This window comes from Cohnella cholangitidis (assembly GCF_014107495.1).
In the GTDB taxonomy this organism is placed as follows: domain Bacteria; phylum Bacillota; class Bacilli; order Paenibacillales; family Paenibacillaceae; genus Cohnella; species Cohnella cholangitidis.
The window spans coordinates 2,948,704-2,995,000 of the sequence record NZ_CP041969.1; the positions used below are offsets into that span (position 1 = coordinate 2,948,704).

Consider the following 46,297-nt stretch of genomic DNA (forward strand, 5'->3'; position numbering starts at 1 on the left):
GCGTTCGTAATACGGATACCACTTCTCGGGGCTGGCCGTGCCGCCATGCATGGCAATGTTCGACGTCACGCCGTCGGCAATCTTGTTCCAGACGCCGATCGGATTGGGATCGTAGCTCAGGTTATCGATGAACCCCGGCGCTACGACCAATCCCGTGGCGTCGATTACGCGTTTGCCCTTCAGTTGCTGGTCCGTGACCAGAACGATTTGGCCGCCTTGGACGGCAACGTTGAGCCCCTCTTGGTCCAACTTCGTCTCCGGATTAATAACCCGCCCGTTAGAGATGACCACGTCATACGTCTTCCCGAGTTCGGAAGCGGTAGGCCGATCGATCCCGTTCTCTTCCGCCGGCGTTGCCGGATTCGGGGACTGCGGGTCATTGCCCGGCGACTGCGAACCCTCTACGGTTGCCGTGCTCTCGGCGCTTGGGCTGGAGGAGGACTCCCGATCGGAGCTTCCTTCTCCGAACAACGTCGTTGCGGCCCAAATCCCTCCCGCTATTAGTACTATTGCAATAACGATTACTAAGGGGAAAATCTTGCGATTGCGCGAATTATGCCGGCTGTAGGTCATCGTTCCTCCGTTATTTGTACATTATTTTCCTACGCTTCCCTCTTCAACGTTGGCTCGCCCGACTTGGAAGGGAGAAGCAATTTCTCGCAATAATCGATAATATCGCTCCGCCGCACGATCCCAATAAACCGGTTCATGTCATCTACGACGGGTACGAAGTTCTGCGTCTTCGCCAGCGAGATCAGATCCTCCATGTTGGCGTCGATTCTAACGGCGAGAATGTTCATTCTCAGCGGCACGTCGCATAGAGACGCGCGGTGCAGCTGATCGAAGCTAAGATCCGGGTTTGCTTTCAAATACCATAGCAAATCGCCTTCCGTAACCGTCGACTTGTACTCGCCCGTCTCGCTGATAACGGGTACGGCCGTATAACGATGGCGCTCCATCCGTTCCAGCGTCTGGCGCAAAGTAGCGTCTTCGCTTACGCATACGACCTCTTGCTTAGGCAAGAGGAAAAAAGCAATGTTCATTCCTGAGTTCCTCCTCCGTCGAATTAAAACGGCAGTGAACCTATTATATCATGCCGAGCTAACGATTCACCATTTTTGATGGCACATCTTGTCAATTTACGCGGCGTGGTTGCCGGATTGCGTTGTTTCCTTCGTCTGATCGGGATCGCTTGGAACCGTTAATTGCCCTTCTGGAGTTTCCGGGTTTAACCACGTTGCGATCGTAGCCCGAACTTGATTCAGGTCTTCCTCGTCCGATACGAAATACCACAGGTTCTGCGAACCCATCCGTTTGCCCGTGCCTTTCAACGTGTAGCTTTGAATTTCATGGCCGGTTTGCAGGAACTGCTTGGCCAGCTCGTTCATCGATACCGGCGGCAAATCCGTGGAGAAATTATCGCCGACGATGTCGAGAACCTCGGGGATTTTGTTCCACTGCTGCAAGGAAGAAGCTCTGCTCATCAGTTCCTCCAGAAATACGCGGTTGCGTTCCGTACGGGACATATCTCCGCCGGCGTCCTCGCGATAACGCACGTAATTCAGCGCTTCGACGCCCGTATAGCTGTCTTTGTTCGCTTTTACCGTAAACTTCTCATGGTCGGCGTCTTTGTTCACGATATCTTTGCCGATCGGCAGATGGATGCCTCCGAGCGTGTCCACGACTTTAATGAAGCCTTGGAAGTTAATCGTCGCGTAGTGGTCGATCTCCGCGTCCAGAAGCTTCTCCACGCTGTTAACGGCCATTTCGGCACCGCCGAAAGCGTAAGCGTGCGTGATTTTATCCATTCTGTCCTTGCCTACGATATCCGCATACGTATCGCGCGGAATAGAAACCATCAGCACGTTGCCGTCCTTCGGCCTTACGACGGTATAGATCAGCGTATCCGAACGGCCTCGTTCCTTCGCCCTCGCGTCTACTCCCATGAGCAGCATGCTGAACGGCTCTTCCACTTGGGGCGGCTCTTCGGTTACCGGACGATCCGTTAACGGCTGATACGAATCTTGGAAGCTTGCCTCTACTTTGTCTGACAAAAAGATATCGTATCCCCAAGCCGATATGGCTCCCCGGTTGGCATAAGCCGCGCCTCCCAATACGACCAATACGACGAAAAACGATAAAATGGCAACCTTAAAACGACGATAATTACGCATGATTCCTCTCTCCTTCTCCTATCTCCGTTTATCTATCTCTCTATTTCTCATCTTTGACTCGACGCCTAATATACGATTCACAATATATGATTGTTACATATTAACCTTAAACTTTCATTAATCTTTCATTAAACAAATTGAAAAGCTTCCTAACGATCCAAGTTAAACCAAGCAAAACCCGACTAAAGTATAGGTTCCAAACTCTCCTCTAGACCATGATGAAATACACCTCGCGATCGGTATACTTTAGCAAGCAACATACTCTAGGAGGTTGAATGAACATGCAGGAAGCCGTCTTGCAGCTTCGTAACGTGACGAAGACGATCGGCAGACGAACTATCGTAGACAATTTATCTTTTGACGTTCCGGCGGGAGAAGTATTCGGATTCTTAGGACCGAACGGCGCCGGCAAAACGACAACGATCCGCATGATCGTCGGGTTAATCTCGATGAACAAAGGCGAGGTTCTCATAAAAGGCGTTTCCGTTCGCAAACATTTCGAACTAGCGATGACCCACATCGGAGCGATCGTCGAAAATCCGGAAATGTATAAGTTTCTTACGGGATATCAGAACTTGGTCCATTACGCCCGCCGTCATAGCGGGGTTACGAAGGAACGCATCGAGGAAGTCGTCAAGCTCGTGGGCCTTCAGAATCGGATTCATGAGAAGGTCAAACGTTACTCTCTGGGGATGAGGCAACGACTCGGGGTCGCGCAAGCGATTCTGCACCGCCCTTCCGTCCTCATTCTGGACGAACCGACCAACGGACTCGATCCGGCGGGCATTCGCGAATTGCGAGACTACTTGCGCAAGCTGACGCAGGAAGAGGGAATCGCCGTCATCGTCTCGTCCCACTTGTTGTCCGAGATGGAATTGATGTGCGACCGCGTAGCGATTATCCAAGGCGGCAAGCTCATCGACGTCCGCTCCATTCAAGAAGCCAAGGAAGACTCGTCGCAGTTAAAGCTTCTTATCGAAGTAAACAACCCCGAGCTCGCCTATCGCCTATTATCCGAGTCTTTCTCGGATATGAGCATCACGATGAACGGCAGCCAGCTCGAAGCGATGACGGACAAATCGCGCATTCCCGAAATCACGAGAAGGCTCGTCCAAGCGGATCTAGATGTTTACGGCATCTCCGCTTCCCAGAAATCATTGGAAGATCGATTCTTGGAAATCACCGGAGGTGAGATGGTTGTCTAGCTTAAGAAATCTGATTCGGAACGAAAACATGAAAATCTACCGCCGTCCCCGTACTTGGGTCATGATCTGCTTTCTCTTGCTGTCGATCGCGTTAATGAGCGGCATTATGAAATGGGACGAGAGTCGCAGCGACCATTCTAATTGGCAGCAAAACATAACTCACCAAAATGAGCAATGGCAGAAGCAGCTTCAGGAAAATACGGAGATGGATTCCGATTACAAGGAGTTTATTTCCGAGGAAATCAAGATTAACGAGTATTATTTAGCCGAAGATATTAACCCCAACGAACTATCGCTATGGGATTACGTCAATAACTCGGCAAATCTTATCATGCTGATCACGATTTTGACGGTCATCGTCGCGGCGGATATGATCGCGGCGGAGTTCTCGTGGGGGACGATCAAACTGCTGCTGGTCGGACCTGCCTCGCGTACTAAGATCATGCTCAGCAAATACATCGCCACGATGGGCTTCGCACTGCTGCTTCTGTTGGTAGCCTTTGCAGCCGCATTCGCCGCCGGCGCCGGGCTGCAAGGCATCGACGGGTTAACGCAACCTTTCTTGTCGGTCGGACCGGACGGCCTCGTGCACGAAAGCTCCATGATCGCGAATTCTCTTCAGAAATACGGCTATGCGATCGTCTCGCTGCTCATGTACGTAACGTTGTCCTTCATGATCTCCGCCGCGTTCCGCAGTTCGACGATGGCGATCGCTTTCTCGCTTTTGTTCATGCTTGTCGGCACTTCGATCACGATGCTCCTAAGCAGTTACAGTTGGGTTAAGTACCTGCTCTTCGCAAACATCGACCTGACGCAGTATATAGCAGGATCAAGTCCTATTCGGCCGGAGATGACGCTCTCCTTCTCGATCACGATGCTCGTCGCTTACTATGTTGTGTTTCAGTTCGTTTCGTGGTTGCTGTTCACGCGGCGCGACGTTGCGGCATAGGCCTCAACAAGCACAAAGACCGTCAGACGCTCTGACGGTCTTTGTGCTGCCACCGGCTATTCTAATGCCCCCACAAGTATAAGGGCACGGCATATATGGACGTTAATATTCCCGCTACTCCCATAGAGAAGCCGCTAACGCCGCCGACCAATTCCGATTCGCGCAGCACTCGGGCAGTACCGATTCCATGCGAGGAAGTTCCAATCGCCGCGCCAAGAGACAACGGTTCGCCCAATCCGGCCATTCGCAGCAGCCTCGGCCCGATCATGCTGCCCAGCAAGCCGGTCAGTACCGTCAATACGGCTCCCAGCTCCGGCTGTCCGCCGAGCTGGCGCACGACTTCGATCGAGATCGGGGCGGTCGCCGACTTCGGCATCATCGTGAGCATCAGCTCCTTCGTCCCTCCCAATAGCCAGACGAGCGCAGCGGCGCTGGCCATTGCGCTCATCGTCCCGACCGCGATCCCGCCTAGAATCGCGGGCAATTGCTTACGAATATAAGCCGCGTGTTTGTATAACGGGACGCCTAAAGCTACCGTAGCCGGGCCGAGCCAGAACTCGATCCAGCTTCCGCCGACTGCGTAGGATTCGTAAGGAACATCCAGCAAGGCTAACACAACCATTACGCCAACGCTCGCCGCCAGCAGCGGATGAAGCCATCGCCATCTGGCATGCAACGCCTGAGCGCCTAAATAAATCAACACCGTTACCGCTATTGCGAATAACGGCTCCCCGAACAAAGTCTGTTTCCAATCACTCATGGGCTTCCTTCTTTCCCGTTGTCCACGCCTTGGTCGCCCAACCGGTCACGAATAGCGCCACCATCGTACTCCCAAGCCAGCTAAGCCCGATCGTCAGCCATTGTTCCTTTATTAAGGGAAAGAACAGTTGGCTAGCGACGATAATCGGGATGAAGAACAACATCATATGACGCAGCAAGAAATTCGCCGAGTTCTCTACCCACTCCAGCCGAATCCAACCGGCGAACAAGGAGATGACAAAGAGCAAAAGCCCCAACACGTTGGAGGGCAACGGAAGGGACAATGCTTGCTGCAAAATCATACCGAGGAGGTGGAAGCCAAGCAAAATGCCGATTCCTAGCATGATGATCCCCTTCTCTGTTTTCCTAATACCACTTTAATAGTGTGTGGGATCATCTAAGCATCGTCAATAGCGTTTAACTCTATTTATTTCAAGTAAAAAATCCCATTCGGTAACTCACTCGGCGCGATGTTGCTGCCTAGATAGTACTGTGCATTCGCGGAACGCATAATGACGGCAGCCTAAGCACTTGTCGTAATCCAACCGGGTTAATGCTTCATTGATCGCGTCACCGGTATGCTCGAATTGGTAATTTGCTCCTATGAGATCATACAAACCCGTCCGCTTCAACACTTCCAATGGCTGAGGTTGGAGTCCGGACAGGAGCACAATTCCGCCGAGTTTCCGAAGGTGTTTCACAATGCCGGTTAGAGTAGATTCTCCCGTCGTATCCATGAAAGGCACTTTCCCCATACGCAACAGCCATATTCCGGGTTTATGATGAATCGTATCCATCATGGACTTTTCGAACATATTCGCGGCACCGAAGAACAGAGGACCTTGGATCGTGTAGATGCTAATCTGCGGACAATCATGCCCTTCATACACCATATGCGCTTGTACTTTTTCGTGCTTATCGTTCGGATCGGGCAACACTTTAGCTACCGTCAGCAACTCGCCCATTCTCTTCACGAACAAAATCACGGCCAAAATAAGTCCGATTTCCACCGCAGTGGTTAAATTCGTGAGGACAGTGAGCAAGAAGGTAGTCAGCAGTACAAGCGAATCGCTTGTTTTTGTCTTCAGAACTTGCATGAATTGTTTTCGTTCACTCATGTTCCATGCCACAAGCATCAGAATCGGAGCCATACTGGCTAACGGGATGTGGGAAGCGTAAGGCGCGAATAAGATTAGAACCAATAATACGACAATGCCATGGATAACTCCGGAAAAAGGGGATACAGCCCCATTCTTAATACTTGTTGCCGTCCTTGCAATGGCTCCGGTTGCCGGAATACCCCCGAATAAAGGAGTTACCATATTTGCAACGCCTTGCCCGATCAACTCCCGATTGCTGTTGTGCCGGCTGCCGGTCATTCCATCCGCGACAACAGCCGATAATAGGGATTCTATGCCGCCCAACATAGCGATTATAAAAGCCGGCTGAATAAGGATTTGAATTCTATCCCAGGAGAGGTCCGGAAATCGAAAATGCGGCAAGGCGCTCGGAATAGCCCCGAAAGACGATCCAATCGTTGCAATATGGTCCCGGAAGAACAAAGCAGCGACAACGCTCGATACGACAAGTCCAATTAATGAAGCTGGAACCTTCGGCAGAAACCTCGGCAAGAGAACGATTACGGCCAAACAGATCCCTGCCGTTATGACGCTATAGCTATTAATCGTCGAAATATGCTCCGCTATTTCCTTCATATTAGGCAAGAATCCTTCATGCTTCTCGACGCCGCTTAGACCCAAGAAGTTGACGATTTGTCCGCTGAAAATAATAACGGCAATACCTGCGGTAAATCCGATCGTAACCGGTCGAGGAATATATTTAATAAGAATGCCAAGCCTAAAAATCCCCATAAGAACGAGGATCATCCCTGCCAGGAAACCCGCGATCAACAGATTTTCGTAGCCATATTGCATAACGATTGCGAACAGGATCGGAATAAAAGCGCCTGTCGGTCCGCCGATTTGAAACTTAGAACCCCCAAAGAGAGAAATCAAAATGCCGGCAATTATCGTCGTATATATCCCGTATTCAGGCTTAACTCCGGACGCAATAGCAAACGCCATCCCGAGGGGGATGGCGATAATCCCGACAATTAAGCCCGATATGAGATCCTTGCGAACCGCAGAAGCATTATAGCCTTGAAATCTTCCCTTTCCATTCATCGAATCAAACCTTCTTTTATTTAAATATTTGATTATTTGAATATAGTATTAATGCTAATCCCCTGATTCATCAAAGTCAATCGCGAAAATGCCGCATATTTATTAGAAGAATGTTAGATTATATGAAAAAACAAGGATCATCTTGAGCTCGCTCAAAAATCCCCTTGTTCTTGTGTTCTTAGTTCAACGTTCATTTCGAATCACTTCCAGAAGAGAGATCGCATTGACAAGATGGTTATCGAATATCTGCTTCGTTACGGACAATAAATCTTTAATAAGCGGATCCCGTAACGAATAAATCACGGAAGTTCCGTCCTTTTTGCCGAATACGACATTTTTATTTCGCAATACCGCCAACTGCTGTGACATGGCGGAACCTTCGGAGCCTAGTATGCTTTGCAGCTCATTCACAGTCTTATCCCCTTCGCATAAGACTTCGAGAATTCGAATTCTCATCGGGTGGGCCAAAGCTTTATAGAAATCCGCTTTAAACTGTTGAATATTCTGATTCATGGCGCTTGCCCCTTAGTCTTAAACTTTTGAATATAAGAATACAATAGCATATTTTATAACGGGCATAAAAACATCCCTTCTTCGGCAATGCTTACAGCAATAAAGAGCCCCTCTAGATCTACATGGTTACTGTAGTCCGAAGGGGCTCTAATAAACGTGCTATAAATCCTACTCGGTCGTGTAAGGAAGCAAAGCCATTTGACGCGCGCGTTTGATCGCTACAGTCAACATGCGTTGGTATTTCGCTTTCGTTCCAGTCACGCGACGTGGCAAGATTTTGCCGCGCTCGCTGATGAACTTACGAAGCAAGTCCAACTCTTTGTAATCCACGTGAGTGATTTTATTTACAGTGAAGTAGCAAACTTTCTTACGCTTGTTACGACCGCCGCGGCGGAATTTACGAGGCTCGCGATCTCCGCCCTCGCGTGGTCCGCGTGGTCCGCGCTCTTCACGTGCTGCTGGTGCAGATGTTTGTTGTTCGCTCATTTGTTATCCGTCCTTTCCAGTTAAAATGGCAAATCATCGTCCGATATGTCTATCGGTCGCCCGTCATCGGCAAAGGGATCATTGCTGCTGCCGCTGTTGCGAGAGCCAGAGCTGCGGTTGCCGCCTCCGTACCCGCCTCCGCTTGCGCCCGGGTTGCCGCCGAAACCTTCTTCTCTTCCTTGTCCGCCGCCCTCGCGGTTGGCTGATTCCAGGAATCGAACGTTATCGGCTATCACTTCCGTCACATATACGCGTCGGCCTTCGTTGTTCTCGTAGTTGCGCACCTGAATGCGGCCTTCCACGGCGGCCAAACGGCCTTTACGAAGATAATTGGCACACGTCTCGGCTAACTGTCTCCAAGTTACGATCGGGATAAAATCCGCCTCTCGCTCTTCCTTGTTACCGGAGAACGCACGGTCTACCGCCAAAGTAAATTGAGTAACAGCAACGCCGGCAGGCGTGTAACGCAATTCGGGATCCTTGGTCAGGCGCCCTATGAGAATGACTCGATTCAACATCGCGGCTTCCCTCCACTAGACATGACATTAGGCTTGCGGCGGTTATCCGCCTGGTACTGTGCGGCTATTAAGCGGTTTGTTCTCTGACGACGATATGACGGATAACTTCATCCGTAATCTTCAGAACGCGCTCCAACTCCGTCACTACTGCCGACGTAGCTGTGAAATGAACCAACACATACGTCCCATCGCGGTGTTTGTTGATCTCGTAAGCCAAACGACGTTTACCCATAATGTCGTGTTTTACGATCTCTCCGCCGTTCCCGATGATGCCCTGGAATTTTTCCACGACAGCTTGAACGGTTTCTTGTTCCACGTCCGGACGGATGATGTACATCAACTCATAGTTGCGCATCTTCCGTTCACCTCCTTAAGGTCTTTGGCCCTCCACTTGGTATACCGATGAGCTTGTCTTCGGCTGGAGAGCAAGGAGCATGCATTTAAATCGCATGCCTGAATACTTTATCACAACGACTCGAATATCGCAAGGAATTTCGCGCTACACTATCCACAGAGGAGGGGGTGATGACAATGGGCGAGCAAACGCAATTCGAGCCCGGACAACGCGCTCCGAATGACGGGGAGTACATGGAGGTAGGAGAGGACGCTTTCCATATGGGAATTAACAACCCGCAGCACGTCGTTTTACGCAAAGGCGAGAAGTTCCCTGAAACATCGAACCACAATCGCAAATGGAAAAAAATGAAGCAGTTTCGGTAATTTTTAATCGCCATGTATATAGCGGGATCATTCGGGACATTCTATATTTCGGCGACGGTAAATGAGAGGTGTGGTTCCCTTGAACGACTTGGGCGCAACAACGCAAGAGGATACGTTCCAATCGGAGTAGGCTACGGAAGTGAGGCGTTGTGCTAAAGACGACCGTCTGTAACACACTGAGTTCAGATTCCGGACAACCGAAGCGCTGAGTTAAATCAGCAACGTCATGGTTACGAATTTCCAATGCAACTCACCAAACGTCGCCCGAAGAACCCTGCGAAGGGTTCTTCGTTAGTTTAAACCCTCTGCACTGTTTGCAAAACCTGAATAAATAACGCTCTGCCATCACCTTATCTCACTATGCCCGCTTCTATTTCTCCACTTAGCGCCTTGGCATCACCTTATTCCCAATGCAACTACTCAAATACCGCCATTACAGAAAAAAATAACGTTATACCATCGTCTTATCTCACCACGAACGCTCCATTTATCTTCACATTACGCCTTGGCATCACCTTATTTGCAACTTGTACCATTTAAAACCCCGTCGTCGAACAAATCTGGTTCCCGGAGTACTCCCATCCTTCCTATTCGATGTCGTTCGACCGGATCGCCAGCTGAAGCAGCAGCTTCGTTTCCGGGTCGTCCAGCCTCAGACCGAGCTCGTTCTTGATCCGATCGAGCCTGTAGTTGATCGTATTGTAGTGAAGGAACATCCGCTCCGCGGTTTCCTTGGCGTTGCAATTGCAATCGAAGTACGTCCGCAGCGTATTTAACAGCGATCCCTGCTGCTTGCCGTCGAGTTCGAGCAGAGGATGTAGATAAAGCCGCTTGTACTCTTCCATCTCCTCGGTCCCCTGCAGCCGATACAACAGCAAGTATACGCCCAGCTCGTTATAGCTCAGCGTCTCCTCCTTCAGCTGGCAGACCCGCCTGATTTCCGCCGCCCGCTTCGCTTCGCGGTAACTCCCCGCAACCTCGCCGTGCCCGTTAGCCTCCCTGCCCATACATAGGGATACCGGCTTCTCCTGAAGCATCTGCTTCATGTAGGACACGATTCCCCCGATCAATTGCTGGCGCGCATTCGCCCCCGCTCCGGACTGCTCCCCCCGCAACGTAAACAAACCGACCAATTCTCCTTCGAGAACGGTCCATTTCGCTTCGTTCTTGCGGGAATCGCTCTCCCAGTTAAGCCGCTTCGCCAGCTCTTGTAACGCTCTGACTTCCGGCTTCTTCTCCCGGAAAGACACGACTCCTGCCACGTAAGTCGCATAATCCGCAAGCGGCCATCCGCAGGCTTCCGCTCTCATCCGCAAATCGACGACGGACACCATTCGTCCGGCCAGCCAATCCTGCAAGAACTGATCGAAATACTTCGTTTCGATATTTTTCCTCGCCTGCATGTTGCTGATCTCGAATCCGAGCAACCGTCCCGCCCAGTTGACCGTAAGCATATCTACGGTTCCGTATTCCGATGCGTATTCGAGTATCAACAACAAATAGGAACGCGCCTGCCCGTCGGGAACGGCCGCCACATGAATACGTACGCTTCGGTCGCCGATCTGCATGACGCTCGTCTCCAGCGTCTGATCCGTGCGGAATTTGCCCCACTCCGACTCCTCGACAAGCCGGCATAACGGTTCCGCTTCGGGAGATGCCGTCGTCCGATTATGCGGATCAAGAAGAATGACCGGATTGCGAATCATAGCCTGCAAATGGCTCAAATACGCGGGAAGCCCGTCTCCGTGCAGCAGCACGTGAGACAGGCGTTGAACGCGTCCTTGCAGGATCGTCAGATCCTTGGACTCCGAGACGAGAACCCGTTCCATGACTTCGCGCACGACGTCGGAGAACGTCGTGCCCGGAGGAAGCTCGATAAGAGGAATGCCATGCTTGTCGGCGGCTTCGATGGCTACGTTCGGCACGGCATCGAAAAAGCGCTTCGTCTTGACGCCTAGCGCCGCGACCCCTTTTTGCGCCAATTGTTCGATAAGCGGCACGAGCAATTCCGGGTCGTGCTTGAACGGATAACCCGTCGTCATGAGCAGCTCTCCGGGCCGTACCCAGTCGACGACGTCGGGTACCTCCATTACGTTGATTCGGCTGATCGGCCTCTCCAAGCCCGAACCGCCTCCAAGCAGAACGGCATCCTTGAAATGCGGGACATCGAACAAGGATTTTACCGTAAAGCCTTCTCTGACCGGGTCGTCCATTGCTGCACTTCCTCTCTCTATGGCGCAATACGCATCTTGCTTTTTACCGTCGGATTGCTTCAAGAAGCGGCTCCGTAAAAGACGTCCATCCGAAAATCCCGCCCTGCTGCCGTACCATATGAAGAGCCGCTTGTTGATCGGCCGGATCGAATGCCGCCGTCGCATCCTCCAGCACCAGGCAACGGTAGCCGCGGTCATTCGCCTCGCGCAAAGTCGTATGCACGCATACGTGAGTCGTAACTCCGCAGAGGACTAACGACTCTATCCCGCTGCTTTCCAACAACTGCTCCAGATCCGTCTTGTAGAAAGCGCCTTTGCCCGGCTTATCGATAATAGGCTCTCCGTCGAACGGAGTAAGCTCGGGCACGATCGCATGCCCCAGCTCTCCTCGAATAAGGATTCTTCCCATCGGCCCGACATCGCCGATGCCGGCTCCTTGCTTCCTGCTTCGTTCCAACTTGGCCGGAGGACAGTCGGACAGATCGGGGAGATGACCTTCCCGGGTATGGATGATGAGCATGCCGGCTTCCCGAGCCGTTTCAAGCAACCCCCGGATAACCGGAATGATCGCGCGCGTCGGCGTTACGTCGTTACCGAGCAGCTCTCCGAATCCGCCCGCGGAACAGAAGTCATTCTGCATATCGATCACGACTATCGCCGTACGGGCCGCGTTAAATTCGAACGCGTACGGTAGAGCCTGCCGAACTGTTTTCATCCGCAAACATTCCCCCTCTTCCTCTTATTGGCCTTGCAGCGGCCGCTCCGTAGGAATCGGAACCTTCGTCGTTTCGAAGAAACGGTTCGGGGGCACTTGCTCTTCCACCGGGAGGAAAATGCTGATTTGCTCGGTCGGCGCCGTATCGTCGTTCGCGACGGAATGGACGACTCCCGCTGGAACGTGGAACGTATCTCCTGCGTTGAACGATTTCCATTCCCCGTTGCAGAGCAATCGCACTTTGCCGACCGTAATATGAATGATCTCCGCGACGTTATGGTAGTGGGGAAGAACGGCGCCGCCGACGCCGATCTTCTCCCATAGGACCGAGCTTGTTCTTACCCCCATCGCGTCGGCATCGGCTGCCGAAACAATCTCTCGGTGATAGAGGGCGACGTGATCGGGCATAAGCGACCACTCCATCGCATCGGCCGTAATCACCTTTGTCTGCACGTCTTTCATGATCCGGTTACCCTCCCTGCGTATTTGCGCGTAGGTTTTGGAAATCCCTCCGAGGTTCCGTCCTTCACGGCAATCTCGTTCTCCCACGGCAAGCGGTATTGCTCGTTCACGAGATCCTTCATATACGTATAGGGGCAATCTCCCGCTCCGCCGTCCACCGCTACATAACCTCTATGCGCAAGCTGATAGATGTTGTTTTCCACGCCCCATAGACGACGCGCTTCCCGCACGAGCGACGGACGAACCTCGCCCGCGACGATCTCGTCAGGACGACCACCGCCGGTGACGAGAGGTACGCCGTCGAATCCGACGATCATCGCTTCGCCCATCGAATCGAAGGTTCCGTCGCTTCCGCTCATGCATACCGATGCAGTATACATGAGATTGCAGAATGCGTTCGCTTGGTTCGTAATTTGCCAGGAATGGCGAATCGGAGCCGTGTATCCGGCCGTGCGGATCATGATGTCCGCGCCGATATAGGCGCATTCCCTTGCCATCTCCGGGAACATCCCGTCATGACAGATGATCAAGGCAAGCTTGCTGCCGTTCGGCCCGTCGCAGACGGGAATGCCAAGATCCCCCGGCTCCCAAGGTTCTACCGGTACCCAAGGATGAAGCTTACGGTAATTCAATCGAATTTCGCCTTCGTCGTCGATAATGAGCCCCGTATTGTATGGATTGCCATTCGGATTTGCCTCCATGATGGAGAAACAGCCCCATATGCGGGTTTCCCGGCAGGCTTGTCGGAACGCCTCCACCTCTGGACCGTCGACCCGGCACATCAGTGCCGGATCCGTATTCATCGACAGTCCGTGGAGCGAGTATTCCGGGAATACGACGAGATCCATGTTGCTTAATCCGCGCTTGGCTTTCGCCGTCATCTCGACAATACGCTTGGCCTGCTCCGCAAGATGCTCCGGCGTCTCCACGACGGGAAGCTTCATTTGCGCCAAACCGATCACGACGCCGTCCGGGCTCTTATTCAGTCCTCCCAGTCCGCTCATAGCCTCAGTCTCCTATTCTTGGATGTTTGGTCACTTATCATTTAGGAATGCTGCCGATAACGCCCTCGACCAAATAATCCGAGCCTTCCAACTGTTCAACGGTAGGCGTCTCGCCTTCCTTAATTCGCACCGCTCCCGATTGGTCTTTCACCGGACCGGCGAACGGAAGCAACGATCCGTTAAGCAGATCCGCTTTCTTGCCTTCCACGAATTGAACGACGTCCGCGGGAACGTTCGCTCCGAACGAGCTCATTTGCACGACGTTGTCGGCGAGGGTTCCGCGATATTTGCCGTCGTATTTGCTTCCTTTGAACTTGCCTTCTTGCGCCGTCTTGACCATATCGACGAACAGATCCGGCCAGTTCCATACGGAACCGGTAATCCAGCCTTTAGGCGCCAGAGAAGAAGCATCGGCATGGTAACCTACCGTCATCACGTCGCGGCGTTCCGCCGTTTCGATAACCGTCTTCATGCAGTCTTGGTGCAAGCTAAGCACGTCTACGCCGCTATCGATAAGAGAATTCGTCGCATTCGCTTGTTGTCCGGGGTCGCACCAGCTTCCCGTGAAGACGACGGATGTCGTTGCTTCCGGATTGACCGATCTTGCGCCGAGCGTAAAGGCGTTAACGTTAAGTAGTACTTGCGGAATCGGAACGGATACGATGTAACCGAGCTTGCCGGTTTTGGACATTTTGCCTGCGGCAATGCCCGCTAGGTAGACCGGCTCCCAGATCGTGCCGAAGTACGTGCCTACGTTATTGGCCGTTTTCAGTCCTCCTTGATGGAAAAACACGACTTCCGGATGACGTTTCGCTACGTTAAGCGCGGGCTCCAAATGACCGTACGAAGTCGGGAAAATGATTTTGGCGCCATCTTTGATCATTTGCTCCATGACGCGTTCCGCTTCCGCCGTCTCCGGCACGTTCTCCGCGCGAAGCACCTTCAAATCCGGGTAAGCCTTCTCTACCGCTACGCTTCCGAGATAAGCCGCTTGGTTATACCCGTAGTCGTCTTTCGTTCCGACGAAGATGAAGCCGACCGCGCTTCCCCCCGTCCCCATAGCGCTGTCTTGCTCCGCGCTGGCCGGAGTCGAGCCGTTCGCCGAGCCGCTAGCCGGACTGCTCGAGTTGTTGCCTGGCTGACTGCAACCGGTAATGAGCATAATAAGGGCCAAGATGCCGAGAATGAGGCTGTTTGCTTTTCTTTTCACTCTTTTGTTCATGATGGTTTCCCTCCACATTGTTTTTTCTATATGGTTTGTTGCATTCAAACCGTCGTGTTAATCCTCTGATGATCAATCTTCATTTCGTCGCTTGCCGGGCAGTCATCCGCTTGCTTCCCCCGCGAACACCCTGCCCAGAGCCTCCGGCGTCTGGCTCTTCTTCCTCCGCTCGACGATGAGCAAAGCCAGCAACGTTAGCAGATACGGCACCATGAACAGGAAAAACGGAGAAATCGCGAGTCCTTGCTGCTGGACGGTTAGTTGAAGAGCTTGAGCCGCTCCGAATAAGTAAGCTCCCAGCATCGCCCTTGCCGGTTTCCACGAAGCGAAGATGACGAGAGCTACGGCGACGACGCCGCGGCCGGCTGTCATATTCTCTACCCAGCTGTGCGTATAAGCGACCGACAGCTGCGCGCCGCCGATTCCCGCCAGGAACCCCCCGGCCAACACCGCCAAGTACCGGACAAGCTTCGGGTTGATCCCGCTTGCGAACAGCACCTCCTCCCGCTCCCCCGCCGTCCGCAGCATGATACCGATCCGCGTTCGAAAGATGACATACCATAGAAGAGGGACTAGCAAGATCGACAAGTAGGTTAACGGATCATGATTAAACAAGATCGGACCTAGAAAAGGAATATCGGATAGTACGGGAATCGCGACGGGATTAAACCCGACGATCTGCTGGCTGACGAAATCCCGGCCGAAGAAAGCCGTCACGCCCATTCCGAAGAACATAATCGTTAAGCCGGTTGCCAATTGATTGGCCCCGCGGCTAAGTACGAGAAAGGCGTGGATCGATGCGATCAGCAAGCCGCACAGGCCCCCGGCCAATGCTCCAAGCCAAGGGTTTCCGGTCCATACCGTGACCGCGAAGCCGCCTAGAGCTCCGCCCAGCATCGAGCCCTCCGTCCCAAGATTGATAACCCCCGCCCGCTCCGACACAAGCTCGCCTTGGCTTGCGAGCATAACAGACGTTCCGGAACGGATCGCTCCGGTGAGAATATCCGCTATCATCGTTTAGCCCACCTTCCGCTGCCTAGAATGAAGAACAGGACTAACGCCATCAGAATGTTAACGGACGAAGACGGCAATCCCGAGCTGATCTCGAGAGTGTTACCCGCTACGCTGATCATTCCCAGCAAGAAGGCCGTAAAGATCAACCGCAAAGGACGATTCCATGCCATCATCGCGGCCAGAAACCCGAGGTAACCGAAATTATCGCCCGTCGATGCCCGAAGCCGTCCTTCAATTCCGGCGATTTCGATCATTCCGGCAATGCCTGCCAGCATTCCCGCGGCAATGAGTACCCAAAAGTACATTTTGTTGATATTCAATCCCGCGCGCTCCGCGGCTAACCTGTTGCTTCCGAGCATGCGAATCCGGAAACCTAGACGCGTTTTCGTTAAAACGAACCAGACGACTACCGCGAGTACCAGAGCAACGACGAATCCGATATGCAACCGGGTACCGTTCACGATCGGCAGCCGCAGCGACGAGGAGATTTCCGGCGAGAATGGCCAGTTAAACGATTCCGGGTCCTTCAACAGCCCATGCACGAAAAATCCGACCGTAAACGTTGCGACATAATTAAGCAGCACGCTAGTAATCGTCTCGTTCAGTCGGCCTTTGACTTTCAAGACGGCGACTAACCCTGCCCAAACTGCACCCCCTAGTGCACCCGCGATCATCATGAGGGGAATGCCTAGCCATGCGGGAAACTCGTTCAGGTAAAATACGGCGAACCACGTGGCGAACAATGCGCCTATTGCTAACTGGCCTTCGCCTCCGACGTTGACCAAACCCGCTTTGGCCGGAAGTGCCGCCGCTAGACCGGTTAAGATGAACGGAGTCGCCTTCAGCAGCACTTCTCCGAGACCATACAGATCGCCGAAAGTAGACTTGACCATCGATACGTACAACTCGATCGGATTAACGTCATAACACAGCAAGAACAATCCATACGCGACGAACGGCATAATCATGATGAGAGCTTGAATGGCCCAGGGTTTGATGCGGCCCAGAAAGGAATAGTTTCCGGCGGACAACGCGATCGCGTTCGTGCTCGCTTGTTGTTTCACGCAGATTCTCCTTTCAACATGCGATAACCGATTTGAGTAACGTCGGTTTCCGACGGGAGGTATGGCCCCATGAGCCTCTTCCCGGATAGAACGACCAGCTGGTCGGATAGCTTGAACAGTTCATCGAGATCCTCCGAGAAAAGCAAGATCGCCGTTCCTTGCTCGGCCAGCTCGATCAAGTGCTGTTGAATGGTACGCGTCGTCCCGATATCTAGCCCTCTGCTCGGATAACTGATGATCAGTACCTCCGGCTTACGGATAAGCGCCCTGGATAGGACCATTCTCTGTACGTTCCCCCCGGACAACGTATCCGCTCTTCGGCTCCATTCCGCAAGGGCAAGGGCTTTCGCTTCTTCGCTGCTATCCAGCTGACCGCGAATGTGCTTCCAATCGATATCTAATCCTTTGTACTTAAGCGGAATGCCGTCCAATATCATGTGCTCCAAAATGGTAAAACCGGGGATGACCGATTCTTTAATCGGGTCTTCCGAGACGAAGCTGACGCCCGCTTCCATGAAAGATTTGGCGTCGGCCCTCATCTCCTTGCCATCAATGGATATCGTTCCGGTCGCGAGCTTCCTTAATCCGAACAATACCTCCGCAAGCTCCCGTTGCCCGCTTCCCGATATACCCGCCACGCCTACGATCCGGCCCTTAGGCAACGCCAACTCCAACTCGCTCAGCACCGGCTCGCCGTGATCGCCGTTGATCGTCCCTCTCGTAATCCGAAGAGCGATCTCCTCCTTGCCCCGTGAAGAATTCGGCTTCACGACAGGCTTCAGCGTCTTATTCCCCATCATCGCGGCGATTAACGTATCGCCCGTTAGGCCATCTTCGCGGCTGGCCGTGTACGTGATCTGCCCGCTTCGCAGAACGCTTACTTGGTCGGCGCAAGCAAGCACCTCGTTAATCTTGTGCGTAATGAGCAGAATGCCATATCCGTCTTGGCGAAGCAGATCGAGCATTTGCAGGAACGATTCTACTTCTTGCGGGACGAGCACGCTGGTCGGTTCATCGAAAATAACGATTCGCGTTCCCGGTGCCAGCAGTACCTTTACAATTTCCAGCCTTTGGCGCTGCCCAAGATCCAACTGCCACACATAGGCGTCGGGATCTACCGCCAATCCGTATTTGCCCGACGTTTCCACGATTTGTTGCCGAAGCTTCTTGCGATTGAACTTCCAACCGGTCTCAACCGCCAATGCGATGTTGTCGAGCACGGTCAGCGCAGGAACAACGCGAAAATCCTGGAACACCATTCCGATTCCTCTTGCCCGGGCTTTCGTCGGCGGATGCAGGGCAACCTGCTCGCCGTCCATGTAGATCTCGCCTTCATCCGGCTCGTATACGCCGTACAGCATTTTCATGAGCGTACTTTTCCCGGCCCCGTTTTCTCCTAGAATCGCATGTATTTTACCTGGATTGACTTCCAGATGAATGCTTCTGTTGGCTACCAGTGATCCAAATCTTTTCGTGAGTCCTTCCGCTCTTAAGAGATAGGGAACTTGATCGTTGTCCAATGCCATCATGCTCCACCCCTTTCGAAGTTATATAACATAACATTAAACCGTGTTTTCTTTTCTATTTATTGATTATATCTCACTTTCATGTCATTTTCTTTATACGATACGAACAAAACCTTGGACGAATTTTTGTTTTACGTTCATAAATATAACATGTATGTAACACAAATTACTGAGATTAAGCTTACATTAGACATAAAAAGAGAGGCCATCCTAAAGGACGACCTCATGATTGGGTCATATTACCGCTCGCCAGCCTCCAAACGAAGTAATATCCTCCGCCACTTCCGTCACGTAAGCTTCGCATAGAAACCCAGGCACTTCCGTTCCATCCTGGAGCTCGACTTTGCCGATGCCGAGAGGTGCCGGAATGGTCGCCGCGAAAGCTCCGAACGTCTCAAGGGGCATCTCCCATATTTCCAGATGGATTGAGCTTCCTCCAACCTCTTGTTTCACTAAACCGGGTTTAGGGGGTAGCGTAGGCAGCCTATACAACTCATACTTTGCGGCAGTCTTATCCTCACGCACGAACTTTGCCCTGCATTGCTGCATTTGTTTCTCTAACGGCAACCCCCTCATATGCAACCCGCATACCGCTACTAGAGTATGTCGTGGACTTGGAGCTAACGCCTGCCGGGCTGGTGCTAACGCCCCGCCGAATCTCTCCGCTGCTCCGATCGCATATCCTTCATTTTCCGCAAGAGCGAAAATCGTAATCCCGAATGGAACATTGTCCTCAATTATCCCCGACGGCACCGCCACTCCGCACAGATCAAGCAAGTTGCAATGGTTCGTATACATTCCCATATCGGAATTGGTTGCAACCGGATCGTTCCGCACCTGATCTCGCGTCCACGTCCCTCCAGCCGTTGGCATAACAAGCACCGCGTCTTTCAGCAGTTTGCTCGCCTCGAGCTTATACGCCTGAAGCGCATGAATCGCTTTAAATACCGATGCGCCATCATACCGCTCCGCCGATCCCGTACGCAAGATTTGATCGGTCACCGGCAATACGCTGTCCGGGTGTGCTTCAATGAAGCTCCCGAGACCTGCCCACCTCTCTCCTACGAACGGTCCTCCGTACAGCAAATTTGCCGCTTGATGGAATACCTTCGTCGAGACAGGCTGTATCGGAATGTCCAGCTTCTTCAACTTATCGAGGGTCCGTTGCCACGCTTGTTCATATTGCTGCGCATAGGGGCCAAAGAAACGCAGCGGTTCCTCCGGCAAAAGCATCCTATTAGGATTAGCCGAAACCGGCAAAGGTACATTTCTAGACCACGGATCGCTTTCATCCAGCCCTCGAACGACTTTATCCACGATTAAGGCTTCATCCAACGTTAAGGCGAATACCGATACGCAATCAAGGCTGGCGCAAGCAGGCACGACTCCTTTGGTAGGCCATGCCCCAAGACTCGGTTTATATCCTACGATTCCGTTCAACGCAGCAGGTACGCGTCCAGATCCCGCCGTATCGGTTCCAAGCGAGAATGCCGCATGGCCCCGGGCAACCGCCACGGCCGAGCCCGAACTCGAACCTCCGCTTATCAATTCGCTCTTCAGCGCATTATGCGTTTCTCCGTATGGACTTCTGATTCCTACAAGACCCGTGGCGAACTGATCCAAGTTTGTTTTGCCTAAGGGAATCGCTCCAGCCGCTATCAACCTCGCCACAACGGTTGCATGCTCGTTCGGCACGTACTGGTAATCCGGACAAGCCGCCGTCGTCGGCACTCCCGCCCAATCGATATTATCCTTAATCGCAAACGGGATTCCCCATAGAGGCGCATCGTCCATTTTGAGATCCGCTAACCGATCCAAGTAGGGACGTATCCGTTCCATTCGCGGAGGGGTAATCCATGTGTTCATGGAAGCATCCTCTTCCGCTCGCCTGATAATGTCTTTAACGACTTCTTCCGGAGTCGCATCGCCATTCAGATACGCTTGTCGCAGCTGCTTGATCGACATTCCGGCAGCATATTTGCTCAATGTCATCGTTTATCCTCCGCCTTTCTGTTCCCGCTCGCAATCGATGACGCGTTAGATCGGTATTCGCAGTCAACTTAAATCAGGCTAATTGACTTAACATTCGTATAACTTTATCCGAATCCGATACGCTTCCGAAGACGCCGCCTTGCATCGTCACCATCTTGAGCGCCGCCAAATGATTGTCCGGATCCGTCGCTCCCGTGCAATCTTCCAAGATCAAGCATTCGTAACCGCGATCGTTCGCTTCCCGCATCGTCGTATGCACGCAGACGTCCGTCGTGATTCCCGTTAGGATCAAGTTCCGAATTCCTTTCGTTCGAAGAACGAGATCCAGATCCGTCGCGTAGAAGCTTCCTTTACCCGGTTTATCGATAATGATTTCCCCAGGCAACGGCGCCAGCTCTTCGATAATTTGCCACCCCGGCTCGCCCCTTACGAGAATCTTGCCCGCCGGTCCTTCCGATCCGATCTCCGCGCCGATTTGTTTGCTTCTCCATCTTTTGTTCGCCGGAAGATCGGATAAATCCGGACGATGGCCTTCTCTCGTATGAATAATCGTGAATCCGGGAATAGATCTTGTCGTATCCAGAAGCCGTTTAATAGGTTCGATGGCACGGCGAGTCAGCGATAAATCATAACCCATCCGATCCACGTAACCGCCTTTGCCGCAAAAGTCGATCTGCATATCGATTACGATTAGAGCGGTATTGTCGGCTCTCAGCTCGCCATTGTAAGGGTACGCGTAAGGATTCGCATCAATAAACATCATGTCCACTCCTTTATGTTAACTATGTGTCACATAATACTGTTACTTTGTTATATTATATAACGCAACCAACCAGGAGTCATTGTAATTGAATCATAATCGATTTGAGAAAGTATTGTTTGCGGGTGACAAGGAGGGCTTAATATTGGGGAATTGGGGGAAGTTTCGGAAACACAAAAAAATCCTCTTACTGGTTTCTTGTAAGAGGATTCGTATTCTAATTTATTAGATTATGTGATTAGTGGCGGAGAGAGTGGGATTCGAACCCACGCACGCCTCGCGACGCCTAGTTGATTTCGAGTCAACCCCCTTGGGCCTCTTGGGTACCTCTCCGCAGCAAGAAAAATAATATCACATTTACTGCGGACTTGCAACTGGATTTCATATCCAGTTTTTAATCTTCTTTTTCTTCTTCTGCTCCGGGTTGGCCATCGCTCGCCGATCTCAATACTTTCTTTAAGCTCTTCTCGAATTTAGCCCGCGGCAACAGAATGCTGTGCTTGCATTTGACGCATTTGATACGGATATCCATCCCCATGCGAATGATCTCCATCTCGTTGGCACCGCAAGGATGCTGCTTCTTCATGAGAACAACGTCCCCGAGCTCGAACTGTTTTTTCTCCATTAGGATCCCTCCCCGTTCACCGCTTTTCAATCTGCTCGTTTACTCTAAGTGGTCGCTTCCGTCTTGGCTGCTTCGAAAGCTTTTTTCAGCTCCGTATTGATCAATCGAGTAACTTCTCCCGTTGTATTCGGCTTACAACGCGCCGTAATTCTGATTGTCATCTGATTAAAAGCAAGCGTCTGAATACCGAGTACTTCCGGGGTTGCCGTAATGTTAGGGTTGTTGAGTTGATTGAGCACGTTACGAATCGTTGTCATCATCTCTTCGATCGTATTCTCGTATGCGATCGTGATGTCGACAACCGCCAATAAGGGATTAACGGAGAAGTTCGTCACTTCATTAATGAGTCCGTTCGGGATAATATGGACTTCGCCGGTCCAATTTCGGATCCTGGTCGCACGTAGTCCGATCATCTCGACCGTGCCTTTGAAATCCTTCGTCTGAATGACGTCGCCTACCGCGAATTGATCCTCCAAGATGATGAAAAAGCCGGTAATGACGTCTTTAACCAAGCTCTGGGCTCCGAAACCGATCGCTAACCCTATTACACCCGCTCCAGCTAGCAATGGTGCTAGCTGGATGTGGAACTCTCCTAGTATCAGTAGAATCGCTATAAAGTTAAAAACGTAGGAAGCTGCGTTTTTTAATAGCCTTCCCATCGTTTGAACGCGTCTTGTTCTCAGCTTTAAGCGCTTCGATTTTTTCTCGTTGGTCACATGATCGATAAATCGATTAACGATTACGAGCACTATTCGGCTTATGAGGATAATCAATATTACGCGCAGAAGCACCATAGCCGCGTTCGTCCACATCTCCGTGTCCTGGAGCATCTCCGTTATTCGATCAATGAATTTGTTCCACAAGTTCCCGCTAATGATTACTTGTTCCGTAGCCAATAAAGCTCGCATAAGCCATTTTCTCCTTTTAACTCATTAAATCTGGTTATAGCCGTCGAATGTCTTCTCGAACATCCCTCGAATCTCTACTTTCTCCGAGACGATGATCTGTTTGACTTGAACCAAATCGGAGCTTGGAAATGCTATCGACAACGCACACCCTGCCGTAATTTCCTTAGGGGTCGGACAAATATCAATCTCGATATATGCGTACTCCAACAGCATTTCTGCTCTTAGCGCTTGTTGGGTGGAATCGAATGCGATCAAATGAGTGTCCATTGTACACCCCTCCTGCTTACATTGACACTAACTATACCCCGATACTTGTAATTCTAACCTACAAATCTTCGCCTTTCCGACTGTCCAAGTATAAATGAGTCCTTTCGTCCATATACTAGTAACATACTAGGGTAGGAGGCGATTCGGACGAATGAACGGCGCTTGGGAGAAACGTCCGGGCTCCGCACCGGAATCGGCGGCGCTCTCTTTAAAGATTCCTTTTAACGAACCAACGGTCTTGCAACGATTATCCCAGAAACTCGAGTACTATTTGGAAGGGTTATCGCCAGAGCGTCGGATCGTCATCGTCTGCGTTGGCACGGACCGTTCTACGGGGGATTCGCTCGGTCCTTTGGTCGGAACGGCTTTAGCCCGAGAATACAGTTCTTTATTCGACCTGTATGGAACATTAGAAGAGCCTGTGCATGCCATGAACTTAGGAGATACTTTGCTCAAGGTAATGAGGAGCTCGCGTCAGCCCTTCGTCATCGCCGTTGATGCGTGCCTCGGACAAGTTTCCAGCGTAGGCTGCATTCAACTCGGTTCAGGTCCTGTACGTCCCGGAGCCGGCGTGAACAAGGAACTCCCTCCCGTCGGCGACATCCATATGACAGGCATTGTTAACGTCGGCGGATTCATGGAGTACTTCGTACTGCAGAATACGCGGTTAAATCTCGTCGTTAAAATGTCGGAAATCATTGCGCAGAGTCTCTTAACCGCAGTACATAAGACACGCAGTAATCAGGTTATCCCTTTTGCTTTGCCTGATTAATCGCGATTTTTTCTTCCGGCGTTAGCATGTACGCGGATTGGCCTTTATCGATCGGTTTAGCGTACAAGAACGTTTGTTCCCTGCCATGAATTCCCGTGATGACCACTCCATCTTGCTCCTCGTTCACGAACGCGACCGAGAAGCTAAGATCGCTTCCGGAATCCGAGAATGCATTAAACCGATGAACGCTGATTCTTCCTTTCAGGGACGATAAGCGTTTTTCTTGTTCGTCTAGCTTCTCGCTTTGGTTAGCCTGTCTATTATCTAAGGAAGAGAGTCTTTCATGAACGACATTCATAACCTCTTCCATGTTGTGTACTCCCGTTTCCCCAATCATCTTACGGTGCGATTCTTTAACTTTACGCAGCTTGCTTGTAACCACTATGAGCCATATGAACAAGATTAAGAGAAGCAAGCCTTCTCCCGCAGCAACCGCCATTGCGAGTTGATCATTCCAACCATCCATTGTTTCTACATCCCCCAATATTACTTCCTCTGTAGTTACTTAGAATTTTTCAGAGTACGGTTAATTTCTTTAACCGCTTCGATCATTGATACGATTTCCGATTTTTCCGTAAAATATCCGGGACTCGCCCGAACCGCACCCGTCTCGAACGAACCCGCGGTCTCATGTCCTAACGGGGTACAATGGAATCCGGCCCTCACCGCGATCCCGAATTGCTGATCGAGCAGGAAAGCCATTTCCGAAGGATCGACTCCCTCTAACAAGAAAGAAACAATAGCCGTTCTCTCTACTCCGACTTCAGGTCCGAGGATGGAAATCCCCTCAATCCCTTGAAGGCCTTCCATCAACTCGAAAGTCAATTGTTGTTCCTTGACATGGATGACGTCCGTCGTTTCTTTCATAACGAAGCTAACGCCTTCCGACAACCCTGCAAGCCCAACGGTATTCTGCGTGCCTGCTTCGTATCGATCCGGTCGCACTTGCGGCTGCTCCGGAGCTTCCGATTTACTGCCGGTTCCCCCATGCATCAGAGGCTCTAATTCTAAATTCGGATGTATGTATAATCCACCCGTCCCTTGAGGTCCCATCAAACCTTTATGCCCCGGAAAGGCAAGCAAATCGATTCCCATGCCCTCTACATCTATCGGCAACACCCCGGCGCTTTGAGCAGCATCGACGAGCAACTTCACCTTTTTCCGGCGAGCAATCTCTCCTATATCCGATACGGGAGTAATCGTACCGAGTAGATTGGAGCTATGCGTAACGGCAATCATCTTCGTATTCGGCTTGATTGCGGCTTCGACTTCTTTCCTGTCCAATGTCCCCTTGGCATCGGTCGGAATATAAGTAACCTCGATCCCTAACTTCCTCTTCAGCGCTTCTAAAGGCCTTCTCACCGAATTATGTTCGAGGGATGTCGCGATCACATGATCCCCTTGCCGCAACAACCCTTGAATCGCAAGGTTTAATGCGTGGGTCGTATTCAACGCAAAAGCAATGTCGTTTGGATTGCTTATACGAAACAACCTGGCCAACTTCTTGCGGGCTTCAAACAACACTCTACTAGCCTTTACAGCCATCTCATGACCGCCTCGGCCTGGGTTAGCCGCGCTCTCATTCATATGTCGTTGCATCGCCTCTAACACGGCTGGGGGCTTAGGCCAACTCGTCGCGGCATTGTCCAAATAGACGATCGGTTTCGTGTCCGACACTTCTCTTCACCATCCTAACGCAACAATAGCATACCTTAGTTTAATGCTTCCTTAGGAAGATTACAACTTAGGTATGCTATCGAAATATCTTTATTATGCCATCGCTTTAAGAAGCTCCAACAACCGTTCTAAATCGTTTTTGCCGAAGTACGACAATTCGATTCGACCTTTGTCTTTGTTGGATTTAATCCGCACTGTCGTTTGGAATTTCTCGCGAAGGGTTTCTTCGATTTCCTCAATGAACGGGTCGCGCTTTTTAGCTTTTGGTTTCGTTTTAACGGCGACCTTCGTTTCGGTCTGTTGAACTGCTTCCTCTAGTTCACGGACGCTCCACTCGCCTGCAACCGACTGCTTCGCCAGTTGACGTTTTAACGATTCATCTTTTATTCCCGCCAACGCACGCGCATGTCCCATGGACAATGTTCCACGTGAAACATAATCTTTTATCTCATCCGGCAGCGAAAGCAACCGCAGGAAGTTCGCAATATGCGAACGAGATTTTCCGACTTTTAGACTTAACTCTTCTTGAGTTAGTTTGAACTGATTCATAATCGCTTGGTAAGCTATCGCGACTTCAAGCGAGTTGAGATCTTCCCGTTGCACGTTCTCGATCAATGCGATTTCCATCACTTGTTGATCGTTATAAGTCCTTACTACTGCCGGGATCGTAGCGTTTCCTAGAAGTTGAGACGCTCTGAACCTTCTTTCTCCAGCGATAATCTCGAATCCTTTTAACGCCTGACGAACGACGATCGGCTGAATAACCCCATGTTCGCGAATCGACTCCGCCAACTCTTTAATTGCTTCTTCTTCGAACGTTTTTCGAGGTTGATAAGGATTCGGCCTTAGTTGCGACAACGGAATTTCTACGACTTTATCATCCTCTTTAATCGATAGAGAGGTAATTAAAGCATCTAATCCTTTACCTAGCCGCTTGCTCATACGAGATCACTTCCTTCGCCAACTCGAGATACACTTCTGCACCTTTGGACTTCGGATCATAAGTAATAATCGATTGTCCATGAGACGGAGCTTCGCTTAACCGCACATTACGCGGAATAACGGTTTGGTACACCTTCTGTTGGAAATACTTCTTAACCTCTTCAATGACTTGGATACCCAGATTGGTTCGAGCATCGAACATCGTTAGCAGCACGCCTTCGATCTGAAGCGATGTGTTCAAATGTTTCTGAACCAGTCTAATAGAGTTAAGCAACTGACTCAAACCCTCCAACGCGTAGTACTCGCATTGAATCGGAATCAGAACCGAGTCCGCTGCCGTTAAGGAGTTGATCGTCAGTATCCCTAATGAAGGAGGACAATCGATCAGTATATAATCATAATCGCTCTTAACTAGAGCCAACGCCTTCTTAAGACGAATCTCGCGAGACATCGTTGGGACCAATTCAATTTCGGCGCCTGCCAATTGAATCGTTGCCGGAATGATCTTAAGATTAGGGATATCCGTATCGGCAACAGCCTGCTTGGGATGTACTTCGTTAATAAGCACATCATAGATGCAATAATTAACGTCTGCCTTATTAATTCCGATTCCGCTTGTCGTATTGCCTTGGGGATCGATATCGACGATTAACACTCTCTTGCCTAGGGAAGCCAGACAAGCGCCAAGATTAACCGAAGTCGTGGTTTTACCTACTCCACCCTTTTGATTGGCAATCGCAATAATTTTAGACAACCTTATTCACCTCAATATGAATTACACATGTAAACCGGCACTACCAACCATAAGTACGCTTAACTGCTCGCGGTAACGTTTGCTTTTTTACTCGAGAAACAAAAAGCGGCCCCATGTCCAACGCCTACCATACATCCGCTCAATGGCAGCGTCTCTCTATCGATCATGGGTACCCGCACTATACTAGCGTTTAGGAATTCGAATTATTATTTCGTAATGATCATCGCAATCTTTTTCGCTTGCCTTGATAGGTATTCCGGAGCCGTTAACCATATCAACCGATTGACGAATCGTATTGAGCGCTAAACGAACATCTTTAGTAAAGGAAATACGCTTTTTCTTAGGTTTTGCAACTTCTAAGTAGAACGCGATCCGGATCTCAGTTTGTTTAACATTCAGATCCTTTTCGATAATCTCCGCAAGCACTTTATTTTGAGCCTCTTCATCCGGCAATGACAACAACGCCCTGCCATGCCGTTCGGTAATTTTTCTCTCAAGCAGAGCAAGCTTTACCGTTTCTCCCAGCTGCAGCAAACGAATCTTGTTAGCAATCGTGGATTGGCTTTTCCCCAACCTCTGAGCAAGACTCTCCTGAGTTAATTGATGTAAATCAATCAACTTTTGATAAGCCATCGCTTCCTCTAATGCCGTCAAGCCTTCACGTTGCAGATTCTCAATCAAGGCAACGGAAGCAGCCTGAGAGTCATTGATTTCTCTAACAATGGCAGGAATGTGGTCCATTCCCAGTTTTGAAACCGCGCGCCAACGGCGTTCTCCGGCAATAATTTCGAACTTGCCGTTGCGGATTCTTACCACGATAGGCTGAATAATCCCGTGCGTTTTGATCGTTTGGCATAGTTCGTCAATGCGATCGTCGTCAAAAATCGATCTTGGCTGATAAGGGCTCGGAACGATTTCGTGGACGGATATTTGTTTGACTTCTTCCTGATTGCTACGGTCCGATAAACCGAGCAGTCTTGAGAATTGCTCTTTCATTTCTCTCGGATCACCACATTAAGTAAGATAGGGCGGAAATTTGTGTCCATAGCGACGAAAAAGCGCCGCCAATGAGCGCCGTGAGGCACATAAGCGACACGCTAATCTGTTAATCTATATATTCGCTATCCATACCCCATTCTCCTGCTTTTCATAAAACTTTCACATGGAGAAAACGCAATACTATCAACGGCAGAGAAACTCCGAGCGTCAAACTATCTTGTATAAGAATATCATGTTTGAAGAGCTCTCGTAAACGTAAAAATGTTCCACGTGAAACATTTCTCATTTTTGAGGTGAGATGTTTCACGTGGAACATTTAAGTGAACGAATTGTATTTATTTCGATCCTAATGATAATGATGGTTTGACTAGCGGAGTTTTGAGCGGAATACCTGCTTTGCGAGGATAAGCCGCCGGTGTTGGTTCTTTCTTCGCGCAAATGACAAGATGTCTATCTGCGCCCTCTGTAGGTAGCTTCAATCGTTTTACGTCTTGAATTTTGCCGTTTAACTTAGCGAGGCTATACCGCCCCTCATCTAATTCGGTTGAAACGTCCGTCCCCTTCATGGCGACGAACAATCCGCCCGGACGGGTAAACGGTAAACAAAATTCGTTAAGCACCGCTAATCGAGCTACGGCTCTTGCCGTTACTACATCGTAATGATCTCTGTGTTCCCTCTTCCTTGCTGCGTCTTCCGCACGGCTGTGCAAGCATAACACTTTAGATAACCCTAGTTGAGAGGTGACTTCCTCCAAAAACTTGATTCTCTTCGCCAGTGCATCGATGATCGTAACTTGCAAATGAGGGAAGGCAATCGCAAGGGGAACGGAAGGAAATCCTGCGCCCGAACCGATATCCGCCAATGAAGTGGTTTTGTCGAACTGCACCACTCCGGCAACCGTCAACGAATCATAGAAATGCTTCTCGTAAACCGCATCCCTCTCCGTTATCCCTGTCAGATTCATCTTCTCATTCCACTCTACCAGCAAGGAATAATAAGTTTCGAACTGAGACATTTGATGATCCGTCAACGTAATGCCTAAATTTTGTGCTTGCTCTTTAAAATGTTGCTGAATAACATCCGTCATGATCCGTGCGCCGCCGCGGTTACCCGATTATAATGCTCCAGGTGGACGAGCAGGATCGACAAGTCCGCTGGAGTCACCCCGGCTATTCTAGAAGCCTGACCGATGGACAAAGGTCGAATTTTACCGAGCTTCTGCTTTGCTTCCATCGCCAAACCATGAATGATGTCGTAATCGATATTATCGGGAATGCGCTTTTTCTCCATTTTCTCCATTCGATCGACTTGGAGTTGTTGCTTCTCGATATACCCTGTGTACTTCACCTGAATTTCGACCTGTTCCTTCACGTCTTCGGATAGTTCGACCGCCGAAGGGTGCAAACTTTCAAGATGCGCGTAAGTGATCTCGGGACGGCGAAGCAAAGTTAAACCATCCACCGTGTTGTTAAGCGGAGCCGATCCTGCCTCTGCAAGCATCGCTTGAACGGCTTCATCCGGACGGAACTTGGTTTCTTTAAGTCGGGCAATTTCCGCTTCTACGTGATCTTTCTTTTCAATAAATTTCGCGTAACGCTCTTTCGTAATCAAACCGATCTCATAACCGGTTGGCGTTAATCGCAAGTCCGCATTATCGTGGCGGAGCAACAAACGATATTCCGCACGGGAAGTGAGCAAACGGTAAGGCTCGTTAGTCCCTTTCGTCACAAGATCATCGATCATAACTCCGATGTAGCCTTTAGAGCGATCGATAATGACCGGTTCGGCACCCTGTACTTTACGCGCAGCGTTAATGCCGGCTATAATGCCCTGTCCTGCCGCTTCCTCGTAACCCGACGTTCCGTTGATCTGGCCCGCAGTGAATAAATTATTAACTAATTTGGTTTCGAGGGAAGGCCATAGTTGGGTAGGAACAACCGCATCATATTCGATGGCATAACCCGGACGCATCATCTCGACTTTCTCCAAGCCGGGAATCGATCTTAGAATATCGACCTGGACCTCTTCCGGCATACTCGTGGAAAGCCCCTGCACATAATATTCCTTCGTGTTTCTGCCTTCCGGTTCCAAAAATATTTGATGCTTCGGTTTGTCCGCGAATCGCACGATTTTGTCTTCGATCGAAGGACAATATCTTGGACCCGTTCCTTCAATCAAGCCGGAGAACATCGGAGCGCGATACAAGTTATCGTTAATGATCTGATGCGTTTCCTCGGAAGTATACGTCAACCAACAAGGGATCTGGTCATCCGCGTGCGCCATATATTCCGTTTCGTAAGAAAAATACTTCGGTTTACTGTCGCCCGGCTGAATTTCCGTTTTGCTAAAATCAATGGAATCCTCGTGCACCCGCGGTGGAGTTCCCGTCTTAAATCGCGCCAATTGAAAACCGCAACGTTTTAACGATTCCGACAGCTTAACCGCCGGCTGTTGATTGTTCGGTCCGCTCTCATACATCAATTCGCCAAGAATGACTTTTCCGCGCAAATAGGTACCCGTCGTTATAACAACCGACTTCGCGCCGTATTCCGCTCCCGTTTTGGTCACGACGCCCACGCATGCTCCGTCTTCTATGATTAGATCCTCAACCAAACCTTGACGTAACGTCAATCTTTCCTGCAATTCGATCGTTTGCTTCATCGTATGCTGATAGAGAAATTTATCCGCTTGAGCTCTCAAGGCATGAACGGCCGGGCCTTTACCCGTATTAAGCATGCGCATTTGAATAAACGTTTTATCGATATTGCGTCCCATTTCCCCGCCTAGAGCGTCGATCTCGCGAACGACGTGTCCTTTGGCCGGACCTCCTACGGACGGATTACAGGGCATAAAAGCAACCATATCCAGATTGATCGTCAACAACAGCGTTTCACAGCCCATGCGGGCCGCGGCTAATGCCGCTTCGCAGCCCGCGTGTCCGGCACCGATGACGATGACGTCGAAATCACCTGCACGATAGGTCATAACGCTTTCCCTCCTTATATTAATTATCAATTATTTACCTAGACAGAACTGTGAGAAAATCTGATCAAGCAACGAATCGCCCGCGGCATCGCCAAGAATTTGACCTAAAGCTTCCCAAGAGGCGGCAAGATCGATCTGAATAAGATCAATCGGCACTCCCTCGTGCGTTGCTTGAATAGCGTCCTCTAGGGATTGCTTCGTCTGATGCAACAACGCGATGTGTCGGGCATTACTCACGTATGTGATATCTCCGGATTCAACGGCTCCGCTAAAGAACAAACCGGAGACGGCTTTTTCCAAATCCTCGATTCCTTGGCCTTCCTTGGCTGACAAATACACAATCCGTTCCTTAGAATAGTCGCGTTCAACCTCTTCGATATTCAGTTGCCCCGGCAAATCGATCTTATTGACCACCACGATCGTCGAACGATCCTTCAACTGCTCAAGCAGCTTTCTTTCGTCCTCATGCAGCTCTTCATGATGATTCAATACAAGCAAGGTTAGATCCGCATCGCTTAGCGCGCCGCGGGAACGTTCAACCCCGATCTGTTCGACTTTGTCGCTCGTTTCGCGAATGCCTGCCGTATCTAGAAGCCTTAACGGAATTCCGGATAAAGATACCGACTCCTCTACAATATCACGAGTCGTGCCCGGGATGTCAGTAACAATCGCTTTGTTATCGCGTGCTAACGCATTTAACAATGAAGATTTCCCTGCGTTAGGTCGCCCAACGATTACAGTAACGATTCCTTCTCTTAATATTTTGCCTTCGTTCGACTGAATTAACAACTGGTTAACTTGCGTGAGTACGGAGCTGCAATTTTCACGGATAAAATCGGCCGTCACGCTCTCCACATCATGCTCTGGATAGTCGATATTGACTTCGACGTGCGCAAGCAATTCAATTAGCTGTTGGCGCATCGGGACGATCTTCTTGGACAAAGCTCCTTCAGCTTGTTTTCTGGCTACTTGGAAGGCTCGATCGGATTTCGACCGAATCAAATCGATAACGGCCTCCGCTTGAGCAAGATCGATTCTCCCGTTCAGGAACGCGCGTTTCGTAAATTCCCCCGGTTCAGCCAATCTGGCTCCATTACGCAGCACCAACTCCAAAACCGATTTAACGGCGACGATTCCCCCGTGCGTGCTGATCTCTACAACGTCTTCAGCCGTAAAAGAACGCGGACCTTTCATAACCGTTACTAACACTTCATCTAATACGGCATCCTGCTTAGGATCCACTATCCAACCATATTGAACGGTATGGGTTGGAACCTCGCGCAAATCAAGCTTGGATTTGAATATTTTAGCCACCGTATCGACCGCATTCTGTCCGCTTACCCGGACGACGGCAATGCTGCCCTCCCCTAACGCGGTCGCAATCGCGGCAATCGTATCTTCGTTCATCTATTCACCTCTAACGGACATTATACAAAAACGCAATGACCCCCAACGTTGCGGAAGCCATTGCGCGGTCACCCTATTTTACTTCAAAGCGATTACGATTCTCCGATTCGGTTCGTCCCCTTGGCTGAAAGTTCTCACGCTCGGATTCGATTGCAGTCTGGCGTGAATGATCTTTCTTTCCGAAGAGGTCATCGGTTCAAGCACGATTTCCTTGCGCGTTCGAATAACCCTCATGGCCATTCGTTCCGATAAAGCTTCTAAAGTCTGGCGACGGCGTTCGCGAAATTGCTCGGCATCGAGAACGATACGAAGATGTCGGTCGGAGTGGCGATTCGCCACGATGTTCACCAAATATTGAAGAGAATCCAAAGTCTGTCCACGTCGACCGATTAGAATGCCCAAGTCGGAACCCGTAATGTTAATCCGCACTGCATCATTCTCATCCACCCGCTCAACAGAAACGGTAAGTTCCATTGCTCCCGATACTTCCCGAAGAAACTTCATCGCCTCTTCTACGCCATCGGGCAACAATTCCAACTCCACTTTCGCCTCTCTGGCTCCAATGAGCCCGAACAACCCTTTATTGGCTTGTTCCAATACTTTAATGTTCACCCGGTCTTCTTGCACGCCCAATTGGGCAAGACCGTTACGAACCGCATCTTCTACCGTTTTCCCCGATGCCAGGAGCTTTTTCATTTTGACCGTGCCTCCTTACCTTTACCCTTTTTTGGTTTTGGTTGAGGAGCTTCTTCAACTGGTTGTTTAGGCGATTTGCGATACATGAAATAGTTTTGGACAATCGTATAGATGTTGCTGAAAATCCAGTACAAAGGCAAAGCTGACGGGAAATTAATCGCCATCACGAAGATCATGACCGGGAAAATATACATGAGCCCTTTCATCGGTCCGACCATCTGTTGCTGGGAAGACATCATCTTCGATTGAACGAAGGTGGTTATTGCAGCGATGATTGGCAGTATATAAGTAGGATCCTTCTCCCCCAGATGAAGCCAGAGGAAGCTGCTCTCTTCGATTCCCAAAGACTCATTCCCGCGAATGTGGGCATTGGTGTAAATCGAGTTGTACAATGCGATGAAGATCGGCATCTGAACGATAAGCGGCAAGCAACCCGCCAGAGGATTAACTTGATTCGTTTGGTACAGCTTCATCATTTCTTCTTGTTGCTTCTTCGGGTCGTCCTTGAACTTCTCCCGAATTTTCTTCATTTCCGGTTGCAAGGCTTGCATCGCTTTAGTGTTCTTATATTGCTTAATCATTAGCGGAAGGATAATTGTCCTTACAATAATGGTCAGGATCAATATCGCTAAACCATACTGTCCCCCGAACCAGTCCGCAAACGTATCCAACATTTTAGAGAACCAATAAACGACGTTCCGAGTCCACCATGAACCGCTATTTGCCATGTCTTCCGTCAGTATTGCAGTAGCTGCTGGCGTACAGCCTGCGAGCAATGTCATCAGCGACAAAGCGCCGATAACGGTCCACCATTTGCGATTTCGCAACAAAACTAAAAACTCCCCTCTTCAACGCCCGGCATGCCGCAATGTTAACTTAATTTTTCAAGCCAAGTGCAATCAGTCCACAGCAATAACTATTCATGTCCACTATACCATATTAAAGAAGGCAAAGAAAAGCTACGGCTTGTCCACATGCCGATAGCTTATTTGCCTTGTTTTCCATTTTGGTTATTTGGACGATTCCCCCGCGGATGCGATAAAGATTTACCTTTTAAGTTAGGGTTCGACCCCTTCAATAACCCCGCCTTCCGCAGCACGTGCAGAATGCTCCCCTCCATCTCCTTATATGGAAGAGATAGCGCGGGCTTACGAACGATCAATATCAAATCCGTGTCCTCGATCAGTTTAGGCGCATTTAATCTTACGATTTCCTTCACCATTCGCCTTAATCGATTCCGTACGACGGCACCGCCTAATTTACTGCTGGCGGATACCCCCATGCGGAAGGTTCCCTGTTGCGGCCTTCTGCGCCAATAAACGACGAATTGCGAATTCGCGAACGAACGCCCGTAACGGTAAACCACGTTGAAGTCTTCTCTTTTCCGAAGGCGCAGCTTTCTATGCATTATCACCGCTCCATCCAATCCGGAACTAATCAGCTTTTGATCACGAAGTTAAAGCCAGGAAGTCATTTTCGACATTTCCTATCTTTAATGAAAAAAAGACCACGCGATGTGGTCTTTCATTAAACTATGCAGTCAATACTTTGCGACCCTTTTGACGACGAGCAGCGAGAACTTTACGACCGTTCTTCGAGCTCATGCGGCTACGGAAACCGTGAACCTTCTTACGCTTACTTACATTCGGCTTAAATGTAGGACCCATGATTCCAACCCCCTTACTTAAAAACTCACGTCCATTTATTAAACCATGATCGGGCCCAAAAGTCAATGAAAAGCCGTTTTCACACATATAACTTATTCACATGTGCATAAGATTTAACCTTGTTAACGAAACCGGTTGAACATTGTCGAAGCCTCGCACATCTTATCAACAATATGTAGTACTGTGCACAGTTTTCATCCACAAGTTATTGAAATTGTGGATAACACGGTGAAATTCGTTGAATTTATAGGGTTTGTCTGCTATGATTAGGCAAGACTTTCTCGGTGGATACCTACTTTTTACCCTCGTTTTATCAACACCCTGTGAATAACTTTGTGAACAAACCCCCATACACGTGGATATCCCTGAAAATAATAAAGGGGAAACTGTGGATAACTGGTCGTGACAACACTTCGGCCTTTCGTTCTCCGCTTATTTTTTGTCCTTATGATGGGTTAAAGGAGAGAAATTGTCGTGGACAACCGCAACAATGAGGTCTGGCAACAAGTGTTGTCGGTCATCCAAACGAAGCTCAGCAAACCAAGCTTCGATACCTGGTTCAAAGCAACGAAGGCTTCCTTCTTAAACGATAACGTTGTCGTGGTCACGGCCCCTACGACCTTTGCCGTGGAATGGCTCGAAACTCGCTACACCAAGTTGGTATCCTCAACGCTATCCGACTATATTGGCAGAACCGTCGACGTCAAATTTTCAATAGAAGAAGTGCGTCCGCCAGAAACCGCCGAACCTGCGCCGCAAATCGAGATTGCGCGCCAGCCTGTCAACGAAGAGCCTATGATGCACATGTTGAATCCGAAATATACGTTCGACACGTTCGTCATCGGTTCAGCCAATCGATTTGCTCATGCCGCGTCCCTTGCCGTAGCGGAATTGCCGGCCAAATCGTATAACCCGTTTTTCATGTATGGCGGCGTAGGATTGGGCAAAACCCATCTCATGCATGCCATCGGGCATTATATTCTCGAACATAATCCTCATATGAAGGTTCTGTATCTTTCCTCCGAGAAATTCACCAATGAATTCATTAACGCGATCCGCGATAACCGAGGAGAGAGCTTCCGCAACAAATATCGCAATATCGACGTTCTGCTCATCGACGATATTCAGTTTTTGGCCGGTAAAGAGGGAACCCAAGAGGAATTTTTCCATACCTTCAACGCTCTGCACGAAGAACACAAACAGATCGTTATATCCAGTGACCGCCCGCCAAAGGAGATCCCGACGCTCGAAGAGCGGCTGCGTTCCCGGTTCGAATGGGGTCTAATCACCGACATCCAACCGCCGGATTTAGAGACGAGGATCGCCATTCTTCGCAAGAAAGCGAAAGCGGAAAACTTGGACATCCCGAACGAAGCGATGATGTATATCGCCAACATGATCGATTCCAACATTCGCGAGCTGGAAGGCGCGCTTATTCGCATCGTTGCCTATTCCTCGTTGACGAATCAGGATATTTCCGCTCATCTGGCGGCTGAGGCGTTGAAGGATATATTACCGACAGGAAGAACCCGACTCGTCACGATGCAAGATATTCAACAGCGGGTCGGCGATTACTACGGTTTGAAGCTGGAGGATTTCAAAGCTCGCAAGCGGACGAAAGCCGTTGCATTTCCTAGGCAAATCGCAATGTATTTGTCTCGCGAGCTAACGGATTATTCCCTTCCTAAGATCGGTGACGCTTTCGGCGGGCGCGATCATACGACAGTCATCCATGCTCACGAGAAAATATCGCAGCTGCTAAAAGTCGATCAAGATTTGTACAAAATTATCAACAGCCTGACCGAAAAAATCAAAAATTTAACGTAATGCGACACCAAACGCCTATGCACAAAGCGTCCACATGTGGATAGGCGTTATTTTCGAGTTTTTTCGCTGTTATCCACATATTCACGGTGCCTACTACGACTTAAAGATTTAAACATGCTACAATACATGCATAAACGGCTATCGCCGACTTAAATGGCGCATAGGTTTATGTCGGAGACGATTCGGAGAAAAATAGAACCTTTATTCCATTCGAGTCGTTACAAAATTAACGAGGTGAACCCATGAAGTTGACGATTTTACGGGGCGAGTTAAACGACGCCATTCAACATGTATCCAAAGCCGTTGCGTCAAGAACGACCATTCCTATTCTTAGCGGAATTAAATTAGATGCCGGTTTTACGGGAATTACGCTAACTGCGAGCGATACCGACATTTCCATACAAAGCTTCATTCCGCTCGAAACGCCTAACAAGACGATTGCAACGGTCACTCGTCCGGGCAGCGTCGTATTGACGGCCAAATTTTTCGTGGAAATCATTAAGAAGCTTCCTCACGAGGAAGTTCATATCGAGGTTGGAGAACGATTCCAAACGCTGATTACGTCCGGAGCTACGGAGATCCAATTGGTAGGGCTCGATCCGGAGGAATTCCCGGTACTGCCTACCGTCCAAGAAGATCAAGTCGTCTCTATTCCGGGAGATCTGCTAAGAGACATGATCAGACAAACGGTATTCGCCGTAACGACGAATGAATCGACACCGATTCTGACCGGCGTATTATGGAATTTGAACGACGGAGTGTACAAATTCGTAGCCACCGACAGACACCGCCTAGCCAGCCGCTCTGCTCCGGTAGAGATGTACGACGTACGCTTCTCTAATATTGTCATTTCCGGTAAAACGTTGAACGAGTTGGCGAAAATCGTGCCCGACCAAAATGTTATGGTCGATATTGTCGTTGCCGAGAACCAAGTGTTGTTTAAACTGGGGAATGTTCTCTTCTATTCGAGAATGTTGGACGGGACCTATCCCGATACTTCCAAGATTATTCCGCAAAGCTTCAAAACAGAACTTGTCCTTAATACGAAATTGCTAAGCGATTCGATCGATCGTGCCTACTTGCTCTCAAGGGAAGAAAAAACGAACATCGTGCGCCTGGTGACGACGGATAGCGGAGGAATCGAAATTTCATCGAGTTCTTCCGAGTTAGGGAAAGTAACGGAGCAATTGAACGTGACGGAAATGCGCGGCGAACCGTTGAAAATCGCTTTTAACTCCAAATACATGCTCGACGTTCTGAAAGTCATCGACAGCGAAGAGTTATTTATCGGCTTTAACGGAGCAATGAGCCCCATCATCATTAAACCGAACGATCACGAGAACAGCTTGCATTTGATACTTCCGTATAGAACGACGAATTGAGGCGCTATAGATGAAAAACATCGGAATATCTACGGAGTACATTACTTTGGGTCAATTTCTTAAGCTTGCCGATTGCATAGGAACGGGCGGAGAAGTAAAGCACTTCCTTCAGGAAAAAAGCGTTCGTGTGAACGGGGAACCTGACAATCGCAGAGGACGCAAGCTTAGAGTCGGAGATCTCGTTGAAGTCGAGGGGTGCGGATCTTATACGGTCACTGCCCGATAATCCAAGCCCGGCGGCTCCGAAGCCGGGTGGAGAGGGAATAGCCCATGCAGTTAAACACGTTGGAGCTTCAAGGGTATCGCAACTACGAGTCGTTAAAGCTTTCGACTGAGGGCGGAGTCAATATCTTCATCGGGCCTAACGCTCAAGGGAAAACCAATCTGCTGGAAGCGATTCATGTGCTGAGCATAACGAAGTCCCATCGAACTTCGAAGGATAAAGAATTGATTGGATGGAATCAAACCGCGGCGATAATCAGAGCCCAGATGACTCGGAAATTGGGCGATGTCAGCCTGGAACTGCAGCTATCGGCGCAAGGCAAAAAAGCCAAAGTAAACGGCTTGGAGCAACGAAAACTTAGCGGTTTCGTGGGGACGCTAAACGTGGTGCTGTTCGCTCCGGAAGATCTGGATATCGTCAAAGGAGCACCGGGCGTGCGCCGCCGATTCATGGATATGGAAATCGGCCAGGTGCATCCCGGTTATTTGTACGATATGCAGCAGTATCAGAAAATTTTGCAGCAACGGAACAATTACTTGAAGTCGACGGACATCCATCGCGCTTCTCCGGAAATGTTGGACGTATGGAATGAGCAATTGGCGACGACGGGTGTTAAAATGATGCAAAAAAGGAAAAACTTTATTATACAATTGCAAAAGTGGGCGGAGAAAATACATGCCGGAATTACCGGCGGTACCGAACATTTTACAGTCGAGTATAAGCCCTCGTTCGGAACCTCTATTGGAATGGATAACCAAGATCAATCTTCTTTATTCGGACAATTTATGTTAAAGTTAACTCAAGGCAAGGAACAGGAATTCAGACGGGGCATGACGATGACCGGACCGCATCGCGACGATTTGAGCTTCGCCATTAACGGCAAAGACGTGCAATCGTTCGGATCTCAAGGCCAGCAACGCACGGCAGCGCTGTCGTTAAAGCTGGCGGAATTGGAATTGATGCATGAAGAAATCGGGGAATACCCGTTGCTGCTCCTTGACGATGTACTCTCCGAACTGGATCAAACCCGTCAGACTCAGCTCATCGAAACTTTTCAGAGCAGGGTTCAGACTTTTATAACGACAACAGGTTTGGAAAGCGTCAACATGAGTCGCTTGAGGGATGCTTCTATTTTTCACGTACGAGACGGCCAATTGCTGCGCTAACGTAGGGAGGAACTCCGTGTATATTCATCTAGGCGGGGAAAAAATAATTCGAACTTCGCAGCTTGTAGCAATCTTTGATATTTCCATCGAGCAATCTTCCAAGCTATCGAGACAATTCGTCGTACATGCTCAGAAGAACAAAGAAGTGGAAATGATCGGGGAAGAGGATCCTAAATCGATAGTCGTAACGGAGCATAAAGTTTATTACTCCCCGATATCGACGTCCACTCTTAAGAAGCGGGCGCACTATTTGGAAGGGTAAGTATAGACGGCAATCGCCTTCCGCAGGAAGGCTATACGTTTATATAAGGACTTATAGGTGAGAATCATTCATGTATACTTCCTGAAACGATAATCAGTAACGGCTACGTAAAGAAGGCGGTGGAAGGTTTGTCCGTTAATCAGCAAAACACTTACGACGAGAGTCAGATTCAAGTCCTGGAAGGTTTGGAAGCGGTTCGCAAACGTCCTGGTATGTACATCGGTTCTACCAGCGGGAAAGGATTGCACCATCTTGTCTGGGAAGTCGTCGACAATAGCATTGACGAAGCGTTGGCCGGCTTTTGCAATCGGATCGACGTTATCATACAAGAAGACAACAGCATTACCGTAATCGATAATGGCCGGGGAATACCGGTCGGGATGAATACGAAGCTGCAGAAATCGACGCTTGAAGTCGTATTGACCGTGCTTCACGCAGGCGGAAAGTTCGGCGGAGAAGGCTATAAAGTATCCGGCGGTTTGCACGGCGTCGGCGTCTCCGTCGTTAATGCTCTGTCCGAGCAGGTGGTCGTTACCGTCAAGCGCGATGGCCACATTCATCAACAGGAATATCGGCGGGGCGTTCCGCAGTACGACATTAAGATCATCGGCGACACGGAAGAGACCGGCACGGTGGTTAGATTTAAGCCCGATCCGGAAATTTTCACGGAGACGACCGTTTACGATTACGACGTGTTGGTCGGCCGGATCCGCGAGCTCGCATTCCTGAACAAAGGAATCGAGATCAACCTCACGGACGAGCGCACGGGCATGAGCGATTCGTTCCATTACGACGGGGGAATCGTGGAGTTCGTCAAATATTTGAACCGCACGAGAGAGCCGTTGCACGAGCAACCGATCTATGTTGAAGGATCCAAGGATTATATCCAATGCGAGATCGCGATGCAGTATAACGACGGTTATTCCGAGAATTTATACTCTTTCGCGAACAATATTAATACACACGAGGGCGGAACCCACGAATCCGGATTCAAGAGCGCTCTTACGCGTATCATCAACGATTACGCTCGCAAGTCGGGCTTCTTGAAGGAAAGCGAGTCCAACCTGTCCGGCGATGACGTGAGGGAAGGCTTAACGGCGATTATATCCGTCAAAATTCCCGAGCCTCAGTTCGAAGGCCAAACGAAGACGAAGCTAGGAAACAGCGAAGTGCGCGGAATCGTGGAATCGTTGTTCAGCGAGAAGCTGCTGCAATTCTTGGACGAGAACCCGGCTGTCGCGCGGAAGGTGATGGAGAAAGGCCTCCAGGCCGCAAGAGCCAGGGAAGCCGCTCGCAAGGCGCGCGAGCTCACGCGCCGCAAGAGCGCGCTCGAGGTTAGCTCGCTTCCGGGCAAGTTGGCGGATTGCTCGTCCAAAGACGCTTCGATCTCCGAGCTTTATATCGTGGAAGGGGATTCCGCGGGCGGATCGGCTAAGCTGGGGCGCGATCGCCACTTCCAGGCCATCTTGCCTCTGAGAGGCAAGATCCTCAACGTCGAGAAAGCCCGTTTGGACAAGATTCTGTCCAACCTTGAAATTCGCGCCATGATAACGGCTCTTGGAACCGGGATCAGCGAGGATTTCGACATTTCCAAAGCGAGATATCACAAAATCATTATAATGACCGATGCCGACGTCGACGGCGCCCATATCCGGACTCTGATTCTAACGTTCTTCTATCGTTACATGCGCAAGCTGATCGAAGAAGGATACGTCTATATCGCACAGCCTCCGCTCTTCAAGATCGAACGCAACAAGACGGTACGCTACGCGATGACCGAGAGGCAGCGGGACGAAATTATCGCCGAATTCGGAGAAGGCGCGAAGCTGAACATCCAACGCTACAAGGGCTTGGGAGAAATGAACGGAACCCAGCTGTGGGAAACGACGATGGATCCGGACAGCCGAACGATGCTGCAAGTCAGAATCGAAGACGCGATGAAGGCCGACCTCATGTTCGATACCCTGATGGGAGACAACGTAGAGCCGCGTCGGGAATTCATCCAACAATACGCTAAGTTCGTTAAGAACCTCGACGTATAGGTCGCAGATAGGTTAATGCAGGGGGTATCTCTAGGCGGAGATACCCCCTGCGAACTACACTTTGCGTTTGCGGACTCCGAATCGGCCATATGCGACCGCATAGGAATAGATCGTCCGAAAGACGGCCCGGTTCGGTAGTTTCTTGAAAAGATAAGGATCCGGCAGCGTATTGACCTCCAATATCCAAGGCTTCATGTCTTGGTCAATCGCGATATCTATTCCGATTTCCTTAAGGCGAGGGAAACGTTTCTCCAATGCGCGGGCGATGTTTACTCCCTGTTTGCGCAGACGGGTTTCGTAACGTTTCCATTCCTCCGCGGACAAGTAGTTTTTCAGCAGAAGATCGACCGGCATAGGCGTGCCGCCGGCATGATAGTTGGTCACGATTTTGCGGGGATGGGCCACGCGTCCGATCATTCCGGTCGTTTCCCACTGCAAGCGGGGATTTTTCTGAACCATAATCCGTAGATCGAATCTTCGACCGGAGTGCTTCAGCAAATGAATGCCTTGCTGCGCTAGGTAAGGTTTGTTTTTTTTCGCGAGTTGAAGCTCGTTGTACATCTCGTCGAAGGAAACGAAAGAATGCTTGGTTTCGCCGGATTGGAAGAAGAAGGGTTGAGCGGCTTCGGTCTGCTTCTCGACGCGGATGACTCCGTTGCCGAATGTGCCGTTCACCGGCTTCACGTAAATCATCCCGTACTGTTCCAGCATCTGAGCGACGGTCGCCCGCTCGAAGATTCTGGTGTCCGGAACGTCGTTCCTAAGATCGGGATCGGCGAGAAGAGCGTCTGTCTTGGCTTTCTTGCTGCGGACGCGTTGAATGGACATGCGGGTTTCATCCAACCTTTCCCTTCGGCAATATGGTATAATGGAATTATTGTATATTTTCTAATCTATGACGGAAATTGCCTTGCGGTGTAGCATTTGCAAGCGCAAGATTATCCGTTTGTATATTGGTTAAGGAGGATCTTCATGTCGGAAGAACAACGCTCCCAAGTCCGAGACCGCGATATCGGGGTCGAGATGCGGGAATCGTTCATGGATTACGCAATGAGCATTATCGTCAGCCGGGCTTTGCCGGATGTTCGAGACGGCTTGAAGCCGGTTCATAGACGTATTCTGTATGCGATGTCGGAACTAGGAATGTCTCCGGACAAGCCTTACAAGAAGTCGGCGAGAATCGTCGGCGAAGTTATCGGTAAGTATCACCCGCATGGTGATTCCCCTATTTACGAGGCTATGGTTCGGATGGCGCAAGACTTCTCGCTTCGGTACATGCTCGTCGACGGCCACGGAAACTTCGGTTCCGTCGATGGCGATTTCGCGGCGGCGATGCGTTATACGGAAGCACGTTTGTCCAAGATCGCCATGGAGATGCTCCGCGACATCAACAAGGAAACGATCGATTACAGGCCTAACTACGACGGTGAGGAAGTAGAACCGGTCGTATTGCCCGCAAGATATCCCAATTTGCTCGTTAACGGCAATACGGGGATCGCGGTCGGTATGGCGACGAATATTCCTCCGCACAATTTGCGGGAGGTCATCGAAGGAACGCAGGCGTTGCTTCGCGATCCTGAATTAACGCCTTACGATCTGATGGAATACGTCAAGGGACCCGACTTCCCGACGGCTGGCCTCATTCTTGGTCGCGTTGGCATACGTCAAGCTTATGCAACGGGCCGCGGTTCGGTTACAATGCGCGCGCGGGCTACGATCGAGGAGAACAACGGCAAAGCGCGTATTCTCGTTCATGAAATTCCGTACCAGGTCAATAAAGCGAGACTCGTCGAGAAAATCGCAGAGCTCGTGCGCGAGAAGAAGATTGACGGAATTACGGATCTTCGCGATGAATCCGACCGTAACGGAATGCGTATCGTCATCGAATTGAGAAGAGACGTGACGCCGACGGTCGTGCTGAATAATCTGTATAAGCAAACCCAGATGCAGACAAGCTTCGGGGTAAATATGCTTGCGTTAGTGAATAACGAGCCTAAGGTTCTTAACCTTAAGGATGTCCTTCACCACTATATCAAGCATCAGGTCGAAGTCATCAGACGCCGCACGGAGTACGATCTGAAGAAAGCCGAAGCTCGCGCTCATATCCTGGAAGGTTTGCGAATCGCGCTGGATCACCTGGATGAAGTTATCGCGCTCATTCGCGCTTCCCGGACGACGGAAGAAGCCCGCGAAGGCTTGATAGCGCGTTTCGGACTCTCGGGCGACCAAGCTCAGGCGATTCTCGACATGCGTCTGCAACGCCTCACAGGGTTGGAACGCGAGAAGATCGAGCAGGAATATAACGAATTGCAAGTCAAAATCGCCGAGTATAAAGCCATTCTAGCGGACGAACAACTAGTGAACGAGATCATTCACGAGGAGCTCGAGGAGATTAAGCTGAAATATGGCGACGATCGTCGTACGGAAATCACGGTCAGCGACGACGAGATCTTGGATGAAGATCTTATACCGCGCGATGACGTAGTCGTTACGATGACGCATACCGGATACATTAAGCGTCTTCCCGTATCCACTTACCGCAGCCAGAAGCGGGGGGGAAGAGGCATTATGGGAATGGGGACGAAAGACGACGATTTCATCGAAAATCTGTTCATCTCCAACACCCACCACTACCTCTTGTTCTTTACGAACAAAGGCCGCGTATTCCGGATGAAAGCCTACGAAATTCCGGATCTAAGCCGGACCGCTCGAGGCACGCCGATCATTAATTTGATCCAGATCGAACAAGGAGAGACGATTAACGCCGTCATCCCGGTTGAATCGTTCGAGCCTAACCAGTACCTCTTCTTCGCGACGCGCAACGGTATCGTGAAGAAGACGCCTCTCGACGATTACGCGAACATTCGTAAGGTCGGTTTGATCGCCATCTCGTTGCGCGAAGACGATGACTTGATCGGCGTAAAGCTGACGGACGGAGAGCGCGAAATCGTCATGGGTACGAGCCAAGGGATGTCTATCCGCTTCTCGGAGCAGGACGTTAGAGCAATGGGGCGTTCCGCAACGGGCGTTAAAGGAATCCAATTGGACGACAACGACAAAGTCATCGATATGGACGTCGTAGCTCCTGAACAAGAAGTACTGATCGTAACGGCCAAAGGTTACGGTAAACGGACGCCAATGACCGAGTACCGGATCCAGACCCGCGGCGGTAAAGGAATCAAAACCTTGAACGTTACGGAGAAGAACGGAGCGATCGTCGGCTTGAAGGTTGTTCATGACGATGAAGACTTAATGATCATGACGTCTTCCGGAACGTTGATCCGTACCAGCATGTCGGGCATCAATACTATGGGACGGATTACTCAAGGCGTTAAACTGATAAATATTCGCGATGACGATTCCGTGGCTACGGTTGCGCGGGCTCCTCGAAGCGAAGATTCCGATTCCGAGGAAACGGAAGGCGAAGGGGAAGCGGAAGACAACTAATCGTTGTCTTCCCGTAATGCCTAAGGGGGGATGCAGCATGCCGATTATTCCGATTACACAAGTGCAGGTTGGCGATCGACTGGGCAGCGATGTTCAGACCGCTCTCGGAAGCGTGCTGCTTCAGCAAGGTCGGACGCTGTCGGAAAGAGATACGGAAATCTTGCAGGCGTTTCTGATCGCAAGCATTGATGTTGTCCGTAACGGATTAGAGGATCAGAAGCAGGACAACGCCGCTGATGAGATGGCTGCTGCCGTTGAAGCCGTTAGACTGACCTCCTTGCAACAAGAGTTTCTTAATATGGAGAAGCTGCTCAAACGTATTATGTCCATGATTACGTCCGGGCAGAAGCTTCCGGTGCTCGACTTGCGCAACGGTTTGGTCGCTCTCATTGAGCATATGGACGAATACAACGTATTGACATTCCAATTGCCGGCATCGATAGGAACAGTCGATGTCATGGTTCGGAATAGCGTTCTTTGCGCGATGACCTCCTATCAATTGGGCAAATGGAACAAGTTTCCGGAGAAAGATTGGCTTCCGATCGCAATGGCGGGGTTGCTGCACGATATCGGTAACGTGAAGGTTGATCCAGCGATATTTAACAAGCCTACGCGCTTGACGGCAGAAGAAGTGCAAGAGATGAGGCAGCATACGATGTATGGCTTCCGATTACTCGAGGGAAGTACTTCGATGAACCAGGGCGTGTGGCTGACGGCGCTTCAACATCATGAGCGGATTGACGGCAGCGGATATCCGATGAAGGTCAAA

At 50.2% G+C, this 46,297-nt stretch carries 48 protein-coding genes and 1 tRNA gene (2 of these 49 running past the window's edge); 12 read left to right on the plus strand and 37 right to left on the minus strand.

All coding sequences use genetic code 11. The annotated features are described in order from the left end of the window. The 3 genes from FPL14_RS13910 to FPL14_RS13920 form a co-directional block, all read right to left on the minus strand. Positions 1 to 573, minus strand: partial view of an amidohydrolase family protein gene (locus FPL14_RS13910; protein WP_182303557.1) — the beginning only. It extends 1,413 nt beyond the left edge of the window; 573 of the gene's 1,986 nt are visible here — the first part of the coding sequence; the start codon lies at positions 571 to 573; the stop codon falls past the left edge of the window. Positions 574 to 602: 29 nt separating this feature from the next. After that, positions 603 to 1,043 (minus strand): CBS domain-containing protein, encoded by a 441-nt coding sequence (locus FPL14_RS13915; protein ID WP_182303558.1) that lies wholly within the window; start codon positions 1,041 to 1,043, stop codon positions 603 to 605. Between the two features lie 96 nt (positions 1,044 to 1,139). Beyond that, the gene (locus tag FPL14_RS13920; protein ID WP_182303559.1) at positions 1,140 to 2,174 is read right to left on the minus strand and encodes an LCP family protein; all 1,035 of its coding nucleotides are present in this window, start codon (positions 2,172 to 2,174) and stop codon (positions 1,140 to 1,142) included. A 275-nt stretch (positions 2,175 to 2,449) separates the two neighbouring features. Here FPL14_RS13920 and FPL14_RS13925 point away from each other — a divergent pair, with 275 nt between their 5' ends. Further along, the gene (locus FPL14_RS13925) at positions 2,450 to 3,379 is read left to right on the plus strand and encodes an ABC transporter ATP-binding protein (RefSeq protein ID WP_182303560.1); all 930 of its coding nucleotides are present in this window, start codon (positions 2,450 to 2,452) and stop codon (positions 3,377 to 3,379) included. Further along, positions 3,372 to 4,328, plus strand: coding sequence for an ABC transporter permease (locus FPL14_RS13930; protein ID WP_182303561.1), 957 nt, complete (start codon positions 3,372 to 3,374; stop codon positions 4,326 to 4,328). Before FPL14_RS13925 ends, FPL14_RS13930 begins: the two co-directional genes overlap by 8 nt. 61 nt (positions 4,329 to 4,389) lie before the next feature. Here FPL14_RS13930 and FPL14_RS13935 read toward each other — a convergent pair whose 3' ends face one another. From FPL14_RS13935 to rpsF, 7 genes are all read right to left on the minus strand, one after another. Then, positions 4,390 to 5,088, minus strand: coding sequence for an LrgB family protein (locus tag FPL14_RS13935; RefSeq protein ID WP_182303562.1), 699 nt, complete (start codon positions 5,086 to 5,088; stop codon positions 4,390 to 4,392). Then, entirely contained in the window at positions 5,081 to 5,431 is a 351-nt protein-coding gene (locus FPL14_RS13940; RefSeq protein WP_182303563.1) for a CidA/LrgA family protein, read from the minus strand. Before FPL14_RS13940 ends, FPL14_RS13935 begins: the two co-directional genes overlap by 8 nt. Positions 5,432 to 5,545: 114 nt before the next feature. Beyond that, a complete protein-coding gene (locus FPL14_RS13945; protein WP_182303564.1) occupies positions 5,546 to 7,270 on the minus strand; it encodes a SulP family inorganic anion transporter in 1,725 nt (574 codons plus the stop codon). Positions 7,271 to 7,453: 183 nt separating this feature from the next. Next, positions 7,454 to 7,783: an ArsR/SmtB family transcription factor gene (locus tag FPL14_RS13950; protein ID WP_182303565.1), complete on the minus strand. Its 330-nt coding sequence runs from the start codon at positions 7,781 to 7,783 to the stop codon at positions 7,454 to 7,456. Between the two features lie 168 nt (positions 7,784 to 7,951). Continuing rightward, the gene (gene rpsR / locus FPL14_RS13955) at positions 7,952 to 8,269 is read right to left on the minus strand and encodes a 30S ribosomal protein S18 (RefSeq protein ID WP_182303566.1); all 318 of its coding nucleotides are present in this window, start codon (positions 8,267 to 8,269) and stop codon (positions 7,952 to 7,954) included. 20 nt (positions 8,270 to 8,289) lie between these two features. Then, positions 8,290 to 8,787, minus strand: coding sequence for a single-stranded DNA-binding protein (gene ssb / locus FPL14_RS13960; RefSeq protein ID WP_182303567.1), 498 nt, complete (start codon positions 8,785 to 8,787; stop codon positions 8,290 to 8,292). Positions 8,788 to 8,854: 67 nt separating this feature from the next. Next, a complete protein-coding gene (gene rpsF / locus FPL14_RS13965; RefSeq protein ID WP_182303568.1) occupies positions 8,855 to 9,142 on the minus strand; it encodes a 30S ribosomal protein S6 in 288 nt (95 codons plus the stop codon). Positions 9,143 to 9,318: 176 nt separating this feature from the next. On the opposite strand from rpsF, the gene FPL14_RS13970 reads away from it, so the two are divergent. Next, positions 9,319 to 9,507, plus strand: a complete 189-nt coding sequence (locus FPL14_RS13970; protein ID WP_182303569.1) for a YjzC family protein — start codon at positions 9,319 to 9,321, stop codon at positions 9,505 to 9,507. A gap of 587 nt (positions 9,508 to 10,094) precedes the next feature. Here FPL14_RS13970 and FPL14_RS13975 read toward each other — a convergent pair. The 14 genes from FPL14_RS13975 to FPL14_RS14040 all read right to left on the minus strand — a co-directional run bounded on the left by FPL14_RS13975 (position 10,095) and on the right by FPL14_RS14040 (position 23,279). Beyond that, a complete protein-coding gene (locus FPL14_RS13975; RefSeq protein ID WP_182303570.1) occupies positions 10,095 to 11,720 on the minus strand; it encodes a PucR family transcriptional regulator in 1,626 nt (541 codons plus the stop codon). A gap of 43 nt (positions 11,721 to 11,763) precedes the next feature. Then, the gene (locus FPL14_RS13980; protein WP_182303571.1) at positions 11,764 to 12,435 is read right to left on the minus strand and encodes a cysteine hydrolase family protein; all 672 of its coding nucleotides are present in this window, start codon (positions 12,433 to 12,435) and stop codon (positions 11,764 to 11,766) included. Positions 12,436 to 12,459: 24 nt separating this feature from the next. Continuing rightward, positions 12,460 to 12,897, minus strand: a complete 438-nt coding sequence (locus FPL14_RS13985) for a cupin domain-containing protein (protein ID WP_182303572.1) — start codon at positions 12,895 to 12,897, stop codon at positions 12,460 to 12,462. Next, entirely contained in the window at positions 12,894 to 13,901 is a 1,008-nt protein-coding gene (locus tag FPL14_RS13990; protein ID WP_182303573.1) for a formamidase, read from the minus strand. Before FPL14_RS13990 ends, FPL14_RS13985 begins: the two co-directional genes overlap by 4 nt. A 37-nt stretch (positions 13,902 to 13,938) precedes the next feature. Further along, positions 13,939 to 15,123: a BMP family ABC transporter substrate-binding protein gene (locus tag FPL14_RS13995; protein ID WP_229263911.1), complete on the minus strand. Its 1,185-nt coding sequence runs from the start codon at positions 15,121 to 15,123 to the stop codon at positions 13,939 to 13,941. Positions 15,124 to 15,225: 102 nt separating this feature from the next. After that, positions 15,226 to 16,137: an ABC transporter permease gene (locus tag FPL14_RS14000; protein WP_182303574.1), complete on the minus strand. Its 912-nt coding sequence runs from the start codon at positions 16,135 to 16,137 to the stop codon at positions 15,226 to 15,228. Further along, a complete protein-coding gene (locus FPL14_RS14005) occupies positions 16,134 to 17,201 on the minus strand; it encodes an ABC transporter permease (RefSeq protein WP_229263912.1) in 1,068 nt (355 codons plus the stop codon). Before FPL14_RS14005 ends, FPL14_RS14000 begins: the two co-directional genes overlap by 4 nt. Next, the gene (locus tag FPL14_RS14010; protein ID WP_182303575.1) at positions 17,198 to 18,730 is read right to left on the minus strand and encodes an ABC transporter ATP-binding protein; all 1,533 of its coding nucleotides are present in this window, start codon (positions 18,728 to 18,730) and stop codon (positions 17,198 to 17,200) included. The genes FPL14_RS14005 and FPL14_RS14010 overlap by 4 nt, the downstream gene beginning before the upstream one ends. A 231-nt stretch (positions 18,731 to 18,961) precedes the next feature. Further along, on the minus strand, positions 18,962 to 20,719 hold the full coding sequence (gene atzF, locus FPL14_RS14015; RefSeq protein ID WP_182303576.1) for an allophanate hydrolase: 1,758 nt from the start codon (positions 20,717 to 20,719) through the stop codon (positions 18,962 to 18,964). Between the two features lie 73 nt (positions 20,720 to 20,792). Continuing rightward, on the minus strand, positions 20,793 to 21,482 hold the full coding sequence (gene biuH, locus FPL14_RS14020) for a biuret amidohydrolase (protein WP_182303577.1): 690 nt from the start codon (positions 21,480 to 21,482) through the stop codon (positions 20,793 to 20,795). Positions 21,483 to 21,721: 239 nt separating this feature from the next. Next, a tRNA-Ser gene (locus tag FPL14_RS14025) sits at positions 21,722 to 21,812 on the minus strand. Positions 21,813 to 21,873: 61 nt separating this feature from the next. Beyond that, positions 21,874 to 22,104, minus strand: a complete 231-nt coding sequence (locus FPL14_RS14030; protein ID WP_182303578.1) for a DUF951 domain-containing protein — start codon at positions 22,102 to 22,104, stop codon at positions 21,874 to 21,876. 44 nt (positions 22,105 to 22,148) lie between these two features. Then, positions 22,149 to 23,012 (minus strand): mechanosensitive ion channel family protein, encoded by an 864-nt coding sequence (locus FPL14_RS14035; RefSeq protein WP_182303579.1) that lies wholly within the window; start codon positions 23,010 to 23,012, stop codon positions 22,149 to 22,151. Positions 23,013 to 23,036: 24 nt separating this feature from the next. Then, complete coding sequence (locus tag FPL14_RS14040; RefSeq protein WP_182303580.1) at positions 23,037 to 23,279, minus strand: putative Se/S carrier protein; 243 nt, start codon at positions 23,277 to 23,279, stop codon at positions 23,037 to 23,039. A gap of 151 nt (positions 23,280 to 23,430) precedes the next feature. Between FPL14_RS14040 and yyaC the strand changes: the two genes are divergently transcribed. Continuing rightward, positions 23,431 to 24,051 (plus strand): spore protease YyaC, encoded by a 621-nt coding sequence (gene yyaC / locus FPL14_RS14045; protein ID WP_182303581.1) that lies wholly within the window; start codon positions 23,431 to 23,433, stop codon positions 24,049 to 24,051. Here yyaC and FPL14_RS14050 read toward each other — a convergent pair. From FPL14_RS14050 to rpmH, 12 genes are all read right to left on the minus strand, one after another. Beyond that, positions 24,026 to 24,517, minus strand: coding sequence for a DUF4446 family protein (locus FPL14_RS14050; RefSeq protein WP_182303582.1), 492 nt, complete (start codon positions 24,515 to 24,517; stop codon positions 24,026 to 24,028). The two genes, yyaC and FPL14_RS14050, sit on opposite strands and share 26 nt — an antisense overlap. Before the next feature lie 35 nt (positions 24,518 to 24,552). Beyond that, positions 24,553 to 25,728: an aminotransferase class V-fold PLP-dependent enzyme gene (locus tag FPL14_RS14055; RefSeq protein ID WP_182303583.1), complete on the minus strand. Its 1,176-nt coding sequence runs from the start codon at positions 25,726 to 25,728 to the stop codon at positions 24,553 to 24,555. Positions 25,729 to 25,821: 93 nt separating this feature from the next. After that, positions 25,822 to 26,670, minus strand: a complete 849-nt coding sequence (locus tag FPL14_RS14060; protein ID WP_182303584.1) for a ParB/RepB/Spo0J family partition protein — start codon at positions 26,668 to 26,670, stop codon at positions 25,822 to 25,824. Beyond that, positions 26,651 to 27,424, minus strand: a complete 774-nt coding sequence (locus tag FPL14_RS14065; RefSeq protein ID WP_182303585.1) for a ParA family protein — start codon at positions 27,422 to 27,424, stop codon at positions 26,651 to 26,653. Before FPL14_RS14065 ends, FPL14_RS14060 begins: the two co-directional genes overlap by 20 nt. A gap of 183 nt (positions 27,425 to 27,607) precedes the next feature. Further along, positions 27,608 to 28,420, minus strand: a complete 813-nt coding sequence (gene noc / locus FPL14_RS14070) for a nucleoid occlusion protein (RefSeq protein WP_182303586.1) — start codon at positions 28,418 to 28,420, stop codon at positions 27,608 to 27,610. Between the two features lie 338 nt (positions 28,421 to 28,758). Further along, the gene (gene rsmG / locus FPL14_RS14075; protein ID WP_182303587.1) at positions 28,759 to 29,511 is read right to left on the minus strand and encodes a 16S rRNA (guanine(527)-N(7))-methyltransferase RsmG; all 753 of its coding nucleotides are present in this window, start codon (positions 29,509 to 29,511) and stop codon (positions 28,759 to 28,761) included. Next, the gene (gene mnmG / locus FPL14_RS14080) at positions 29,508 to 31,409 is read right to left on the minus strand and encodes a tRNA uridine-5-carboxymethylaminomethyl(34) synthesis enzyme MnmG (RefSeq protein ID WP_182303588.1); all 1,902 of its coding nucleotides are present in this window, start codon (positions 31,407 to 31,409) and stop codon (positions 29,508 to 29,510) included. Before mnmG ends, rsmG begins: the two co-directional genes overlap by 4 nt. Before the next feature lie 30 nt (positions 31,410 to 31,439). After that, positions 31,440 to 32,816: a tRNA uridine-5-carboxymethylaminomethyl(34) synthesis GTPase MnmE gene (gene mnmE / locus FPL14_RS14085; protein WP_182303589.1), complete on the minus strand. Its 1,377-nt coding sequence runs from the start codon at positions 32,814 to 32,816 to the stop codon at positions 31,440 to 31,442. A 78-nt stretch (positions 32,817 to 32,894) separates the two neighbouring features. Continuing rightward, positions 32,895 to 33,512, minus strand: a complete 618-nt coding sequence (gene jag / locus FPL14_RS14090) for an RNA-binding cell elongation regulator Jag/EloR (RefSeq protein WP_182303590.1) — start codon at positions 33,510 to 33,512, stop codon at positions 32,895 to 32,897. Beyond that, a complete protein-coding gene (locus tag FPL14_RS14095; RefSeq protein ID WP_182303989.1) occupies positions 33,509 to 34,294 on the minus strand; it encodes a YidC/Oxa1 family membrane protein insertase in 786 nt (261 codons plus the stop codon). The genes jag and FPL14_RS14095 overlap by 4 nt, the downstream gene beginning before the upstream one ends. A 203-nt stretch (positions 34,295 to 34,497) precedes the next feature. Next, on the minus strand, positions 34,498 to 34,920 hold the full coding sequence (rnpA, locus tag FPL14_RS14100; protein WP_182303591.1) for a ribonuclease P protein component: 423 nt from the start codon (positions 34,918 to 34,920) through the stop codon (positions 34,498 to 34,500). 124 nt (positions 34,921 to 35,044) lie between these two features. Beyond that, on the minus strand, positions 35,045 to 35,179 hold the full coding sequence (gene rpmH / locus FPL14_RS14105; RefSeq protein ID WP_120978004.1) for a 50S ribosomal protein L34: 135 nt from the start codon (positions 35,177 to 35,179) through the stop codon (positions 35,045 to 35,047). A 474-nt stretch (positions 35,180 to 35,653) separates the two neighbouring features. Between rpmH and dnaA the strand changes: the two genes are divergently transcribed. From dnaA to gyrB, 6 genes are all read left to right on the plus strand, one after another. After that, complete coding sequence (gene dnaA / locus FPL14_RS14110) at positions 35,654 to 37,006, plus strand: chromosomal replication initiator protein DnaA (RefSeq protein ID WP_182303592.1); 1,353 nt, start codon at positions 35,654 to 35,656, stop codon at positions 37,004 to 37,006. 242 nt (positions 37,007 to 37,248) lie between these two features. Further along, complete coding sequence (gene dnaN / locus FPL14_RS14115; protein WP_182303593.1) at positions 37,249 to 38,388, plus strand: DNA polymerase III subunit beta; 1,140 nt, start codon at positions 37,249 to 37,251, stop codon at positions 38,386 to 38,388. A gap of 10 nt (positions 38,389 to 38,398) precedes the next feature. Next, positions 38,399 to 38,614 (plus strand): S4 domain-containing protein YaaA, encoded by a 216-nt coding sequence (yaaA, locus tag FPL14_RS14120; protein ID WP_182303594.1) that lies wholly within the window; start codon positions 38,399 to 38,401, stop codon positions 38,612 to 38,614. 44 nt (positions 38,615 to 38,658) lie between these two features. Continuing rightward, a complete protein-coding gene (recF, locus tag FPL14_RS14125) occupies positions 38,659 to 39,777 on the plus strand; it encodes a DNA replication/repair protein RecF (protein WP_182303595.1) in 1,119 nt (372 codons plus the stop codon). Positions 39,778 to 39,793: 16 nt separating this feature from the next. Then, positions 39,794 to 40,039: an extracellular matrix regulator RemB gene (remB, locus tag FPL14_RS14130; RefSeq protein WP_182303596.1), complete on the plus strand. Its 246-nt coding sequence runs from the start codon at positions 39,794 to 39,796 to the stop codon at positions 40,037 to 40,039. A gap of 128 nt (positions 40,040 to 40,167) precedes the next feature. Further along, positions 40,168 to 42,081 carry a DNA topoisomerase (ATP-hydrolyzing) subunit B gene (gyrB, locus tag FPL14_RS14135; protein ID WP_182303597.1) on the plus strand — a complete coding sequence of 638 codons (1,914 nt, stop codon included), beginning with the start codon at positions 40,168 to 40,170 and terminating at the stop codon, positions 42,079 to 42,081. A 54-nt stretch (positions 42,082 to 42,135) separates the two neighbouring features. Here the strand turns inward: gyrB and FPL14_RS14140 are convergent, their stop codons facing one another. Further along, a complete protein-coding gene (locus tag FPL14_RS14140) occupies positions 42,136 to 42,909 on the minus strand; it encodes a YheC/YheD family protein (RefSeq protein WP_182303598.1) in 774 nt (257 codons plus the stop codon). Positions 42,910 to 43,053: 144 nt separating this feature from the next. On the opposite strand from FPL14_RS14140, the gene gyrA reads away from it, so the two are divergent. Together gyrA and FPL14_RS14150 are read left to right on the plus strand one after the other, a co-directional pair. Further along, positions 43,054 to 45,528: a DNA gyrase subunit A gene (gene gyrA, locus FPL14_RS14145; RefSeq protein ID WP_182303599.1), complete on the plus strand. Its 2,475-nt coding sequence runs from the start codon at positions 43,054 to 43,056 to the stop codon at positions 45,526 to 45,528. A gap of 37 nt (positions 45,529 to 45,565) precedes the next feature. Then, positions 45,566 to 46,297: the 5' portion of an HD-GYP domain-containing protein gene (locus FPL14_RS14150; protein WP_182303600.1), read on the plus strand. Its footprint extends 348 nt past the window's final position; the window shows 732 of its 1,080 coding nt (coding positions 1-732); its start codon is at positions 45,566 to 45,568; the stop codon falls past the right edge of the window.

Coding starts and splice junctions, on each gene's coding strand:
- FPL14_RS13915 (WP_182303558.1), bottom strand. CDS start 1,043: ATGAACATTGCTTTTTTCCTCTTGCCTAAGCAAGAGGTCGTATGCGTA.
- FPL14_RS13920 (WP_182303559.1), bottom strand. CDS start 2,174: ATGCGTAATTATCGTCGTTTTAAGGTTGCCATTTTATCGTTTTTCGTC.
- FPL14_RS13925 (WP_182303560.1), top strand. CDS start 2,450: ATGAACATGCAGGAAGCCGTCTTGCAGCTTCGTAACGTGACGAAGACG.
- FPL14_RS13935 (WP_182303562.1), bottom strand. CDS start 5,088: ATGAGTGATTGGAAACAGACTTTGTTCGGGGAGCCGTTATTCGCAATA.
- FPL14_RS13940 (WP_182303563.1), bottom strand. CDS start 5,431: ATGCTAGGAATCGGCATTTTGCTTGGCTTCCACCTCCTCGGTATGATT.
- FPL14_RS13945 (WP_182303564.1), bottom strand. CDS start 7,270: ATGAATGGAAAGGGAAGATTTCAAGGCTATAATGCTTCTGCGGTTCGC.
- FPL14_RS13950 (WP_182303565.1), bottom strand. CDS start 7,783: ATGAATCAGAATATTCAACAGTTTAAAGCGGATTTCTATAAAGCTTTG.
- rpsR (WP_182303566.1), bottom strand. CDS start 8,269: ATGAGCGAACAACAAACATCTGCACCAGCAGCACGTGAAGAGCGCGGA.
- ssb (WP_182303567.1), bottom strand. CDS start 8,787: ATGTTGAATCGAGTCATTCTCATAGGGCGCCTGACCAAGGATCCCGAA.
- rpsF (WP_182303568.1), bottom strand. CDS start 9,142: ATGCGCAACTATGAGTTGATGTACATCATCCGTCCGGACGTGGAACAA.
- FPL14_RS13970 (WP_182303569.1), top strand. CDS start 9,319: ATGGGCGAGCAAACGCAATTCGAGCCCGGACAACGCGCTCCGAATGAC.
- FPL14_RS13975 (WP_182303570.1), bottom strand. CDS start 11,720: ATGGACGACCCGGTCAGAGAAGGCTTTACGGTAAAATCCTTGTTCGAT.
- FPL14_RS13980 (WP_182303571.1), bottom strand. CDS start 12,435: ATGAAAACAGTTCGGCAGGCTCTACCGTACGCGTTCGAATTTAACGCG.
- FPL14_RS13985 (WP_182303572.1), bottom strand. CDS start 12,897: ATGAAAGACGTGCAGACAAAGGTGATTACGGCCGATGCGATGGAGTGG.
- FPL14_RS13990 (WP_182303573.1), bottom strand. CDS start 13,901: ATGAGCGGACTGGGAGGACTGAATAAGAGCCCGGACGGCGTCGTGATC.
- FPL14_RS13995 (WP_229263911.1), bottom strand. CDS start 15,123: ATGAACAAAAGAGTGAAAAGAAAAGCAAACAGCCTCATTCTCGGCATC.
- FPL14_RS14000 (WP_182303574.1), bottom strand. CDS start 16,137: ATGATAGCGGATATTCTCACCGGAGCGATCCGTTCCGGAACGTCTGTT.
- FPL14_RS14010 (WP_182303575.1), bottom strand. CDS start 18,730: ATGATGGCATTGGACAACGATCAAGTTCCCTATCTCTTAAGAGCGGAA.
- atzF (WP_182303576.1), bottom strand. CDS start 20,719: ATGACATTGAGCAAATATGCTGCCGGAATGTCGATCAAGCAGCTGCGA.
- biuH (WP_182303577.1), bottom strand. CDS start 21,482: ATGATGTTTATTGATGCGAATCCTTACGCGTACCCTTACAATGGCGAG.
- FPL14_RS14030 (WP_182303578.1), bottom strand. CDS start 22,104: ATGGAGAAAAAACAGTTCGAGCTCGGGGACGTTGTTCTCATGAAGAAG.
- FPL14_RS14035 (WP_182303579.1), bottom strand. CDS start 23,012: ATGCGAGCTTTATTGGCTACGGAACAAGTAATCATTAGCGGGAACTTG.
- FPL14_RS14040 (WP_182303580.1), bottom strand. CDS start 23,279: ATGGACACTCATTTGATCGCATTCGATTCCACCCAACAAGCGCTAAGA.
- yyaC (WP_182303581.1), top strand. CDS start 23,431: ATGAACGGCGCTTGGGAGAAACGTCCGGGCTCCGCACCGGAATCGGCG.
- FPL14_RS14050 (WP_182303582.1), bottom strand. CDS start 24,517: ATGGATGGTTGGAATGATCAACTCGCAATGGCGGTTGCTGCGGGAGAA.
- FPL14_RS14060 (WP_182303584.1), bottom strand. CDS start 26,670: ATGAGCAAGCGGCTAGGTAAAGGATTAGATGCTTTAATTACCTCTCTA.
- noc (WP_182303586.1), bottom strand. CDS start 28,420: ATGAAAGAGCAATTCTCAAGACTGCTCGGTTTATCGGACCGTAGCAAT.
- rsmG (WP_182303587.1), bottom strand. CDS start 29,511: ATGACGGATGTTATTCAGCAACATTTTAAAGAGCAAGCACAAAATTTA.
- mnmG (WP_182303588.1), bottom strand. CDS start 31,409: ATGACCTATCGTGCAGGTGATTTCGACGTCATCGTCATCGGTGCCGGA.
- mnmE (WP_182303589.1), bottom strand. CDS start 32,816: ATGAACGAAGATACGATTGCCGCGATTGCGACCGCGTTAGGGGAGGGC.
- jag (WP_182303590.1), bottom strand. CDS start 33,512: ATGAAAAAGCTCCTGGCATCGGGGAAAACGGTAGAAGATGCGGTTCGT.
- FPL14_RS14095 (WP_182303989.1), bottom strand. CDS start 34,294: ATGACATTGCTCGCAGGCTGTACGCCAGCAGCTACTGCAATACTGACG.
- rnpA (WP_182303591.1), bottom strand. CDS start 34,920: ATGCATAGAAAGCTGCGCCTTCGGAAAAGAGAAGACTTCAACGTGGTT.
- rpmH (WP_120978004.1), bottom strand. CDS start 35,179: ATGGGTCCTACATTTAAGCCGAATGTAAGTAAGCGTAAGAAGGTTCAC.
- dnaN (WP_182303593.1), top strand. CDS start 37,249: ATGAAGTTGACGATTTTACGGGGCGAGTTAAACGACGCCATTCAACAT.
- yaaA (WP_182303594.1), top strand. CDS start 38,399: ATGAAAAACATCGGAATATCTACGGAGTACATTACTTTGGGTCAATTT.
- recF (WP_182303595.1), top strand. CDS start 38,659: ATGCAGTTAAACACGTTGGAGCTTCAAGGGTATCGCAACTACGAGTCG.
- FPL14_RS14140 (WP_182303598.1), bottom strand. CDS start 42,909: ATGTCCATTCAACGCGTCCGCAGCAAGAAAGCCAAGACAGACGCTCTT.
- gyrA (WP_182303599.1), top strand. CDS start 43,054: ATGTCGGAAGAACAACGCTCCCAAGTCCGAGACCGCGATATCGGGGTC.